Annotated in this window: 56 protein-coding genes, 3 tRNA genes and 2 pseudogenes (2 of these 61 only partly in view); 3 read left to right on the top strand and 58 right to left on the bottom strand. The window is 42.7% G+C overall.

Annotated features, from left to right (window positions below):
* The 16 genes and pseudogenes from cls to A5883_RS03085 form a co-directional block, all read right to left on the bottom strand.
* Positions 1-67, bottom strand: the 5' end (the start) of a protein-coding gene (cls, locus tag A5883_RS03165; protein WP_005228785.1) for a cardiolipin synthase. Its footprint begins 1,379 nt before the window's first position; 67 of the gene's 1,446 nt are visible here — the first part of the coding sequence; it begins with the start codon at positions 65-67; its stop codon lies off the left edge, out of view.
* A 124-nt stretch (positions 68-191) separates the two neighbouring features.
* Positions 192-1,076, bottom strand: coding sequence for a permease-like cell division protein FtsX (gene ftsX, locus A5883_RS03155; protein WP_010749773.1), 885 nt, complete (start codon positions 1,074-1,076; stop codon positions 192-194).
* Positions 1,069-1,755: a cell division ATP-binding protein FtsE gene (gene ftsE / locus A5883_RS03150; RefSeq protein WP_005228783.1), complete on the bottom strand. Its 687-nt coding sequence runs from the start codon at positions 1,753-1,755 to the stop codon at positions 1,069-1,071. Before ftsE ends, ftsX begins: the two co-directional genes overlap by 8 nt.
* A gap of 112 nt (positions 1,756-1,867) precedes the next feature.
* Positions 1,868-2,975, bottom strand: a protein-coding gene (prfB, locus tag A5883_RS03145) for a peptide chain release factor 2 (protein ID WP_100214389.1) whose coding sequence is annotated in 2 segments (ribosomal slippage) — positions 1,868-2,902 and positions 2,904-2,975 — 1,107 coding nt in all. Because the reading frame shifts where the segments join, the coding sequence is not laid out codon by codon here.
* An 88-nt stretch (positions 2,976-3,063) separates the two neighbouring features.
* Positions 3,064-3,138, bottom strand: a pseudogene (locus A5883_RS19785) (SEC-C metal-binding domain-containing protein); the annotation flags it as partial.
* Between the two features lie 45 nt (positions 3,139-3,183).
* Positions 3,184-5,568 (bottom strand): annotated as a pseudogene (secA, locus tag A5883_RS03140) (preprotein translocase subunit SecA); the annotation flags it as partial.
* 248 nt (positions 5,569-5,816) lie between these two features.
* On the bottom strand, positions 5,817-6,632 hold the full coding sequence (locus A5883_RS03135) for a DUF1189 family protein (protein WP_074933465.1): 816 nt from the start codon (positions 6,630-6,632) through the stop codon (positions 5,817-5,819).
* Positions 6,633-6,642: 10 nt separating this feature from the next.
* Positions 6,643-7,476 (bottom strand): sugar ABC transporter permease, encoded by an 834-nt coding sequence (locus A5883_RS03130; protein ID WP_016608756.1) that lies wholly within the window; start codon positions 7,474-7,476, stop codon positions 6,643-6,645.
* Between the two features lie 2 nt (positions 7,477-7,478).
* Positions 7,479-8,768 (bottom strand): carbohydrate ABC transporter permease, encoded by a 1,290-nt coding sequence (locus A5883_RS03125; protein WP_010749778.1) that lies wholly within the window; start codon positions 8,766-8,768, stop codon positions 7,479-7,481.
* Between the two features lie 160 nt (positions 8,769-8,928).
* Complete coding sequence (locus A5883_RS03115) at positions 8,929-10,194, bottom strand: extracellular solute-binding protein (RefSeq protein ID WP_086337986.1); 1,266 nt, start codon at positions 10,192-10,194, stop codon at positions 8,929-8,931.
* 156 nt (positions 10,195-10,350) lie between these two features.
* Complete coding sequence (locus tag A5883_RS03110) at positions 10,351-11,298, bottom strand: LacI family DNA-binding transcriptional regulator (protein WP_074536086.1); 948 nt, start codon at positions 11,296-11,298, stop codon at positions 10,351-10,353.
* A gap of 184 nt (positions 11,299-11,482) precedes the next feature.
* Positions 11,483-12,040: a ribosome hibernation-promoting factor, HPF/YfiA family gene (hpf, locus tag A5883_RS03105; protein ID WP_005231866.1), complete on the bottom strand. Its 558-nt coding sequence runs from the start codon at positions 12,038-12,040 to the stop codon at positions 11,483-11,485.
* A gap of 137 nt (positions 12,041-12,177) precedes the next feature.
* A complete protein-coding gene (locus A5883_RS03100; RefSeq protein WP_016608760.1) occupies positions 12,178-12,654 on the bottom strand; it encodes a ComF family protein in 477 nt (158 codons plus the stop codon).
* Between the two features lie 196 nt (positions 12,655-12,850).
* A complete protein-coding gene (locus A5883_RS03095; RefSeq protein WP_086337985.1) occupies positions 12,851-14,161 on the bottom strand; it encodes a DEAD/DEAH box helicase in 1,311 nt (436 codons plus the stop codon).
* Positions 14,162-14,267: 106 nt separating this feature from the next.
* The gene (locus A5883_RS03090; protein WP_005228768.1) at positions 14,268-14,588 is read right to left on the bottom strand and encodes a PTS sugar transporter subunit IIB; all 321 of its coding nucleotides are present in this window, start codon (positions 14,586-14,588) and stop codon (positions 14,268-14,270) included.
* 72 nt (positions 14,589-14,660) lie between these two features.
* Positions 14,661-14,954 carry a DUF7662 domain-containing protein gene (locus tag A5883_RS03085; RefSeq protein WP_005228767.1) on the bottom strand — a complete coding sequence of 98 codons (294 nt, stop codon included), beginning with the start codon at positions 14,952-14,954 and terminating at the stop codon, positions 14,661-14,663.
* Between the two features lie 110 nt (positions 14,955-15,064).
* On the opposite strand from A5883_RS03085, the gene A5883_RS03080 reads away from it, so the two are divergent.
* Positions 15,065-15,706 (top strand): YigZ family protein, encoded by a 642-nt coding sequence (locus tag A5883_RS03080; protein WP_086337984.1) that lies wholly within the window; start codon positions 15,065-15,067, stop codon positions 15,704-15,706.
* Between the two features lie 193 nt (positions 15,707-15,899).
* Here A5883_RS03080 and A5883_RS03075 read toward each other — a convergent pair whose 3' ends face one another.
* Both A5883_RS03075 and A5883_RS03070 read right to left on the bottom strand, forming a co-directional pair.
* The gene (locus tag A5883_RS03075; protein ID WP_005228765.1) at positions 15,900-16,607 is read right to left on the bottom strand and encodes a GntR family transcriptional regulator; all 708 of its coding nucleotides are present in this window, start codon (positions 16,605-16,607) and stop codon (positions 15,900-15,902) included.
* Between the two features lie 198 nt (positions 16,608-16,805).
* A complete protein-coding gene (locus tag A5883_RS03070) occupies positions 16,806-21,032 on the bottom strand; it encodes a 2-hydroxyacyl-CoA dehydratase (protein WP_086337983.1) in 4,227 nt (1,408 codons plus the stop codon).
* 174 nt (positions 21,033-21,206) lie between these two features.
* Here A5883_RS03070 and A5883_RS03065 point away from each other — a divergent pair, with 174 nt between their 5' ends.
* On the top strand, positions 21,207-21,812 hold the full coding sequence (locus A5883_RS03065) for a TetR/AcrR family transcriptional regulator (protein ID WP_086337982.1): 606 nt from the start codon (positions 21,207-21,209) through the stop codon (positions 21,810-21,812).
* 49 nt (positions 21,813-21,861) lie between these two features.
* Here the strand turns inward: A5883_RS03065 and A5883_RS19085 are convergent, their stop codons facing one another.
* The 38 genes from A5883_RS19085 to rpoN all read right to left on the bottom strand — a co-directional run bounded on the left by A5883_RS19085 (position 21,862) and on the right by rpoN (position 56,640).
* The gene (locus A5883_RS19085) at positions 21,862-22,029 is read right to left on the bottom strand and encodes a hypothetical protein (protein WP_005228760.1); all 168 of its coding nucleotides are present in this window, start codon (positions 22,027-22,029) and stop codon (positions 21,862-21,864) included.
* Between the two features lie 152 nt (positions 22,030-22,181).
* Positions 22,182-22,253 (bottom strand) — tRNA-Gln (locus A5883_RS03060).
* Between the two features lie 4 nt (positions 22,254-22,257).
* Positions 22,258-22,341: transfer RNA gene (locus A5883_RS03055), tRNA-Tyr, on the bottom strand.
* Positions 22,342-22,426: 85 nt separating this feature from the next.
* A complete protein-coding gene (locus A5883_RS03050; protein WP_005228752.1) occupies positions 22,427-22,660 on the bottom strand; it encodes a DUF2969 domain-containing protein in 234 nt (77 codons plus the stop codon).
* Positions 22,661-22,786: 126 nt separating this feature from the next.
* Positions 22,787-23,434: a CBS and ACT domain-containing protein gene (locus tag A5883_RS03045; RefSeq protein ID WP_010749788.1), complete on the bottom strand. Its 648-nt coding sequence runs from the start codon at positions 23,432-23,434 to the stop codon at positions 22,787-22,789.
* A gap of 3 nt (positions 23,435-23,437) precedes the next feature.
* A complete protein-coding gene (locus A5883_RS03040; protein ID WP_015510178.1) occupies positions 23,438-24,139 on the bottom strand; it encodes an ABC transporter ATP-binding protein in 702 nt (233 codons plus the stop codon).
* Complete coding sequence (locus tag A5883_RS03035; protein WP_015510179.1) at positions 24,139-24,915, bottom strand: ABC transporter ATP-binding protein; 777 nt, start codon at positions 24,913-24,915, stop codon at positions 24,139-24,141. Before A5883_RS03035 ends, A5883_RS03040 begins: the two co-directional genes overlap by 1 nt.
* On the bottom strand, positions 24,896-25,873 hold the full coding sequence (locus A5883_RS03030; RefSeq protein ID WP_005228744.1) for a branched-chain amino acid ABC transporter permease: 978 nt from the start codon (positions 25,871-25,873) through the stop codon (positions 24,896-24,898). Before A5883_RS03030 ends, A5883_RS03035 begins: the two co-directional genes overlap by 20 nt.
* Before the next feature lie 9 nt (positions 25,874-25,882).
* On the bottom strand, positions 25,883-26,761 hold the full coding sequence (locus tag A5883_RS03025) for a branched-chain amino acid ABC transporter permease (protein ID WP_005228742.1): 879 nt from the start codon (positions 26,759-26,761) through the stop codon (positions 25,883-25,885).
* Positions 26,762-26,869: 108 nt separating this feature from the next.
* Positions 26,870-28,057 (bottom strand): ABC transporter substrate-binding protein, encoded by a 1,188-nt coding sequence (locus A5883_RS03020; protein ID WP_010749790.1) that lies wholly within the window; start codon positions 28,055-28,057, stop codon positions 26,870-26,872.
* Between the two features lie 284 nt (positions 28,058-28,341).
* Positions 28,342-29,223: an ROK family protein gene (locus tag A5883_RS03010; protein ID WP_005228730.1), complete on the bottom strand. Its 882-nt coding sequence runs from the start codon at positions 29,221-29,223 to the stop codon at positions 28,342-28,344.
* A 124-nt stretch (positions 29,224-29,347) separates the two neighbouring features.
* The gene (locus A5883_RS03005) at positions 29,348-29,806 is read right to left on the bottom strand and encodes a GNAT family N-acetyltransferase (RefSeq protein WP_005228727.1); all 459 of its coding nucleotides are present in this window, start codon (positions 29,804-29,806) and stop codon (positions 29,348-29,350) included.
* A 39-nt stretch (positions 29,807-29,845) separates the two neighbouring features.
* A complete protein-coding gene (gene yidD, locus A5883_RS03000) occupies positions 29,846-30,121 on the bottom strand; it encodes a membrane protein insertion efficiency factor YidD (RefSeq protein WP_016608771.1) in 276 nt (91 codons plus the stop codon).
* A gap of 91 nt (positions 30,122-30,212) precedes the next feature.
* A complete protein-coding gene (locus A5883_RS02995; RefSeq protein ID WP_005228723.1) occupies positions 30,213-30,389 on the bottom strand; it encodes a DNA-directed RNA polymerase subunit beta in 177 nt (58 codons plus the stop codon).
* A 21-nt stretch (positions 30,390-30,410) separates the two neighbouring features.
* Positions 30,411-31,703 (bottom strand): UDP-N-acetylglucosamine 1-carboxyvinyltransferase, encoded by a 1,293-nt coding sequence (gene murA / locus A5883_RS02990; protein ID WP_016608772.1) that lies wholly within the window; start codon positions 31,701-31,703, stop codon positions 30,411-30,413.
* A gap of 90 nt (positions 31,704-31,793) precedes the next feature.
* Positions 31,794-32,027 (bottom strand): DUF1146 family protein, encoded by a 234-nt coding sequence (locus tag A5883_RS02985; RefSeq protein WP_086297756.1) that lies wholly within the window; start codon positions 32,025-32,027, stop codon positions 31,794-31,796.
* A gap of 158 nt (positions 32,028-32,185) precedes the next feature.
* Entirely contained in the window at positions 32,186-32,608 is a 423-nt protein-coding gene (locus A5883_RS02980) for a F0F1 ATP synthase subunit epsilon (protein ID WP_005228716.1), read from the bottom strand.
* 31 nt (positions 32,609-32,639) lie between these two features.
* Positions 32,640-34,046 carry a F0F1 ATP synthase subunit beta gene (atpD, locus tag A5883_RS02975; RefSeq protein WP_005234377.1) on the bottom strand — a complete coding sequence of 469 codons (1,407 nt, stop codon included), beginning with the start codon at positions 34,044-34,046 and terminating at the stop codon, positions 32,640-32,642.
* Between the two features lie 26 nt (positions 34,047-34,072).
* Entirely contained in the window at positions 34,073-34,975 is a 903-nt protein-coding gene (locus A5883_RS02970; protein ID WP_005228710.1) for a F0F1 ATP synthase subunit gamma, read from the bottom strand.
* A 16-nt stretch (positions 34,976-34,991) separates the two neighbouring features.
* The gene (gene atpA / locus A5883_RS02965) at positions 34,992-36,548 is read right to left on the bottom strand and encodes a F0F1 ATP synthase subunit alpha (protein WP_086297759.1); all 1,557 of its coding nucleotides are present in this window, start codon (positions 36,546-36,548) and stop codon (positions 34,992-34,994) included.
* 23 nt (positions 36,549-36,571) lie between these two features.
* A complete protein-coding gene (locus tag A5883_RS02960) occupies positions 36,572-37,114 on the bottom strand; it encodes a F0F1 ATP synthase subunit delta (RefSeq protein ID WP_016619750.1) in 543 nt (180 codons plus the stop codon).
* On the bottom strand, positions 37,101-37,625 hold the full coding sequence (gene atpF / locus A5883_RS02955) for a F0F1 ATP synthase subunit B (protein WP_016612589.1): 525 nt from the start codon (positions 37,623-37,625) through the stop codon (positions 37,101-37,103). The genes A5883_RS02960 and atpF overlap by 14 nt, the downstream gene beginning before the upstream one ends.
* An 88-nt stretch (positions 37,626-37,713) precedes the next feature.
* Positions 37,714-37,926, bottom strand: coding sequence for an ATP synthase F0 subunit C (gene atpE, locus A5883_RS02950; RefSeq protein WP_005228705.1), 213 nt, complete (start codon positions 37,924-37,926; stop codon positions 37,714-37,716).
* Between the two features lie 32 nt (positions 37,927-37,958).
* Positions 37,959-38,678, bottom strand: coding sequence for a F0F1 ATP synthase subunit A (atpB, locus tag A5883_RS02945; RefSeq protein WP_008380872.1), 720 nt, complete (start codon positions 38,676-38,678; stop codon positions 37,959-37,961).
* A gap of 293 nt (positions 38,679-38,971) precedes the next feature.
* Positions 38,972-39,430, bottom strand: a complete 459-nt coding sequence (smpB, locus tag A5883_RS02940) for an SsrA-binding protein SmpB (protein ID WP_008380870.1) — start codon at positions 39,428-39,430, stop codon at positions 38,972-38,974.
* Between the two features lie 15 nt (positions 39,431-39,445).
* On the bottom strand, positions 39,446-41,806 hold the full coding sequence (gene rnr / locus A5883_RS02935) for a ribonuclease R (protein ID WP_086337981.1): 2,361 nt from the start codon (positions 41,804-41,806) through the stop codon (positions 39,446-39,448).
* 3 nt (positions 41,807-41,809) lie between these two features.
* The gene (locus A5883_RS02930; protein ID WP_086337980.1) at positions 41,810-42,562 is read right to left on the bottom strand and encodes an alpha/beta hydrolase; all 753 of its coding nucleotides are present in this window, start codon (positions 42,560-42,562) and stop codon (positions 41,810-41,812) included.
* Positions 42,563-42,685: 123 nt separating this feature from the next.
* Positions 42,686-42,922 carry a preprotein translocase subunit SecG gene (gene secG, locus A5883_RS02925; RefSeq protein WP_005228700.1) on the bottom strand — a complete coding sequence of 79 codons (237 nt, stop codon included), beginning with the start codon at positions 42,920-42,922 and terminating at the stop codon, positions 42,686-42,688.
* Between the two features lie 156 nt (positions 42,923-43,078).
* A complete protein-coding gene (locus A5883_RS02920; RefSeq protein WP_015510184.1) occupies positions 43,079-43,351 on the bottom strand; it encodes a GNAT family N-acetyltransferase in 273 nt (90 codons plus the stop codon).
* A 17-nt stretch (positions 43,352-43,368) separates the two neighbouring features.
* Positions 43,369-44,325, bottom strand: a complete 957-nt coding sequence (locus A5883_RS02915; protein WP_086337979.1) for an alpha/beta hydrolase — start codon at positions 44,323-44,325, stop codon at positions 43,369-43,371.
* Positions 44,326-44,463: 138 nt separating this feature from the next.
* Complete coding sequence (locus A5883_RS02910) at positions 44,464-47,739, bottom strand: Cna B-type domain-containing protein (protein WP_086337978.1); 3,276 nt, start codon at positions 47,737-47,739, stop codon at positions 44,464-44,466.
* A 526-nt stretch (positions 47,740-48,265) separates the two neighbouring features.
* On the bottom strand, positions 48,266-49,210 hold the full coding sequence (locus A5883_RS02905; protein WP_254907812.1) for a hypothetical protein: 945 nt from the start codon (positions 49,208-49,210) through the stop codon (positions 48,266-48,268).
* 264 nt (positions 49,211-49,474) lie between these two features.
* Positions 49,475-50,776: a surface-displayed alpha-enolase gene (gene eno / locus A5883_RS02900; protein WP_005228686.1), complete on the bottom strand. Its 1,302-nt coding sequence runs from the start codon at positions 50,774-50,776 to the stop codon at positions 49,475-49,477.
* A 112-nt stretch (positions 50,777-50,888) separates the two neighbouring features.
* The gene (gene tpiA, locus A5883_RS02895) at positions 50,889-51,644 is read right to left on the bottom strand and encodes a triose-phosphate isomerase (protein WP_010749804.1); all 756 of its coding nucleotides are present in this window, start codon (positions 51,642-51,644) and stop codon (positions 50,889-50,891) included.
* A gap of 63 nt (positions 51,645-51,707) precedes the next feature.
* On the bottom strand, positions 51,708-52,898 hold the full coding sequence (locus tag A5883_RS02890; protein ID WP_005234355.1) for a phosphoglycerate kinase: 1,191 nt from the start codon (positions 52,896-52,898) through the stop codon (positions 51,708-51,710).
* A gap of 99 nt (positions 52,899-52,997) precedes the next feature.
* On the bottom strand, positions 52,998-53,999 hold the full coding sequence (gap, locus tag A5883_RS02885; protein ID WP_005228677.1) for a type I glyceraldehyde-3-phosphate dehydrogenase: 1,002 nt from the start codon (positions 53,997-53,999) through the stop codon (positions 52,998-53,000).
* A gap of 40 nt (positions 54,000-54,039) precedes the next feature.
* A complete protein-coding gene (locus A5883_RS02880; protein ID WP_005228675.1) occupies positions 54,040-55,077 on the bottom strand; it encodes a sugar-binding transcriptional regulator in 1,038 nt (345 codons plus the stop codon).
* A gap of 243 nt (positions 55,078-55,320) precedes the next feature.
* On the bottom strand, positions 55,321-56,640 hold the full coding sequence (gene rpoN, locus A5883_RS02875) for an RNA polymerase factor sigma-54 (RefSeq protein ID WP_176323943.1): 1,320 nt from the start codon (positions 56,638-56,640) through the stop codon (positions 55,321-55,323).
* A gap of 51 nt (positions 56,641-56,691) precedes the next feature.
* On the opposite strand from rpoN, the gene A5883_RS02870 reads away from it, so the two are divergent.
* A tRNA-Arg gene (locus A5883_RS02870) sits at positions 56,692-56,763 on the top strand.
* Between the two features lie 164 nt (positions 56,764-56,927).
* On the opposite strand, the gene rpoE is transcribed toward A5883_RS02870, so the two are convergent.
* Entirely contained in the window at positions 56,928-57,536 is a 609-nt protein-coding gene (gene rpoE / locus A5883_RS02865) for a DNA-directed RNA polymerase subunit delta (protein WP_005234347.1), read from the bottom strand.
* Between the two features lie 84 nt (positions 57,537-57,620).
* Positions 57,621-57,671, bottom strand: the 3' end of a protein-coding gene (locus tag A5883_RS02860; RefSeq protein ID WP_005228669.1) for a DUF1934 domain-containing protein. It continues 387 nt past the right edge of the window; the window shows 51 of its 438 coding nt (coding positions 388-438); its start codon lies off the right edge, out of view; its stop codon occupies positions 57,621-57,623.

The raw sequence follows: 57,671 nt of genomic DNA, 5'->3' as shown, positions 1-57,671 counted from the left end.
TGATAATGATTGATAACAAAATATTGACTATAAATAAAATGGTTACCAAATTATCCATTACAACCATTTCTCCACCTCTTCCCCGATTTCCCGCTACTAAAGCATATCAAAAAATAGTACCTAAAGTAAAGAAACACTGTGATGAAACAAAAAAAGCCGATCTTGACGATCGACTTTAAGAAAACATCGGTTTAGAATTTTAAGAAACGGCGCATTGATAACACGGAACCAAGTGAACCGATCACGATCCCAATCAGTGCCATCACACCGCAAACTTGTAATAGAAACATATTTGGTGCAATTAAACTGTAATTTGAACGCAGTAAGGATGGATTGACCATTGCATAAACTTGGTGGTAGCCGAAGTACATTAATGCAATCGGAACGATCGAACCTAAGAGTCCGATCCAGCCGCCTTCAAGGAAGAATGGCCAACGAATGTAGCCGTTTTTCGCCCCCACCAGACGCATGATCTGAATTTCTCTTTGACGAGACAAAATCGTGATCCGAATCGTATTAGAGATCAGGAACATTGCCACAAAAATCAATAAGACAGCAGCAGCTAAGCCCCAAGTCCGCACAGCAGCAGACAATTCAAAGATTCGGTCAGAAGAATCTCCGCCATAATCGGCTTTGAAAACATTTGGCAATTCGCCAGCTTGCTCAGCGATCTCTGTCGTATACTCTGGATCTGTTGCACTGACGACAAACACGTTATACAGCGGATTGCTGTCGCCTTCGAACAAGTTCCATGAATCCCCCATTGCATCTTGGATCTTCTGCAATTCTTCGTCTCGGCTAGAAAATTTCACTTCTGAAACGTTCGGCAGATCATTTAAGGACTGTTCCAAAGCATCCATGTCTTCTTGTTCCGTACCAATATCAACGAAAACCGAAACGTCCACATTCTCGCGAATGTCTTCGGCTAGTTTTGTTGCATTTAAGATTACACCTAGAAAAATACCGACTAATGTCAGTGTGATCGTTACCGCACTCAATGACGCAATAGTCATCCAGCCGTTACGCTTTAAACTTTTGATACTCTCCAGGAGATGACGGAAAAATGTTCTAATCATCGTAACCATATTCTCCTTCCGCTTGGTCGCGAATAATGCGGCCATTTTCAATCGCGATCACGCGATGACGAATCGTATTTACGATCGTACTATTATGGGTCGCCATAACGACCGTTGTTCCTTGGGCATTGATCCGATCAAGCAGCTTCATGATTTCCCATGAGTTTTCAGGATCTAGATTCCCCGTTGGTTCATCCGCAATCAATACTTTCGGCGTATTTACGATGGCACGAGCGATCGACACCCGCTGTTGTTCCCCACCGGAAAGCTCACTTGGAAATACCCGCACCTTATGTTTCAGGCCGACCAAGTCTAACACTTCCATCACCCGTTTTTTGATATCACGAGGTTTGCGGCCGATAACTTGCATTGCATAAGCAACATTTTCAAAGACCGTTTTCCGTGGTAAAAGTTTATAATCCTGAAAGACCACGCCGATTTCCCGACGCATCAATGGGATCTCGCGGTTTTTCATGCCGACCAAATCATATCCTGCGACATTCAAAACGCCTTTAGTTGCTTTTTCTTCCCGATACATCAATTTGATAAAGGTTGATTTACCGGCACCCGATGGGCCCACGACATAAACAAACTCTCCTTGATCAATTGAAATCGAAAGGTTACGGATAGCAGTCGTACCATTAGAGTACTTTTTCATTATATCTTTCATTTCTATCATACAGCTATCTCTCCATCTCAAATTTTCATTCTGGCTTATTATAGCATGAATATATTTCACCTTGCTTGCAACAGATTACAATTATGTTTCAATCTGTTTAAGTCACACAGGGTTATTTTTGATTCAGTTTCAGCTTCAAATACGCATCGATAAAGCCATCCAAATCGCCATCCATGACTGCCTGTACATTCCCAGTTTCGAAATTCGTTCGGTGATCTTTGACCATCGAATAGGGATGGAAGACATAAGAACGGATTTGCGAGCCCCAACCAATTTCTAACTGCTCGCCTCGCAAAGCTGCTGCCTCTTGCTCTTTCTTTTCCACTTCTAATTGATACAGCTTGGCTTTCAACATCCCCATCGCTTGCTCACGGTTTTTCAATTGTGAGCGCTGGGCTTGGCTAGCAACGACCGTTCCTGTCGGAATATGGGTGATCCGCACAGCAGATTCGGTTTTGTTGATGTGCTGTCCACCCGCACCACTTGCGCGGTACGTATCGATTTTCAAATCATCTGAGTTGATTTCCACATCGATCGCCCCATCTAATTCTGGCATCACATCCACCGAGCAAAATGACGTGTGCCGTCTCTTGGCTGAATCAAAAGGTGAGATCCGAACTAAACGATGAACGCCTTTTTCCGATTTCAAATACCCATAGGCGTTGTGGCCTTTTACAAGTAAAGTGACACTTTTGATCCCCGCTTCATCACCAGCTTGATAGTCGAGGGTCTCTACTTGATACCCGTGTTGTTCGCAAAAACGAGTATACATCCGTAACAGCATGCTGCCCCAGTCTTGTGATTCGGTACCGCCTGCACCAGGATGAAGCTCGATGATGGCGTTATTTCGATCATAGGGTTCATCTAACAGCATCGACAATTCATAAGACGCCATTTTCTCGTTTAGCTTCGTGATCCGTGCTTCAAGTTCTGCTTCCATTTCTGGGTCTGCTTCTTCTTGAATCATTTCCAACATCACTTCCAGCTCTTCCAATTCTTCTGCTAACTGATTGAACTGATCGTAGGTCTCTTTGTTGGCATTGTTTGCGTTAATGACTTGTTGAGCTTTTTCTGAGTCATCCCAAAAGGTGGGATCTGCCATTTGGTGTTCCGCTTCCGCAATGTCCTCTTCTAACTGATCTAAGTCAAAGAGACCCCCTAAAACTGATTATTTTTTCATTCATCTGGGTCAATTGATTCCGAATATCTGCGATTTCCATTAAAATTCCTTCTTTCTTTTTTTCTTACAAACGAAAGTAGACTGGACAAAAACGTCTGCCAGCCTACTCTCAACTTTTTCAAAACGTGTTACATATTTTTCCCGTGGCAATTCTTGAATTTTTTCCCGCTGCCGCATGGACAAGGATCGTTACGACCAACGTTTTTGAAACTTGGTGCTTGGGCAGCAGGTGCTTCTTCTACCCCTTGTGCTTCCCCTTGAGCAACTTGTTCCCGTTGAACGTTTTGACGAATCTCTGCCTTCATAAAGAGACGAGTTACTTCATATTCGATCGCTCCAACCATGTTCTCAAACATATTGAATCCTTCTGTTTGGTACTCAACTAATGGATTGTTTTGTCCATAAGCCCGTAACCCAACCGATTGACGCAGCTGATCCATAGCATCAATGTGGTCGGTCCACTTCGTATCGACAACTCGTAAGATGACGACTTTTTCAAATTCCAGTAATTGTTCTGGACTATTAAGTTGTGCTTTCTTTTGTTCAAAGACTTCTTCTGCCCGTTGGTTTAGGTAGTCTTTGATCTCTTGAGCTGATTTGCCCTTGATGTCCTCGATACTGATAGTATCTTCATGAACAAGTGCATTCGCCGCAAAATCAACGATTCCTTCGTAGTTCCAATTGCTTTCTTCTAATTGCGTATGACTGTCGACGACTCGGCTGATGGAACGTTTCACCATATTCATTAATTGCGGTGAAAGATCCGTTTCTTCCATGATCACTTCTTGACGTTGTCCGTAAATAACTTCCCGCTGTTCTCGCATCACGTCATCGTATTGCAAGACATTTTTCCGAGTGTCGTAGTTATTGCCTTCCACTCGTCGTTGGGCAGATTCTACTTGTTTTGAAAGCATCTTGCTTTGGATCACGGCGTCGCCTTCATCAATCTTCATCCGATCCAAGAACACTTTGATTCGTTCAGAACCAAAACGCTTCATTAAATCATCTTCTAGCGATAAGTAAAATTGCGACATTCCTGGATCTCCTTGACGTCCCGCACGTCCCCGCAACTGATTATCGATCCGTCGTGATTCATGACGCTCAGTACCGATAACTGCCAAGCCGCCTAGTTCTGCAACACCAAGACCTAACTTGATATCCGTTCCCCGACCAGCCATATTGGTCGCGATCGTTACAGCGCCTTTTTGTCCAGCATTCAAAATGATTTCTGCTTCTTTAAAGTGATTCTTAGCATTCAATACTTCATGAGGAACTTTCTCACGATCAAGCATTGATGACAGTAATTCAGAAGTCTCAACAGCGACCGTCCCTACAAGCACGGGTTGTCCTTTGCGGTGGCGCTCTTTGATGTCTTGAACGACTGCTTGGAATTTGCTCGTAAGCGTTGGATAAAGCAAGTCCGCACGATCATCCCGTAAGATTGGTTTGTTTGTAGGAATCTGAATGACTTGCATGTTATAGATTTCTCGAAACTCTTCTTCTTCCGTTTTCGCTGTACCAGTCATCCCAGACAGTTTTTTGTACATCCGAAAGTAGTTCTGGAATGTGATCGTCGCCATCGTTTTGGTTTCATCTTCGATTTCGACACTTTCTTTCGCTTCGATCGCTTGATGGAGCCCATCAGAATATCGGCGACCATCCATGATCCGACCTGTAAATTGGTCAACGATCATTACTTTTCCATCTTGCACGACATAATCGATATCGCGAATCATAATGTAATTCGCTCGTAGTGCTTGATCCAAGTGATGGGTCAATGCCGTGTTTTCAATATCATACAAGTTTTCTAAGCCGAAGGTCTCTTCCGCTTTTTCGATCCCACGTTCTGTCAAACCGATCGTTTTTGATTGGATATCGATTTTGTAGTCTTCTTCTTCCGTCAAGCGTTTGACAAAATTGTCGACCCGATTGTATAGCGCAGTTGATTTTTCTGCTTGTCCTGAAATGATCAACGGTGTTCTCGCTTCATCGATCAAGATCGAATCGACCTCATCGACGATGGCATAGTTTAATGGACGCTGTACCATTTGATGACGGTAAACCACCATGTTGTCCCGCAAATAGTCAAACCCTAATTCATTGTTTGTACTATAAGTGATGTCACAAGCATATGCCGCACGTTTTTCTTCTGCTGATTTTGAGTTAATGTTCAAGCCGACCGTCAACCCTAAAAAGTTGTACAGCTCCCCCATCTCAGTCGAGTCACGAGTTGCCAAGTATTCATTGACAGTTACGACGTGGACACCTTGACCGCTCAAAGCATTCAAATAAACAGGTAATGTCGCCGTCAAGGTTTTCCCTTCACCCGTACGCATCTCTGGGATATTCCCATCATGCAAGACGATCCCACCCATTAATTGGACGTGGTAAGGATAAAGGCCCAAAACGCGTTTTGCAGCTTCACGTACTACTGCAAAGGCTTCAGGCAATAATTTATCCAAAGTCTCTCCCTCTTGGAAACGACGACGAAATTCATCGGTTTTCCCGCGTAATTGTTCATCAGATAAAGCGGCCATTTCATCCGCATGTGATTCAACTTGATTCGCAATATGGTCAAGACGTTTTAATTCTTTTTTGTCGTTTTCGATTAATTTTCTAAAAAAATTGGCCATACCTTAATAATTCTCCTTTTACTTCTGCATTATCCTAGCTGGAAACTCTCCTAACTATTTTAGCACTAGTTCACCATAAATGAAATATTTTTCGATAGAACTATCGCATCAATCTTGCGTGATAAACGGATTCTTAACCTTTTTTCACAGATTTTAAAGAAACGCGGGAAAAAAAACACGCAACAAGCCATTGATCGGCGCTGAAAGTCCAGCACACGCCCAAACGTCTTGTTGCGAAGGTTTGCAAATTATGCCGTTTTAAAACGGGTTTTTAAGAAAGCTAAGAAGAGCATCAGTAGCATGCCTAAAGACTGAATCCCGATCATCAAGACGATATCAGCGCCAATAAATCCTGCCAACATCGCAACGAGAGAGCCTGCCCCCAGTGCATTTAAAATCACGTTCGTACTTTCTTTGAAGCTGCCGATTGTCGATAGTCGTGATTTTTTCGTCAACCAGAGGAAAAACGCTGCGCCTATGACTAGAATACTATTCATTGCCACCAATAAAAATGCCACTGTGATCGTCTGACTGAAGAAAATTGCTGTCTCGTTGTTGCGATAGAAGCCGTCTTCGATTGCTTTTTGAAACGAAGCCGCATCATCTACTTGATCAGGTGCCATTTCCGCCGTGTAACGCATTTCATAGTGATAAGTTTGTCCATCGATTTCTTCTTTGATGGTCCAGTCTGTTTCCCGAAAATTGATGGCGTATTTCGCTTTTTCAAGAGCCGCTTCTGAAAGCGCAACGCCTATGATCCCCGCTTCTGTTTGGGAAAAGACTTGTGACTCATCCGCTAAAAGTTTGCCATCTTCCAGCTGCAGCTCACTGTATTTTGCTGCCGTTTCTGCCGTCACGAGTGTTTTTGCATGGGGAAAAAATGCCGCAAAGGCTTGATCCGTTTGCTTGCTGATCATTAAGGTCAACGGGATCATCAGCAAGGACATCAAGAAAACATAGACGAACACTTGCTGCCAGCGATTTAATTTTTTACGCCATGCATAGACTTTTGTTGGAGAAAAAATGGCCCCAAAGTACGTTAAGGGAAATCGTTGTTCAGACATCCTATCATTCCTATCCTTTTGTTCCGCCAGAGGTCAAACCTGAAACAAAGTATTTTTGTAAGAAGAAAAACAGTGCAGCGATCGGTACGGCGATCAAAATCGCCCCAGCCGCAAAGAGTGCGACCCGTTGGTTACGGGCATCATTGATAAAGGTTTGTAGCCCGACTGCGACGGTCAAACGCTCTTGTGAGCGAAGCAAGAATCGCGCCAGCAAGAATTCGCCGAATGGTCCCATAAAGGCCCACAATGCTTGGACGGCAACCATTGGTTTTACGAGGGGCAAAACGATTTGCCAAAAGATGCGAAAATGCCCTGCACCATCAAGTTTTGCTGATTCATCCAAGTCGATGGGTACCGTATCAAAGTACCCCTTCATCAGCCAAGTATTCATCGGAATCCCACCACCGATATAAATCAGTGTCAAGAACCAGAAGCTATCTAGACCGTTTGCTAATAAGCCCATGACATAAAAAGCGGTCAACGCCGACATTGTCGGTACCATTTGAACGATCAAGAACACCATCAGACTACTTTTACGACCAGCAAAACGGTAACGACTGTAAGTATACCCTGCTAATGTTACGATCATTACTTGAATGATCATCGTCGAAACGGCCACGATCAAGGTGTTTTTATACCATGTCAAATACGGGGTTTCATTGAATAAACGTCGAAAGTTGTTCAATGTCCAATCCGCATCAAAATCTAAGCGAAAAGCGATCATGTTCCCTGCCTTGAAGGCTGAGGTTGCGGTAATCAACAAGGGATAGATGATAATGATCGATAACGCGATCATAAACAAGTAGGTAAATAATTTGCTGAAAGAAAACTTCTTCTTTTTCATCCTCAATCCTCCATATTAAATGCATTCGTCTTTTTAAACACCAGTAATGAAATGGAGATCACCACAAAGGAAATGATCAAGGTCAATGCAGAAGCAATCGAATATTGTGGTGAGCCGCCGGTCGTCAGTTTGTAGATCCATGAAATCAAAATATCTGTCGAACCGGCATTTCCACCTAAACTCCCTGGACCACCTTCGTTAAAGAGATAGATCATGGAGAAGTTATTAAAGTTCCCTGTATATTGCGTAACGAAGGTTGGTGCTGCCACCAAAAAGATTGCCGGCAGCGTAATGTTCCGAAAACGCTGCAACGCATTGGCTCCATCCATTTTTGCTGCTTCATACAAATCTTCGGAAATGGATTGTAAAATCCCCGAAACCATTACATAGATGTAAGGAAACCCTAACCAACCCTGAATCAAAATAATCGCCGTTTTCGTCCAAAACGGATCAGTCTTCCAAGCAATGTTCCCAATATCCACAAAAGGCAGATTGTTCAATAGCGGGATCACCTGCGTATTGATCGCTCCTGCGGTATCATTAAACATATTTGAAAAACTCATGATTGTGATAAACGCTGGCACCGCCCAAGGAAGCAAGAAAATCACCCCAAAGACGCGACGAAACTTCACAAATTTTTGGTTGGCAACAACTGCTGTCAGTATGCCGAGTGTAATTTGCAAGGTGGTTGCTAAAACGGTCCAAATCACCGTCCAACTGAATACTTTTACAAAGGTGTCGCGGTAAGAACTTAAGGTGAAGATATTCGTGAAATTCGAAAAACCGATCCAGTCGATTAAGTTTGCTGGCGGAATGTGTCGAAAATCATAGTTGGTAAATGCCATAAAGAGCGTCACCATTACTGGAAAAATAATTGCTACGATCATTACCAAGTAGGCAGGGATCGTCAGTAAGTACGCGAACCCATCTTCGTATAATTTTTTGAAAAATTCTTTTCTCGTAACAGCTACCGGGAAGCCTTTTTCAATGCTTTGCCGAACCTGATAGGCATCTTTGATATTTAAAACCCAAAAGATAATGAAAATAACGGTAACGATGACCTGCAGTGTTCCTTCAATCAACAAGAACAAAGAGTTGTCTTCCATCGGTACTGATCCGAGTGTGACAAAGTTATAAAGTGCTTGTCCACCAAACAAAAGCATTTCGACCAGAAAAATCAGAAAGGCTGCAAAAAAGAGACCCGCTTTGAATTTCTGACCATTTTTGAATTGTCCCCCACCAGGGATGATTGAAAGAAGCGCTGTCTGCATGGCTTGTGAATTCGTCCTCATATGTATCCTCCTTAAAATCGAAAGTCTGCCAAGCGGCCGACGATCGATAGAAAACAATCTCGTCAAGCAATTTCTTGCGTGCTACGTTGCAAGGAATCCTTTTGACAAACATCCTCTATAGAATCGTCGACATGAATGACAGACCGTAATCGGCTAATTATTAGTATTTCTGCTCAATCGCTTCTTCGATTGTTTTGGCAGCATTATCCGCTGCTTCTTGAGGAGTCATATTGCCTGAACCTGCATCAAACAGCATGTTTTCAGCCCCTACCCAAACCTCAGACATTTCAGGGATATTTGGCATTGGTTGTGAAACACTGTATTGCTCGATCACTGCTTTTGCTACTGGATCATCAGAAGCAGCGACTGTTTCTTGAGCCATAATGTTCGCTGGAATATCATGACGCATGTCATACAATTTCTCTTGATTGGCTTCGTTGGTCAAATACTCGACAAATTGTTGCGAAACGTCTTTGTTTTGTGAGTAGTTAGATACCACCCACGCTTTTCCGCCGCCAAATGTTTCATAGTCGTTGCCGTTGCTTAGCGTTGGGATTTTCGCTACACCATAGTTGATGCCTGCTTCTTCAAAGCCGTTCACGCCCCATGGTCCATAAATGATAGCTGCTGTTTTGCCTTGATTGAAGTAATCCAACATCAAGTTTTCGTTGGCTGATACATCCAGCATTCCTTGCGGCCAGACATTTTGGAACCAATCAGTTGCATACGTGATTGCCTCAACAGAACCTTCGTTGTTCAGCCCTAGATCAGATGGATCTGTTCCTTCATCACCAAAGACATACCCGCCATGCCCCGCTAATAGACCATACGTATAATAAAAGTCCGTCCAACGAGCTAAGAAACCAACATTGTCATCGCCTTCTGCAAAACGATCATCTTTTGCTAGTTCTTCTAAATCAGAAAAAGTTGCTGGTGCTTCATCGATCAAGTCTTTGTTGTAGAACATGACAACCGCTTCGATCATTGCTGGTGCACCATAGATCTTATCATCGATGGTCACTTGTTGCTTGTCGGTATCGCTGTACCGTCCATCATCTGGCAAAGTCATTTCTGCCAAATGCCCTTGGGAGCCTACTTGACCCACACGGTCATAAGGAGACATCGTAACATCTGGGCCTTTCCCAGCAGGACCGTCTAGTTGAAGCGCATCCATTTGATCGAACATGTCCATTTCTACAACGTTGATGGTGACATCATTTTCAGATTCAAAGTCAGATTTCACTTCATTGATATAATCAATATAGTCTGCGCCTACAGAGACCGTGATCGTTTTTTCATCGCTACCTGAACCTGCATCTGCATTACTACCATCGGTACTACCGCCGTTGCCGCCACACGCCGCAAGCGCTAACAACGCACTTCCTGAAACTAATCCTAGAGCTGCCTTTTTCCAATTCACTTTCATCCTGTTTACCTCCTGCAATTTGTAACTCTATTATGCAACCGGTTTCTTAAAATGGCAAACATTTTCTAAATGTTAGCGATAACAAAAATTGAAAAAGCCTTTAAATTAAGATATTGAGGAATTGAAAAGAATTTGCGCAACCATTTGCTTAATTTTTCACCTTGTGGATTCACGAACCACGAGTTGCGGTAAAAAGCGCTGTTGTCGCTGGCTCGTATCGTTCTGTTCAATTTTTTGAATCAGTAATTCACCACAAGCTTCGCCCATCTCAACGATTGCTTGCTTCATAGTCGTCAACTTGGGTGAGCTGACCTGATCCAAGAATACCCCATCGTAGCCGACAATCCCAAAATCCTTTGGTATCTGCGCACCAATCGACTGCAAGCCTTGATTGATGCCTAGTGCCAAACGATCCGTCGCACAAATAAAACAAGTATTTTCCGCAAATTGCTCCTTCTGTGCTGTGATAAACGTGCGGGCTGCGGAAGAACGGTTTTCAAAACGATGGATTTTTGGTGCTTGTCCTGTTTTTGTCACTGTATCTATGTACCCTTTTTCTCGGCTTTTCGTAAATGCTTCTTCCAACTCTAAACCAATATAGACCAAGTGTTGATAGCCAGTATCGAGGGCGTGTTTACAAGCAGAAACGATCCCTTGGTAGTTGTCACTATCAACAAAGCTGAATCCAGCTTCATTTTCACCAAATAGAACGACGGGTTTCTTTAAATTTTTTATCCAGTCCATATCCTTTTGGCGAAATCCCGTAATGATACAACCATCTGCTGGGCCACGATCCACCCCATCCGTCGTAACCAGCTGCAACGAATAATGCGCTTTGCCGATGGAACGAGCGATCCCCACTAATAAATTCATATAGTATGGCTCCGTCGTGTCCATCTCCTCTAAGATATACACTTTGATGATATGGGAACGCTTGGAAACTAATGATTTGGCAGCAATATTCGGTTGATAATCCAGTTCTAGCATTGCTTGATGAACGAGCTGCTTTAGCTCTTCGGTCACTTTATCTGGATGGTTGATCACTCGAGAAACGGTCATTGCGGAAACATTTGCTTTTTTGGCGACATCTGCTAACGTAGTCATGATTCACTCTCCCTGTATTATTTCATCTATAGTATAACACAATAAAACAAAAGAGAAACAAAGCCAACTTTTATATAGAAAGATTTCTTGCTTCATTCCAAAAGATAAAAAAACAGAGCAGCTTCTCAGCTACTCTGTCAAAAAAGACTTTTTTTGGGGTGTCGCCAAAAGGATCCCACACGTGTTAATCCGTTTCGATCAACCCGTATTTACCATCTTTCCGACGATACACAATGCTCGTTCCATTCGTTTCCGCATCTTCAAAGATAAAGAAGTTGTGTCCAAGCATGTTCATTTGTAAAACAGCTTCTTCACTATCCATTGGTTTTAAAGACAAACGTTTTGTACGTACGATGTCTAAATCAGAACCATTGGTTTCTTCATCGTTTGCTTCAGTTGTGAATAAATCACCATCTGTTGGCGGAACCAACGCTGTCTCACGAGATTTGCGATTGATTTTTGTTTTGAATTTGCGGATTTGGCGTTCCAATTTGTCAACAACCAAATCGATACTAGCATATAGATCAGGTGAAGTTTCTTCCGCACGTAGAACTAGGAATGGTAAAGGAATCGTTACTTCTACTTTTGCAGTTTTTTCTGTATAAACTTTCAAATTAACGTGTGCTGTTGCTTCTGGCACATCATTAAAATAACGTTCTAATTTACCTACTTTTTTCTCGACGTAATCACGGATCGCTTCTGTTACCTCGATATTTTCGCCACGCACATTATATCTAAACATAAAAATTACCCCTTTCGTCTACCAGTAAAGAAGGAAAAGGACCACTCTTTTCTTCTTCTTAACTCTATTATATCGAACTCTTGGTCATTTGCCTAGTAAATCGAACAATTTTCTTTAAGCGTTTTCAAAATAACGTTTCAACGAGCAATAGAAAAAGAACGAATCGACTGGGGGCCAAAGGACTGCAGTGCTTCAGCTGCATGATATAACGTTCTACCGGTAGTATACACATCATCGATCAACAATAATTTTTTCCCTTTGATTTCACACGCTACATCTGGCTTCACTGCAAAGGGTTGCGCCTCTACTAATCGTTGCCTGCGAGAACGTTGTGCCTGTGGTGCGGTATCAACAACTTTCTCCAGTAACTCTTGAAATCTGACTCCGGCGGCTTCCAGCACAGCGGTGACTTGATTAAACCCTCGCTGTTGGTAACGCTCTGCCGATAGTGGGATGGGAATCAAACACTCATAGTCAAACCTGTTGAGTTTCTGTTTGATCACAGGCGCAAACGTCCCCCGCAACTGATAGTTTCCCATCAGTTTGTATTCGTGAAGCCAATCCTTCATTCCTTGATCGTAAGCAAATAGCGCTCGGTGCTGCAATTGTATCATGGGACACGTTTCTTCCCAATAGAGACAATCGCTGCAAAACTCAGTTTCTTTTTTTCCACACGAAGGGCAGCAGGTTCGCCAATCGATCACCGAAAACTGTTGAGCACATTGCGGGCACAATTCATTTTCTGGGATACGCCAAGGAGCCAACACCTCAATGATCGTTCGTTCTCTAGGAAAAGTCCTTTTACACCAACTACACACCATCGGTCAGCCAGCTTTTTGCCAATTGGTTCATTTCCTTAATTTCGTTGAGTGCTTTTCGGATCGCTTCCGTCATTTGGTCGTAGAAAAAAATGACCTCCCCTTCCGTATAGGCCCCTTTACGATCGACACGACCAGCAATTTGCACGAGCGCCGATTTTGTAAAGACTGGATGATTAGCACCCAATACGATGACTGAGACGTTTTCAAACGTCACCCCACGCTCTAAAATCATCGTTGTAAACAACACCTTGTAAATCTGTCGACGAGCAGACGCTACTTTTTCGCTCCGTTTTTGATCTTGCGACGAAACGCTTGTCAAAGACCATGACGTGCCTTGTCGGCGGACAGCCGCTTCTACTTCCTTCATCAGCGCAATGCTTGGACAAAACACCAAGACAAAGTTTTTTTGAAGCAGCCGCTGCAACTGCTGCAGCAATGGTCGCAGCCAACGTTTTCTGCGATAAGCCTGCGCCCAGTGACTATAATGAACAGGTTTTGGAACGATCAATGGACGCTGATGAAACCGCAGCGGCATTTTCAAGACAGCGAATTTCCCACGAATTTCTTGCAGCAGTCGTTCTGAAGGCGTCGCACTTAAATAGATCAGACACCCGTTTTTGGCTAAGGCATTGTATAATCCGTAACGCAGCTGCGCATCGCCCTCGTAGGGAAATGCATCTACCTCATCCACCACGATCAGTTGAAAGCTCCAATAAAAATGCAGTAGCTGATGGGTGGTGGCAATAAGGATGTTTGTGTAGCGATAAGACTCTTCTGATTTTCCATAAAGGAGCAAGCTTTCCTCTTGTGGAAATGCTTGCTGAATTCGCGGAAACAATTCACGACAAACATCGATCCGAGGTGAGACGATCGCCACTCGACCACCTTCTTGCCGAACGTAGCGGATCGTTTCAAAGATCATTTCGGTCTTCCCTGAACCCGTGACCGACCAAACAAGCGAGGATCGCTTTTGTCGACAATTAGACACCAATTGCTGGGAAATTTTTTTCTGAAACGGCGTCAATGCTCCTGGCCAGACGATGTGGTGATCAATGGCTGGACTATCCGTAGGTTGAATCACCAGTCGCCCATTTGATGTGATCCGACCATAGCGAATACAGGTTGGACAGTAATAGCTGCCTATCGGTAATTGCACCGACGGCTTGCGGTGGGAAGAACCGCATCGCTGACAAACGATTCTCTGCCCCTGCTCGAGCATTGCCGGTCGAGAATCAAAGGGTTTTCCTACATTCATTGTTTCATCTAAAACAAAAAATTGTCTTCCTTTTTGATTGGTCATAACATACACCTCAGTTTTAAGTACGCAAAAAAATCGGTTCAAGTACTTTTTGAAAAGTACTTGAACCGATTACAGGTTTCTTGTTTGCTTCAACAGCAGGTCTTGCTTATTCGCCGATCAATGTCAAAGCTTGATCTAAGACTTTTTCGCCGTTCATCATGCCGTAATCTGCCATGTTGATTACTTCTAAAGGAATTCCTTTTGGCGCTAGACGTTTCTCAAAATCGCCTTTCATGAAACGAACTTGTGGTCCTAATAATAAAACATTTACGTCTTTGCTTTCTAAATGTTGATCTGCTTCTGAAGCGGAAACTGCAAAAATATCTGCTTCTAATCCTTTTGCTTCAGCTGCTTTTTGCATTTTTGTTACTAATAAGCTTGTACTCATTCCTGCAGAACAAACTAACATAATTGTTTTTTTCGCCATATCGAACACTCCTTGAATTTTAAGAATAAGATAACATTTCCTATCTCTAGTATAGAACAAGTTTGAAATTTGTCAACGCTTTCTATCCAGCAGCCAGTTTGATTTTACTAAACGGTTAAAAACGACATACTCTTTTTTTAAATTGACGAGGACTACCTCATAGCCGGCATTCAGCCACGCATAGGCCCCGTTTTCAGGATGTCGGTAATCATTTGCCCACCAATCCGTACTCGTGCGGGCACTTTTGGGCAAACCGGATGCTGGGAAAAGAAATTCATCAAACTGGGTAAAGGTTAACGTAATTTGTGAACCGCCGTTGTTTTTTAAATAGTGCGTGATCGTATCGTACTTTTTGCGTCTACCCAAAGCAACTGCCTCCTCTTTTTCAGGTCTGTGTTGGTGCCTTTTTCTTTCTTCTATTTGTAACTTTCCTTCCGATTGCCTATACTAGAAACATAAAGGAGGCGATCGTACGCGTGACTTATCGAACGATCCGACAAGATGGAGAAACGGAAATAGAAATCAAAAAATCGCGTTTCATCTGTTCGTTAAAACGAATCCAATCAGAAGATGAAGCCAAAGCGTTTATACAAGCCCTCAAAAAAGAACATTGGAAGGCGAATCATCATTGCAGCGCCTATGTATTGGGTGAAAACCATGAGATCCAACGCAGCAGTGATGATGGTGAACCTAGCGGCACCGCTGGAGTACCGATTTTAGAAGTATTGAAGAAAAATGACTTGATCAATATGGTCGCTGTCGTTACCCGCTACTTCGGTGGAACGAAACTTGGCGCTGGCGGATTGATCCGCGCTTATTCCAGTTCAGCTTCCGCTGGCATCAAGGCGGTGGGAATCGTCGAAGGCGTTTTGCATCAAGAGCTTGCATTGACCATTGATTATCCCCTTTTAGGTAAGCTGCAAAACTATTTAGAACTGCAGAACATCTACGTAAAAGACATTGCTTATACCGAGAAAATCGTTGTTACCTTAATGATTCCCGAAGCAACGCTTGCCGACCAAGAAGCCGCTTTGATTGATTTGCTGCAAGGGCAAGTGCAGCTAAACAAAGGCAAGACCGAATATGTAGAGCGCCTCATCGAGGAGCCAACCGAGTAACTATGCAGGACAAGCACCTGTCAGGTTTGCTCTTTTCCTCAAAGCACGGACTCTAATGCCGCTTGCTGCAGCGAATGCAGGAACGCCCAATCGTTGAAAAACCGAATTGACCGATGCGGAGCAACAGCACGTATGCTCGCAGTGTCCTTTCGGCTTTTTCGCGTCTTTTTTGTTTCCAGCCGTCTCAGGCAGCTTATTTTTCCATATAAAATTCGAAACGATTGCCGACATATTGGGTGCGCACATATTCAAATGGTTGCCCATCTTCAAATGAAGTGATTTGCCGCATACGTAAAATCGCATCGCCGCGTTTGATTTGTAAGTAATCGGCAATCTGTTCCGATGCGACCATGGCTGAAATCGTCTGTGAAGCGCCGCCGATTTTCCGTTGTCCTTTTTCCTCTAAAACTTTATAGAGGGAAGAGATGATCTCCTCCTTGCTAAAGTCATGAATAAACTTTTCAGGGATACTCGCTACTTCAAAACAGATCGGCACATCATCCGCATACCGAATCCGCTCCATCCGTAAAATCGTTTCGTGTCCTTCTAATTGCAGCTTTTCCATCTCACTGGAGCTAGGTGCAGTCAAGAAATAAGCGACCGCTTTGCTGGAAGGCTTACGACCAAGAGAATTCATAATTTCGGTAAAACTCGTCGTGCCCGTCATTTTCTCTTGTACTTTTTGGCGAGCGACATAAGTGCCAGAACCGATTTTGCGCTCAAGAATCCCCTCATCCGCTAAGGTTTGGATCGCTTGCCGCAACGTCATGCGACTCACGCCGAATTGTTTTGACAACTCCCGTTCTGAAGGCAGACGATCCCCGATTTTGTATGTATTGTTTTCGATATTGGCTTTGATTTGATCATGAATCTGGATATAAACAGGTAATTTTTCCACCACTACACATTCCTCCGTTCCCCTCCTATTATAACTGGTATATACCTAAATAGCTAATAAAAAAAGCAAAAACTGCTCTGTTTTTCTCCATTTGTGCGAATTCTTTCCCCATTTTATAGGCAGAAAAAGAAGTTATCACAAATTGTCCAAACAAGAGCAGTCCCTTTGCTTTTAAATTGGTTCGGTCGCTGGCTTGAGAATTTATTCAGCCAACGCTTTATTGGCAGTTGCCATGAGCAAGCGAATGCGATTCAATTGATTGACGATCGAGACACCTGGATCGTAATCAATCGCTGCAATGTTCGCCTGTGGGTATTGGCGACGCAGCTCTTTCATGACGCCTTTTCCTACTACATGGTTAGGCAGACAGCCAAATGGTTGCAGACAAATGATATTGTTGACATTATTTTCCAACAGATCGATCATCTCACCGGTCAAGAACCAGCCTTCTCCCGTATGATTGCCGATGGAAACAATCTCGCTCGCTTGCTCCGCAAGCTGATGGATCGAATGGATACCATCAAAACGCGTTGACGCCCTAAGTGCTTTATCCATCGGTTTTTGGAGCCGTTCAATCGCCATGATCGCAAAATCAGCGATCATTTTACTTTTCTTCGCCATCCCCAAATGCTCGTAGCGCCAAATCTGATTGTAGAGGGAATAATTCATGAAGCCGACAATATCCGGTACGACCGCTTCCGCTCCTTCTGCTTCTAACAGGCGAACGACATCGTTATTAGCTGTCGGTGAATATTTCACTAAAATCTCTCCCACGACTCCGACACGCGGCTTCTTGATATCTCTTATCGGCACTTGATCAAAGTCTTGAATGATTTTCTTCATATTGCGATTAAAGAGGCTGAAGGAGCCATTGCGGACATTTTTGGCAATTTTTTCCAGCCATTCTTGGTGGAGCCGATCGACAGCCCCTGCTTCTTGCTCATATGGACGGGTGCGATAAACGACCCGTTCAAAGAGATCTCCGTATAAAAATGCCACCGCCAAGCGTTTCATCATCGGCAAGGTAAAGTGAAAGCCAGGATTTGATTCAACACCAGTATTGCCCATCGAAATAGATACCACCGGTACTTGCGGAAATCCTGCATCGTTCAATGCTTTACGTAACAAGGGAATATAGTTCGTTGCGCGACACCCACCGCCCGTCTGGGTCATCAATACGCTGGTGTTTTCGACGTCATATTCCCCGCTTTGTAACGCTTCTACCAGCTGTCCAATGGAAATGATGGCCGGGTAGCAGGCATCGTTATTGACAAAGCGCAAACCGACATTGACTGCTTCTCGATCTTCACTGGGCAGACAGACCACTTGATACCCAGAAGCCTGCAAAGCGACATCTACTAATCCGCTTTGGTGGATGGGACTCAACATCGGCAATAAGAGCGTGTGCTGCTTGCGCATTTCTTTGGTAAAAATAATCTTTGCTGGTTCCTCGTATTGCTTTTTAGGAACAAAGTGCTGTTTATCCCGTTCGTTGACTGCTGCTTTCAAGGAACGCAACCGAATCCGAATCGCCCCAAGGTTTGCACCCTCATCGATTTTCAACACCGTATACAGCTTGCCATATTGCGCCATGATCTCTTCGACTTGATCGGTGGTCACTGCATCGATCCCGCAGCCGAAGGAGTTTAATTGAACCAATTCCAACTGCTTGTTTTTCGCCACCACTCGTGCAGCCGCATACAACCGTGAATGATAGACCCATTGATCCACGACCCGCAGATCGCCGACATTTGCTAAATGAGCAATACTGTCCTCGGTCAGTACATGAAAGCCTTCTTGGGTAATGACTTCCGCTATCCCATGGTTGATTTCAGGGTCCAAATGATACGGTCTTCCAGATAAAACGATCCCTTTTTGGTTGGTCGTCATCAGCATTCGCAGCGTTTCTTCTCCCCGTTGCGCAATATCTGCTTTGAACTGATCTAGTTCCTCGAAGCCGCTGCGCAGCGCTTGGGCAATTTCGTCTTCAGAAAAACCAAAATCTTGAAACGTCCCCGTTAAGGTTTTGGCCATTGAGGCTTCATCTGCCAGATTTAAAAATGGACAGCGGTAGTCAACCGCCCCTTCACGAATCGCATCGACGTTGTTACGAATCACTTCTGGATAGCTTTGTACGATTGGACAGTTAAAATGATTTTCAGCGGCAGTGTTCTCTACTCGCTCAAAAATGACTCCTGGATAAAAGATCAACGGTATGTTTTGATCGATCAGTGCTTGGATGTGTCCATGGGCTAGTTTGGCTGGGTAACAAACGGTATCGCTAGGAATCGTTTCGATCCCTTGCTCATATAGTTCTTTATTAGAACGCGGCGACAAGGTTACTCGAAACCCTAACTGGGTGAAAAAGGTATGCCATAGCGGATAATTTTCATAAAGATTCAACACTCTTGGTAAGCCGATTTCCCCATGGAGGGCATCTTTTTTACGCAAAGAACGGTACTTGAACAAGCGGCGGTATTTTTCATCCACGAGATTGACTTTGCGGTCTTCTTTTTTGATTTTGATCCGCGCACCACGTTCGCAGCGATTCCCCGTAATGAATTTTCGACCATCCGAAAAGAGGGTCACGGTTAATAAACAATTGTTTTCGCAAAGACCGCAATTTGTAAATTCTTTTTCTGCTTGAAAATCGGCCATTTCTGCAGGAGACAACAACGTACTGACATCGTCGATCGCCGCTTCTTCTAACGCGATCAACGCCGCCCCATAAGCGCCCATCAAGCCAGCGATCGATGGTCGTACGACTTCACGGCCGCTGATCAATTCAAAGGCGCGCAGAACCGCTTCATTATAGAAAGTCCCTCCTTGGCAGACGATTTTCTCGCCAAGATCTTCGGGGCGCCGAACCTTGATCACTTTATAGATAGCATTCTTTATGACCGAGTAAGACAAGCCAGCCGAAATGTCGCCAACAGAGGCTCCTTCTTTTTGGACCTGTTTGACTTTTGAGTTCATAAAGACGGTACAACGCGAACCCAGGTCAACCGGCGCTTGGGCTTTTGTCGCTGCCAGCGCAAATTCTTTGACATCCTGATTCATAGATTTGGCAAAGGTCTCAATGAACGAGCCGCATCCTGACGAACAGGCTTCATTTAGCTGAATCGAAGAAAGTGCACCGTCTTTGACTGTCATCGCCTTCATGTCTTGCCCACCAATGTCCAGGATAAAATCAACCCCTGGCTGGAAATGTTCAGCAGCTTTGTAATGGGCCATCGTTTCGACTTCACCGATATCGACCTTCAGTGCATGTTTGATCAGATGCTCACCGTACCCTGTGATCGTTGACTTTGCGATGTAAACGTCAGAAGGCATCTGACGATAAAGCTCTTGTAAAACCGCCATCGTTGTCGCTAACGGCTCGCCTTCATTGTTGCCATAAAAAGAAAACAACAAATCCCCTGCATCATTGATCAAGACGACTTTCGTTGTCGTTGATCCAGCATCGATACCCAAATAAGCAGCACCTTTATGCTCCGACAAAGGTTTTTCTGCAGCAACCGCTTGGGCATGGCGGGCACGAAAAGCAGCCAGTTCTGCTTCGTCTTTGAATAAAGGATCTAGCGTATCTGTTGGCGCAAGTGTGCCGTCTTCTTCATTGGCTAAGCGGTCGCATAGTACAGAAAGCTGCTGCGCTTCTTCTGCATACAGTGCAGCCCCCATCGCCACAAACAGTTCTGGGTTCTCGGGAAAAATGATATCTGCTTCTTGCAGGTTCAACGTATCGATAAATCGTTGACGCAATTCCGACATAAACGTCAGTGGACCGCCTAAGAAGGCTACCTTGCCTTTGATTTTACGACCAGCAGCTAAGCCAGCAATCGTTTGATTGACCACCGCTTGAAAAATACTCGCAGCAATGTCCGCTTTTGCCGCTCCTTCATTGATCAGCGGCTGCACATCAGTTTTGGCAAAGACCCCGCAGCGTGAGGCAATCGGATAAAGGGTTTGGTATCCCTTGGCTAGCTCATTGACCCCATTGGCATCCGTTTTCAATAAAACCGCCATCTGATCAATAAACGCACCGGTCCCACCGGCACAACTGCCATTCATCCGCTGCTCCAACGCACCTTCAAAAAAGGTGATCTTCGCATCTTCACCGCCTAATTCGATCGCCACATCCGTTTCTGGGATCACTGTCTCGACTGTTTTGGTACAAGCGATGACCTCTTGGACAAAAGGGATCCGCAAAACTTCTGCCAGCCCCATTCCGCCTGATCCGGTAATCGCCAGCGCAACTGGCTGATCTTGGATTACTGCTTGCGCTTCTTTAATAATTTTTTCCGCTGCCTTTTGGATGTCTGCATAGTGTCGTTCATACCTTGAAAAACACGTTTGATTGCGTTCATCTAACAGAACCATCTTGACCGTTGTTGAACCGACATCGATGCCCGCCTTATATTTTTTCATTTGTTGCCTCCATCTAAACAACACTTTGTTGATTATCTAACAAGCCGTTTGTTATAATACTTATGTTCATTGTAATTCTTTTAATTGATAATTCAACAAACAATTCCAACGAAGGTGTGGGATAAACAACAATTAGACGTTTTTTGTCGTTTATTTTGAAAGGAAATTCACAATATGAAAAAATTGGATTTACGTGTCAAACGAACCAATAAGTACATTATTGAAGCCTTTATTCGCTTAGTTGAAGAAAAAGGCTTCGAGCAAGTGACTGTCCAAAATATCGCAGACGAAGCCATGATCAACCGCGCGACCTTCTATGCCCATTACAAAGACAAGCAAGACTTGTATGAAAAAATATTTGACTTGGCCGTCGAATCTTTTACCTCGATCCTTGACTTTGAAGATTTCGTTCAAGGCAATCGAATCAAGATCCGTAAAATCGAAGCGGCCATGACCGAACTTTTTATACACATTCAAAAGAATCGCTCTTTTTATTTGACGATCATGGATGCCTCTGCCATTGAGATCATTCGTAAAAAACTGGGGCTGATTTTAACGGAACGGTATCAAGAGATCTTTTCAACCTTGAAGATTACAGAAGGCGATCTTGAAGTGCCCTTAGACTTCATCATTGATTATATGACCTCAATATTTGTTGGCACGCTGCATTGGTGGCTAACGGCAGAAACAACGATGCACGCCGACCATTTAGCAAAACTCGTCATCAAACTAGTGGCAAACGGTCACCTAACTGTCTTGGGGATTGAAATTGAGGAATAAAAAAAGAAACTGCCTATATGCAGTTTCTCTCATACCAATTGCCCTTTAATCAATGATTTTTTGCGCGCCATTTGATCGTGTCTTTTGTCTTACGCTGTTTAGTTACTTTGATTCCTTTTGGAGCCACACGAATCGCATAGTCTTCCTTTTTGACAACGTCATAGACATGCTCGGCAACTTCCGTTACTTTTTCTTTTAGATTCAGTTTAAATTTCATGTGTTTTCATCTCCCGAATGCTTTACTACTAGCGTATCGCAAATAAAAAAAATCTTCAACTTATAGCCCTTCCTCAAACCAAAAAAAATAATGGTTAAATAACGAAAAAAACAGCAAGACTACTTGCTGTTTTTTTTTGCGTATTCATCTGACTGGGGTAGCTGGATTCGAACCAACGCATGACGGAGTCAAAGTCCGTTGCCTTACCGCTTGGCTATACCCCAATAATGGTGGAGGAGAGTGGATTCGAACCACTGAACCCTAAGGAACGGATTTACAGTCCGTCGCGTTTAGCCACTTCGCTACTCCTCCAAAAGGTTTTTCTCAAACCTGACAATAGTTATAATACCGAAAAAGATAACAAATTGCAAGAGCAAAAAGTAAATTTTTCTAGAAATTATTCATGTAAATTCCATTGGCGAATAATCATCTCGATCGCAGCTTCTAAACTTCTGCTTGAACCTAGATCTTCATCCCCTAAAAAGCTTTGAAATTCTTTCGGTCCAGTCGTTAAAATCTCACCGATACGTTTTTTACCAATAAATAATTCATTGACGGTATAGTCTTTGCCATGAATGGCTTTCGTTGTTTCTTCAATACGGACTTCGATATCTTTATTTTTCTTAGACATGATTGCACCTCTTTCTTTACAGCACCTTCCTATTTTAACAGAAAACCAGCAAAAGAAAAAGAAAATCTCATCTGGAACGAAAAAAAGTAGTCAATCGTTGTGATCGACTACTTTTGCTGCTTTGTCTCATTTCTGGTTCGTCAAGACAGCACTGGTTACGGTATACCCCGCATCGCTTAAGATTTTCTCAATCGCTGCGACTTGGCGCGACTCTACTTGGATCTCAACAATCGTTTTTAGCGCCATCCGATTGACTACGATGGTCAAAATACTCATCTGATGATCGGCAAGCAGCTTGGTCACGTCTGCTAACACGCCTACATGGTCATCCGTGATCTCGATGGACACTCGGGTTCCACCATCATGGTAGCCAGTGATTTTCAAAAAGGCATCGAAAATATCATTGTTGGTAATGATTCCCACTAGGGTATCATCATCCATGACTGGTAAAACCCCCACGTTTTCACTACGCATGACGGAAATGGCGTCCTCTAATAGTGCATCTGGTTCAATCGTGGTCACTTTTTTCAACATGATATCAGCGACAGTCGTTTTATTTAAGAGATAGTTCATTTCATAAACGCTTAAGCTTGTCGCTTTTGAGGGAGTTGCTTCAGCGATCGTTCCTTCTGTGATCAACCCTACTAATTTACCATCGTCAACGACGGGCAGACGGTGGATATCGTGTTGCTTCATTAAATCTACTGCATCAAAGATCGGTGTCTGCGAATCGACGGTGACGACCGTCTTCGTCATAAAATCACTTACACTCATTGTTTAGCCTCCTAGATACGCTTTTCTTACTTCATCACTTGCTAGTAATTCTTCTCCAGTACCTTCTAAAACGATTTTCCCCGTTTCTAATACATAGCCGCGATCGGCAATCGATAAAGCCATTTTTGCATTTTGTTCAATCAGCAGCACAGTCGTTCCTTGCTGCTTGATTTCTTGAATGATTGAAAAAATTTCTTTGATAAAAATCGGTGCCAAGCCCATCGAGGGCTCATCCAGCAAAAGCAAGCGCGGTTTTGACATCAATGCCCGCCCCATTGCCAACATCTGCTGCTCACCGCCAGATAATGTCGACGCATCTTGCGAGAGGCGTTCTTTCAATACAGGAAACTTGCGGTAAACTTGTTCATAGTCTTCTTTGACACCACTGTCTTTACGCAAGAAGGCGCCCATCTCTAAGTTTTCTTGAACCGTCAATCCTGAAAAGACGTGCCGCCCTTCTGGCACTTGCGACAAGCCGTTTGCGACGATTTTTTGCGGTGCTTCTTTCTCAATTCGTTTTCCTTCAAAAGTGACTGAGCCATTTGAGGGGCGGATCAATCCAGAAATCGTCCGTAAAATCGTGGTTTTCCCTGCACCATTGGCACCAATCAGTGAAACGATCTCCCCTTGATTGACGTGGAAGGAAACATCATGGACCGCTTGGATCATGCCGTAGTGTACACTTAAATTTTGAATTTCCAGCATCAGATTTCCCCTCCTAGATAAGCTTCGATCACCCGCGGATTGTTTTTGATCTCTTCTGGTTCACCGTGGGCGATGACTTGGCCGTATTCCAGCACATAGATCCGTTCGCACACTTCCATGACCAAACTCATATCATGCTCAATCAAGAGGATCGTCAATTGAAAATCTTTTTGGATCTTATAGATCAACTTTGTCAGTTCTGTTGTTTCTTGAGGATTCATCCCCGCAGCCGGCTCGTCAAGAAACAGAATTTTTGGTTCTGTAGCCAATGCGCGTACGATCTCTAACCGACGCTGCTCGCCATAAGGCAAATTTTTCGCTAACGTTTGACTTTTGCCATCCATATCAAAGATCCGTAACAGCTCTAAGGCTTTTTTCTTCATGGACGCTTCGTTTTTGTAGTACTTTGGCAAACGCAGGATGCTAGTCAGCAGTCCTTCTTTATGCTTACTGTTCATAGCGATCAAGACGTTGTCCATCACAGTCAAATTTTTAAACAAGCGAATGTTTTGGAAGGTTCTTGAAAGACCTAAATCCGCAATTTTATAGGGCTTCACGCCATTTAAACGTTTTGGCTTACCTTGGGTCTCAAAAAGCACTTCCCCTTCACTAGGTTCATACACACCTGTCAGGAGATTAAAGAGCGTTGTCTTGCCAGCACCGTTTGGTCCAATCAATCCGACCAGCTCATTGGTATCTAAATGGAGGTCTACATGAGAAACAGCAGCTAAACCGCCAAAGTTTTTCGTTAAGCTTTTAACTTCTAATAGAGGCATCGTTGTCATCCCCCTTTTTTCTAAATTTATCCAGCAGTCCTTTTACGGAGAATTCCCATGTCCCTAAAAGTCCGCTTGGTTTAAAGATCATGATGATGATCAAAGCCAATGCATAAATGATCATGCGCAAATCAGAGAAGCCTTGCAAGTACATATTTAAGATTCCTAGCACTACTGCCGAAACAACTGCTCCTGTGGTACTCCCAAGCCCTCCAAAAACGACGATGATCAATACATCGATCGATTTCATAAAACCGTAATCTCGTGGGAAAACCGACTGCTGATAGCTGGCATAAAGGGTACCAGCAATGCTTGCCATCACTGCCCCCATTACAAACGCAATTACCTTGTATTTCGTTGTGTTGACCCCCATTGATTCTGCAGCGATCTCATCTTCCCGAATCGCTAAAGTCGCCCGACCCGGTCCGCTATGGATAAAGTTTGACACGACAAGAATCGATAAAACGGCAAAGAGAAAGACGATCTGCCAATTACTGAATTGGGGCAATCCGAAAATTCCAGCAGGACCATTGGTCAAGCCTCGTAGGTTCACCAACAAGATCCGAATGATCTCTGCCACACCTAGGGTAGCGATCGCTAGATAGTCGCCTTTTAAACGGAGAGTCGGAATCCCAACCACTAATGCGACTGCACCTGAAACCAGCATCCCCACCAGTAAACCAGTTAAAAAGCCACCAAAGGTTGGATTGCTTGCCGACAGGATCGCGCCAGCATAAGCACCGATTGCCATAAATCCAGCATGTCCTAAGGAGAATTGCCCTGAAAAGCCGATGATCAGATTCAAACTGACTGCCAAGATGATATTGATTCCGATATTGACGATGATGGCATCAGAGAACAAATTGATCATTCCGCCATTGTAGGCTGCAAATAATCCAAAATAAAGAATAGCTGCCAGAGCGAGCCAGATTAAGTTGTAACGTAAATTCTTTTTCATTTCTGCCACCTACACTTTCTCTTTGATATTTTTGCCGAGGATCCCAGCTGGACGAACCAACAATATAATTATTAAAATGACATACACTAAAGCATCCTTATAATCAGAAAAACCAAGCGCTGTCGCTGCTGTTTCCACCAAACCGATCACAAAGCCACCTAAGGCTGCTCCAGGAATGATCCCGATCCCGCCAAGAACCGCTGCAACAAAAGATTTCAGACCAGGAACGACGCCCATTGATGGATCAATGGAATTATAATACAAACCGATCAGCATCCCGCCAGCTGCAGCCAAAGCCGAGCCTAAGGCAAAGGTAAAGGAAATCGTTCGATTGACATTGATCCCCATCAAACGCGCTGCATCTGCATCAACACTTACTGCCCGCATCGCTTTTCCCATACGGGTCTTTTTCACGATCAATTGCAAGAGAATCATTAAGGTAACCGAAACAGCCAAGATCAATAACTGGACATTACTTACTTGAACAAACCCGATGGAATAAGTTTGTCGTTCAATCGCTTGCGGAAAGGGGCGCACATTGGCTGAAAAGAAAAAGATCATGACATTTTGCAAAAAATAAGAAACCCCGATTGCCGTGATCAGTGCCGAAATTCGCGTGGAATTGCGTAAGGGACGATACGCTAAAAATTCGATCGTTACCCCAAGAGCTGCACTGGCGATCATTGAAATGAACAACGCGGGGAAAAACCCTAATTGCCATTGATTGATCAAAAAGTAACCGATAAAACTACCGATCATGTAAACTTCTCCGTGGGCGAAGTTGATCAACTTGATGATGCCATACACCATCGTATAACCCAACGCTAACAAGGCATAGATACTGCCTAGAAACAAGCCGTTGATCAATTGTTGGATCATCATTTCCATATACTCACTTCCAATATCATTTATTATGGTCATTCTTTTAGAGAAAAGAAACTGAGACAAACACATCAGGTCTGTCCCAGTTTTCACTGCCAAACAACTGCGGGTTTTTTAAGGTTCCACAGTGTCTGCTGAGGTTTCTTTCCCGTCAGTCAATCCTAAAACAACTGCTGATTTTTCAGGGTTATGATTTTCATCCATCGTGATTTCACCGGTCACACCGACAAAGTCTTTCAGTTCAGACAAACCAGCTGCGATCGCCAATGAATCTGCTGAGTTTTGATCTTCGATCGCTTGTTTGATCATATAAACGGCATCATAGGCTAATGCATTAAAAGCAGAAGGCTCTTTGCCATATTTTTCATTGAAAGCTGCCACAAACGGCTCAACTTTGTCGTTTGCTGGTGCTTTGGTAGAGAAGTGACCTGTATAGTAAACATTGCTGACATTTTCTGCACCAGCTGTTTGAACCATTTTTTCATCACCGAATCCATCCGCACCAATGATTGCTTGATCAATTCCTAATTCTCGCGCTTGCTTGATGATCAAACCAGCTTCTGTGTAGTAGCCTGGAATGAACAAGACATCGAAGTCGACATCTTTGATTCTTGTAAGAACTGCTTGGAAATCTTTGTCGCCTTCAGTAAAGTTATCCTCTAAGACGATTTCGCCTGGGTAGCTTTCTTTAAATGCTTCCGTCAAACCAATTGCGTAGTCACTTGAGTTATCACCCAAGATTACGGCTTTTGAAGCATCCAAATTTTCTGCTGCATATTTTGCCAAGATTGTTCCTTGGAAGCTATCTTGGAAACAAGAACGGAATGCAAATTCTTGGACTTTTCCACTGGTGTAAGTAATCGCATCATCGGTACCTGAAGGAGTGACCATCGGTACTTGGGCTCTCGTCACATTCGGTAAAGCCGCCTTTGTGGCACCTGAAGTTGCTGGTCCAATAATGGCAACGACTTTATCATTGGTTGCTAAGTTGGCTGCTACTGTCGCAGCTTCATTGTTATCTGATTTGTTATCTTTCGAAATGATTTCAATTTGTTTTCCAAGAACGCCGCCGGCAGCATTGATTTCTTCGACTGCCAAGTCGATCCCCTCTTTTTCAGCCGTCCCATAAGCAGCAACTGCTCCAGACAACTCTAAGTTGGCACCAATCTTAATGGTATCTCCCTCTTGTTTATTGCCACCTTCAGCAGCACCACTGCTATCCGTTGGTCCACCTGTTGGTCCTGCACTACAAGCTGTCAATAAAAACAAACTCGCAAACAAAAATGCAAATTTCTTTTTCATAATTTTCCTCTCCTTTACTTCCCCTGAATATGTTATCCAATATACTGAAAAATCTAGGAAATGTCAACGAATTATCAGAATATTTCACCTATTCAGAATTTATTTTTTTCGCCGATAAAAAATGGTGCTTTTAAAACATTGATCCAGCAACAATGGAATCGCTTTTCTAATTTTCGGATAAAAAGAAAAGCAAGCAAAGGTTTTTCCCCTTTGCTTGCTACCGATACGCTTTGATTTGATACTTTTTTCTTCAAACGGACGTTTGAAAACATTACATCCTCATGTTAGCGGCTATTTCGTGGATACAATGCTTGAAAATTTGCCGCCGCCCCAACTAAATTGGCATCATTGCGATAGTCACATAGCTTGATCAGTGGGACGAAATCATTTAATGCTTGATCCGCCAACATTTTTTTCAAGCGCTGGTCAACTTCTTCTAACAAGCCTTTTTTGGCACTGACACCACCGCCGATAATGATCACTTCAGGATCAAAAGCAAACTGAATACTGAACAGTCCTTGTGCTAAATAGTTGTAAAATTTATTGACTTCCTCGATCGCAATGGCATCGCCATCTTCTGCACGTTGAAAGACCTCTTCACCGGTAATCGTCGTTCGATCCACTCCGATCCGATCACAATACCGCCAGGCCATTTGAACCGCTGTCCCTAGTTGCGAAAATGTTTTGCCTTGATCTAGGATCATCAACCCAAACTCGCCACCGTATAAATGTGCCCCACGGACTAGCTCACCATTTTGAAACAGGGTACCGCCAACGCCTGTTCCGATCACAACGAAGGCTGCTTGCTGATACTCTTTGCCCGCTCCTTGATAAAATTCAGCCATCCCAGCGCAATTGGCATCATTTTCGATGGTTACGGGTACCCCAAACGCTGCTTCGAGTTCTGAGTAAATATCAAACCCATGGATATAAGGGATCGCACTAATGCCGTCGATCCGCCGTTCTTGGGCATTGACCGCACCTGGCGCACTGATTCCAACGCCTTCAATCTCTTCATCTACGCTTGCCCTCACTTGCTGCAGCTGTGCTTTCATTTCCTCCCAAGTATTTGGAGTAGTGAATTTCCCTTTACTCACCAAAGAATCTTGTGCCCAGACGCCATATTTTACTGCTGAACCACCCATATCAAAGACTAAAATCGCCATTTTTTTCCCTCAATCCTTTATTATTCTGATACTGTCTATTTTACCGCAAGTCGGCGCTTGAAGAAAGCGATTTCCGAGGACAAGAAAAAAACAGTCTCATTCACACAGACTGTCTCTTCATCCATTAGAGTTGTTTTTCTAAAATCACTTGATCGAACAGCTGCTGCCCATTCTCAAAAATCGGTTCGACATAGTGGGTGGTGAAATAATTCTTCACCCGCTCTTTTTCAACATAGCCTTGCTTTTGGTACAAAGTCAAGGCTGCAGAGGGCAGACTACCAGTTTTGATCACTACGATCGGCCGTTTTGCCCCGAGGTGCTGACTAAGGATCGCTTCTTCGGCAGCTTGCAGCAATTGACGACCGATGCCCATTCCTTGCTTTTCTGGCGAAACGGCCACATTCATGATCTCCCAGTTCTTGCCTTGATTTTGATAAACTAGCACACCAATCATTTCTCCAGCTTCTTCATAAACAAGTGTTTGGCTATTATATAGATAGCTTTCTACGACTGCTTTATCAGGATCTGCATCCAGCAGCAACGCCCAAGGATACGCTTCATTAGGGGCGATTGGACGAATCATGGCTTTTTGGCTCCTTTTTTATATTTCTGTTGATTCCTTTTAACTTTTCCGATAACGGTACGTTGGTTTGACTTTGTCTTTCGTATTTCGTTTTAAAGTAAACGTCTGGGGTACGTAATCTATTCCGCCTTTTACAAAGGGATGGCAGCGTAAGATACGAGCTACCCCCATCAAGCCTCCTTTGGCTGCTCCATGGACTTGGATGGCTTGGATCATGTATCCTGAGCAAGTCGGATAATAACGACAGCTAGGAGGAAATAATGGGGAAATAAAACGTTGATAGAAACGAACAAAGCCGATCAAAAGTTTACTCATTCCTTGCCAGCCTTTCTTTTTAGCGTACGATTCAGTAAAGATAGATAGAAAAAACTAGGACTCAGCACGTGGCGGAAGTCCTAGTTATGGTTTATTTCATAAACTCAAAGATATGATTCCAAAGACTTGGAGAGAATACTTTAAAAGGACTGCCGTCACCGATCACTCCATAACCAATCATCGTTCCTGCTAGGAACAATAAAATAGCTAATAAAATGACGATTAAAATTTTTATCAAGCTAGTTAAAATATAACGGTTCAACTTCACTTTTTTTCTCTCCTACTCCTATTAGGCGTTAACTGGTACGACTTCTTCTACTGCGTCAGAAACTCGTTCAACAGATGCCCCTAATTGTTGCAATTTTTCGTGGAATTTGTAGTAGCCGCGATCCAAATATTTTAGATTGCGAACACGCGTCCGTCCCGTTGAACGCAAACCTAATAAAATCAACGCTGCTGCGGCACGTAAATCTGTCGCATAGACCAGCGCACCTTGTAATTCATGACCGCCTTCGATCACTGCAACGTTGCCGTCAATTTTTACATGGGCATTCATGCGACGCATTTCTTCTAAATGTTGGAAACGATTCTCAAATACCGTTTCATTCACAACACTCGTTCCTTGCGCTAATAATTGAATAGCAGACATTTGCGCTTGCATGTCCGTAGGAAAACCTGGATGTGGCATCGTTTTTACATCAGTCGCTTTCAAGCGTTCTGGTCCGACCACACGAATCCCTTCAGCGACTTCAGTCACTTCTGCGCCCATTTCGATCAATTTTGAAATCAATGGACGATTGTGCTCTGAGATCGCATCTTTAATAATAACGTCTCCTTGAGTCATCGCTGCTGCAACCATAAAGGTTCCTGCTTCGATACGGTCTTGTACGATCGAATGGTCTACTGCATGCAGGTGTTCGACACCTTCAATACGCATCGTTTCGGTTCCTGCACCAAAGACCTTGGCACCCATTTTATTCAAAATGTTTGCTAAATCAACGATTTCTGGCTCACGAGCGACGTTTTCGATGATGGTGATGCCTTTAGCTTTTACGGCAGCCATCATGATATTTTGCGTGGCGCCGACACTTGGGAAATCCAAGTAAATGCTATTGCCTTTTAACTCATCGGCGATCGCTTCTATGTATCCATCTTTTTGGATGATTTGCGCGCCTAGTGCTTGAAATCCCTTCAAATGTAAATCAATTGGTCGTTTGCCGATTGCACAGCCGCCAGGCATTGCCACTTTGGCATGTCCATTACGGGCTAACAAAGGCCCCATGACTACGATTGAAGCGCGCATTTGGCTCACATACTCATACGGTGCTTCGATTGCTAATTCTTGTGACGCATCGATCGTCATTGTGTTGTTTTCTTCTTCAAAATCGATTGCGACATTTAAATGCCGAATCACTTCTTTCATTGTTAATACATCGGAAAGGATCGGTACATTTGTTAATGTCGTTGTTCCTTCTTCCGCTAATAAGCTTGCCGCTAAGATAGGTAGAACAGCATTTTTTGCCCCTTCGATCTTCACTGTTCCAGTTAATCGATTACCACCTTGAACGATCATCTCTTCCATTTATGTTCCCTCCAAATAATGCAGTGACTCACACAAATCTTGCCAATTATAGCATAATATTCGGTGTTTTTGCATATATTAATGAAATTCTTAAAAACCTGTTAAAAATAAATTACGACATAACGCAATCAACTCAAGGAAAAAAGTACTGGCGGTGTAGCCTAATGCAATCGCAAGAAACACCATGATCATTCGTATCTGAGTCGTTCGTAAGACTTTAAAAAAAGCATCGATCCGCACAGATTGCAATGCCCAAAATGCTAAATAGATGAACGCTAAATGACTCACGATTCGAATGATTGCATCAATTCCATACACTTGCATACTTCCTGCTCCTTTTTCATAATTGAACATTCCTATCATACCACAAAGATGTCAAGATAAAAAATAATCTTTCTTGAAACCTTCATGAAAAGACTTTAAAAAGTTTTTAAAACGTTTTCTCGAATAAAAAAAAACAAAGGCAAGATGCCCTTGTTTTTTTAGGAATGTTTTGACACGTTGATTCGATTAATGGCGCGGTGCAAAGCAACCGTTGCGCGACGAAGCTGGTCGATATCTTCGACTTGTTTGGCCTCTTCGATTTGACGTTCTGCACGTTGTTTTGCTCTTTCTGCCCGTGAAACGTCGATATCACGATCACGTTCCGCACTATCGGCTACGATGGAGACAACATTGTCCCGCACTTCAAGGATACCGCCATTAACGGCGACCCAGTCGACGTGAGTATCTGAATCGATCCGTTTGACCCGGACTTCATCAATCGTCAAAGGAACGATGATTGGGGCATGATGCGGCAAAATACCGATCTCACCATCTGTCGTACGTGCAACCACGATTTTCGCGTGATGATCGTAAACCAAACCAGCAGGTGTCACCACATTGACTGTTAAAAATTGATCCATGAGGTTCCCCTCTTTCTTCAAGGCTGGTTAATTAATAGCCAATTTTTTTCGCTTTTTCAATGACGTCTTCAATTCGTCCTACACTACGGAAGGCTTCTTCTGGAAGATCATCATATTTTCCTTCAAGAATCTCAGCAAATCCTTTGATCGTTTCTTCAACTGGTACATAAGAACCAGGTTGTCCAGTAAACTGTTCCGCTACGTGGAAGTTTTGCGACAAGAAGAATTGGATCCGACGCGCACGAGCCACTAACGTTTTTTCTTCATCAGACAACTCATCCATCCCTAAGATAGCGATGATGTCTTGTAGTTCGCGATAACGTTGCAACGCATGCTGTACTTCAGTCGCTACTTCATAGTGTTTTTCACCAACGATTTCAGGTGCTAACGCACTAGAAGAAGAAGCTAGCGGATCAACAGCTGGATAGATCCCTTGTTCAGTCAATTTACGTTCCAAGTTGGTTGTTGCATCTAAATGGGCAAAAGCAGTCGCTGGTGCCGGGTCCGTGTAGTCATCGGCAGGAACATAGATTGCTTGAATAGAAGTAACCGATCCTTTTTTTGTTGAAGTGATCCGTTCTTGCAATTGTCCCATTTCGGTTGCTAGTGTCGGTTGATATCCAACGGCAGAAGGCATCCGACCTAGTAAGGCAGATACTTCAGAACCAGCTTGAGTAAATCGGAAGATATTATCGATAAACAAGAGCACGTCTTGTCCTTCTACATCGCGGAAGTACTCCGCTAAGGTCAACCCAGTCAAGGCAACCCGCATCCGGGCACCTGGTGGTTCGTTCATTTGTCCAAACACCATGGCTGTTTTTTCGATAACGCCAGATTCTTTCATTTCATTATAAAGGTCGTTTCCTTCACGTGTCCGTTCACCAACACCTGTGAAGACAGAGATCCCCCCATGCTCTTGGGCAATGTTGTGGATCAGTTCTTGGATCAAGACAGTTTTACCAACACCGGCACCACCGAAAAGACCAACTTTCCCCCCTTTTAAATAAGGGGCTAATAAGTCGATAACTTTGATCCCAGTCTCAAGGATCTCGGTACTTGTTGACAATTCATCAAAGTCAGGAGCTTTTTTGTGGATCCCACTGCGGGGTGCTTCTTCAGGAAACGGTGCTTCTAAATCGATGGTGTCCCCTAAGACATTAAACACCCGTCCTAAGGTTTCTGTCCCAACTGGAACAGAAATGGAGGCGCCTGTATCGATTACTTCCATTCCTCGTTGTAAGCCATCTGTTGATTCCATGGCAATCGTACGGATAACGCCGTCGCCAAGTTCTAAGGCAGCTTCTAACACAACTTTTGTTTTCTGCTCATCTTTTTTGTAAACAATCAACGCATTGTTGATATCTGGTAATGATTGGTCTAGAGAGAATTCCACGTCAACAACGGGACCAATGACTTGAACAATCTTGCCTGAACTCATTCGTATTCCTCCATTCGTTCTTGAAACTATTCTAACGCGGATGCCCCCGCCACAATTTCAGTAATTTCTTGGGTGATCGCTCCTTGGCGCGCTCGGTTATAAGAGATCGTCAAGTCCCCAATAATATTTTTGGCATTATCTGTTGCTGTTTTCATCGCTGTCATTCCGGCAGCATGCTCGGCTGTTTTTGCGTCAACAATCGCACCATAAATCAAGCTTTCAGCGTATTGAGGCAGTAATTGATTCAAAATTGCTTCTCTGGAAGGTTCAAACAAGTATTCTTGTTCATAACTTTCGGCTTCTTCAGGATCTAGATCGGAAATCGGCAACATTTTCTCCACACGAAATTGGCTAGTCAATGAGTTGATGTGATGGTTATAACACACATATAATTCATCGAAGACTTCGTTTTGGTACATCGTTGTCGCCAATGTTACGATTTTACGCACCTCGTCAAAGCTTGGTTGATCCGAAAGGTTTCTTAGCTCGTACGCCAAATTGATGCCCCGTGCTTTGAAAAAGTCAGCGCCAGTTGCACCAATGGCAATCATGACATACTCTTCTTCTTTTGCATGGTCTTCATCCAGCATGGTCATCATTTGCTTCAAGATGGAACTATTGTAGCCGCCCACTAGACCGCCATCAGAAGTGATGACGATGTAGCCTGTGCGTTTGACCGGACGACTAACCAACATACTGTTATAGTTCACACCATCTTTTGGACCAGAACCTGCAAGATCGGAAAGCTGCTGCGCAGTTAAATGCGTAACGATTTCACGTACTTTGTTGGCATACACTTGAAACTGTTTCGAATGAGCTTCAGATTTTGTTAATTTTGCAGCTGAAACCATTTGCATGGCCTTTGTGATTTGGCTGGTTTTTTTTGTTGAGGCAATTCGTTGCTTGATTTCATTTAATGAAGCAGCCATTTTCTCTCACCTCTTTTTATGCGTTTTGCATTGTCGATATTTTATCTTGGGGTGTCACCCGAGAACCGTTGGATGCCATGAAAATATCTTTGAATGCTTTAATGGTGTCATCTAACAAGCTTTCTTCTGGCAAGTCTTTCGTTGTCCGAATGGTTTCAAAAATCGTCGCTGCATTTGCTTCGATATATTCAAATAATTCTGCTTCAAAGTCCAATAGTTTATTGACTGGTACACTATCAATGAATCCATGTGTCAAGGCATAAAGAATCACGACTTGTTTTTCTACTGCCAGTGGTTCATGCAGTTTTTGCTTCAAGATTTCAACGGTTCGACGACCGCGGTTTAATTTGGCTTGTGTTGCAGCATCTAGATCAGACCCAAACTGCGTAAAGGCCTCTAGTTCGCGATAGCTAGCCAAGTCCAAACGCAAGGTACCGGCAACTTTTTTCATTGCTTTGATCTGCGCAGAACCACCAACCCGTGAAACGGATAATCCAGCCGCTACGGCAGGACGAACACCAGAATAGAAAAGGTCGTTTTCTAAGAAAATTTGTCCATCTGTGATAGAAATCACGTTGGTTGGGATATAGGCTGAAATATCCCCTGCTTGTGTTTCAACAAACGGCAATGCCGTCATCGATCCACCACCTAGTTCATCACTTAATTTCGCTGCACGTTCCAATAAACGAGAATGCAAGTAGAAGACATCCCCTGGGTATGCTTCACGACCTGGCGGACGACGTAGAAGTAGAGAAAGTTCACGATAAGCGACCGCTTGTTTTGATAAGTCATCAAAGACGATCAAAACATGTTTGCCGTTATACATGAATTCTTCCCCCATCGCAGCCCCCGCATAAGGTGCGATATAAAGCAGTGGTGCTGGTTGTGAAGCACCTGCTGAGACCACGATCGTGTAATCAAGGGCCCCGTAACGACGCAATGTTTCCACTTGTGCACGAACAGTTGAATCTTTTTGGCCAATTGCGACATAAATACAGATCATGTCTTGCCCTTTTTGGTTGATGATCGCATCAATAGCGATCGTTGTTTTCCCGGTTTTCCGGTCACCGATGACTAATTCCCGTTGGCCACGACCGATTGGTACTAAAGCATCAATAGCTTTCAACCCTGTTTGCATTGGTTCCGAAACGGATTTCCGTTGCATAACACCTGGTGCAGCTGCTTCGACTGGGCGTGATTTATTTGTTTCGATCGGACCTAAACCATCGATTGGTTGCCCTAATGGATTTACTACCCGGCCAATTAATGCATCGCCGACAGGAACTTCCATGATTTTACCAGTTCGTTTTACTTTGTCCCCTTCACGAATGGTTTCAAAATCACCTAGGATGATGATTCCGACATCGTTTGACTCTAAGTTTTGTGCCATCCCATAAGAACCGTTTGAAAACTCAAGCAGTTCTCCACTCATGGCATTTTCTAAACCGTGGGCGCGGGCGATCCCGTCCCCAACATATGTGACAGTACCGATTTCTTCTACAGAAAGTTCGTTCTGATAATTTTTAATTTGCTCTTTGATCAAGGCACTAATTTCTTCTGCTTTGATGGCCATCCGATTCACCTCTTATCTCTTGTTTATCTGCCGATTTTTTGTCGCAGATAATCCAGTTGGCTCTTAATACTACCGTCGATCACTTGATGATTTGCTTCAACGATGACACCGCCTAAAATCGTTGGATCGATCGTTTCTTTCAATTGTGCCTGCTTGTACCCAAGCTTATCGGCGATTTGCTTTTCGATTTTGCTTTTTTGTTCTGCTGACAAAGCAACAGCCGTTGTGATCGTTCCGAGAACAAGACCTTGATATTCATCGTAACGACGTTCGTATTCATCAATGATCAGCAATAGATCATCCATGCGATCATATTCATAAACGATCTCTAAGAAATTTCTGACCAAGCCTTCAAAGCCCTTCAGCAATTGATCGACTAATTGTCTTTTTTCATGGAGATCCAAGCGGTTATCCGTCACGATCTGACCGAATGTTGGAATCTCCTGATAAATCTGACGCAAGGTCATTAATTCTTGGTAAACTTCTGTCAAGCGCTGTTCTTCCATCGCCAATTCGAACAAGGCTTTTCCATAGCGTTTTCCCACTGTGAATTTATCGAGTTTCATTAACTGAACCCAATCCTTCGATATATTGATTGATTAGGGATTCATGATTTTCGGGAGTCAATTCGCGTCCTAAGATTTTTTCTGCGATTTGAAGCGAAAGTTCTGCAACATCATCTTTCACTTCTTTTAACGCAGTTTCTTTTTCAAGGGTGATATCTGAGTTTGCTTTTTCTTTCAAACGAGCCACTTCTTCTTTGGTCTCGCTCAAAATATTTTGTCGACTCAATTCCCCGCTATCTTTGGCGCTCTTGATGATCTCCGCAGCTTCAGAATGAGAACGTGCCAATTTTTCTTGGCGTTCTTTTTCTAATTTTGCTGCATTCAAGCGTGATTGTTCCGCTGAATCCAAATCATTGGCGATTTTATCTTCCCGTTTTTGCATCATGCTGCTGATGGCATCCCATGCAAAATGTTTCAATAAGAATAGCAAAAGAAGAATTGACCCGCTGACAACGATAATATTGCCAAGCATTGGATTTTGAACTTCCGCCATAACCAACTGATTTAGCATAACGATTCTTCCTTTCTGAAAGTCATTGTTTCATTAGAAAAAAGCAAAAACGAGTGCAATTGTTCGTTTCTGCCTTTTCGTGCTTGTCTTATCGGAAGACTAATAACAGCGCGATAACTACCCCTAGAATCGGTACAGCTTCGACTAACGCTACCCCGATAAACATTGTTGAACGTAGTTGACCTGACATTTCAGGTTGGCGTGCCATTGATTCGATCGTTTTTGCGATTACTTGTCCGTTACCATACCCTGCACCAATTGCTGCTCCGATAATTGCTAATCCTGCTCCAATAAAGTTCATTCTTTTTTCCTCCTAATTGTATGTCGATTCGATTAATGTTCTGCCACGATTTTGTGGCTCATAAATACCATGGTCAATGTAACAAATACATAAGCTTGGATCGCTCCAATAAAGAGCGAGAAGCCAATCCAGATCATTTCTAGCGGCATCACGATCGGCAATGACCACCAACCAAGACTAATAAACATGTTGGCAATCAATCCTAATAACACTTCTCCCGCGAATATATTCCCATATAAACGTAAGCCTAACGTGATGACATTCGTAAATTCTTCGATGATTTTTAGCGGCAATAAGAACCCCACCGGTTTCAAGTACGAATTGATCAAGTAATTTTTGAAGCCCAACGACTTGATCCCAAAGAAATGTGTCAAGGAAATAACCATAAGTGCAAGTGTCAATGTAACAAACGGGTCTGCTGTCGGACTTTTCCACAAGGTAATGTCATCTGTCGTCACAATTTTTGTGACTAAGCCGATCTCATTTGCCACAAACACAAAAAGAAACATTGTTACACCGAGCAAATGAAAGTTGTTCACTTGAGATCCTGGTAGATTGTCCGCTACGATACCACGAACAAAGTCAATGACCCATTCAATGAAGTTCTGCTTCCCTTTCGGTTTCATTTGCAGATTACGTGTACAAATAAAGACCACCAAAAAAACAATAATACAAGAAATGATTGTCATCATAGCTACAGTTCCATCAAACCATATAGGACCGATATGAAACATAAGCGATTTATCTTCCAATCTTTCTCACCTCTTTTCCTGTCATCTCCAGAAAAAAATCTGGTGTTACAATGCGTTTCCTCTCATAACAATCGGTATCATACCACCACGAATGGAAAATTTCAAAGCATTTTCAAGAAAATTAGACAAAAAACTCACAATGCCAAAAATCCTAAATTAAATGAAAAATTCCCGTGTCGCTATGTGGAAGAAAAAGCCTGTTATATCAACAGCTTTCCCTTAAATGCTACCAAATTTAGCGCGATTTTCAAAGCAATAACCTCTATCGGATTCTAAAAGAAGTTCTTAGAAAATTAGAAATTTCTAAGAACTCGGTCAATTTGTCTTTCTTGATCTTTGCGTTTCAAGGATTCCCGCTTGTCATATTCGCGTTTTCCTTTCGCTAAACCAATCAAAACTTTGGCATAACCATCCTTGATATACACCTTTAACGGAACGATCGTCATGCCTGTATTTTTTGTTTCGCCAATCAGACGAGCAATCTGCTTTTTATGCAGTAACAGTTTTCTTGTCCGTAGTGGATCATGATTAAAAATGTTTCCTTGCTCGTATGGGCTGATATGCACATTGACTAAGAATGCCTCACCATTGCGAATGCGTACAAAGCCGTCTTTCAAATTGATCCGACTGTTACGGATCGCTTTGATCTCTGTTCCCTGTAAGACGATCCCCGCTTCGATCGTATCGAGGATCGTGTAATCATGGCGGGCCTTTTTGTTTTGGGCGATTAATTTCCCTTCTCCTTTAGGCACGGGCCATCCCTCCAATTATTTTTTCTTGATTCCTTTGTAAAAAGGTTTTTTCTTTTTCACTTTGCCAGCTTTCTTTGACTTGCCTTTACCGGTTTGTTCAAAGCGTTTCCCTTGTTTTTTCTCAGGGTTGTGTTGTTTTTTCCCGCGACGGTTCGCTTCATTTTTTTGATGGTTGTTTCGTTTGTTGGCTTTTGGTGCTTGCAGTTTTTCGACTTCTTCTGCTGCTACCAATTCGAAATCGATCTCTCTTGTTTCAGGATCAGCTTTCACGACTTTGATACGAACTTTTTGACCAATTTTAAAGGTCAAGCCTGTCCGTTCACCTACAAGTGCCAGATGGTTTTCCAAATAATGGAAGTAATCTTGCTTCAGATTATTGATATGGATCAGCCCTTCAATCGTGTTAGGCAATTCAATAAACAAGCCAAACTTAACGACGGAACTGATGATACCGTCAAACTCTTCTCCTACTTTATCGGCCATATACTCAGCTTTTTTAAGCGCATCGACTTCTCTTTCTGCATCGACTGCTCGTCGTTCCATTTGGGAGCTGTGCATTGCGATGTCAGGCAAGATTTCAGCCCATTTGTTTTGGTTGGCTTCAGAGACATCTTCACTGTAAGAACGAATCAAGCGATGCACGATCAAGTCGGGGTACCGACGGATCGGTGACGTGAAGTGGGTATAATCTTCCGCTGCCAAACCATAGTGGCCGACGTTTTCTTCTGAATACTTCGCTTGCTGCATACTTCTGAGCAGCATCGTATTGACAACCATTGCCTCTGGCTTATCTGCGACATCTTCAACCACTTTTTGCAGTTGTTTTGGTGAGATCGAGCCGTTGGTTTGTTTGACTACAATCCCTAAAGCAGAAGCAAAATCAAAGAAGCGACGCATTTTCTCTTCTTTTGGTTCCTCATGGATCCGATAAATAAATGGTAAATGCTTCCGATTGAAATGACGCGCCACGGTTTCATTGGCTGCCAACATGAAGGACTCGATCAATCGTTCGCCGACGCCACGTTCTCGCAGAACGATTTCTTGCGGGTGCCCTTCTCCATCGACCAAGACTTTCGCTTCGCGGTCTTCAAAAGAAACCGCCCCACGCTTGATCCGCATCGTTTCTAACACGTGGTGCAAGGCGGCCATATCATGGAACATCGGTACTAGTTTCGCATATTCTTTGCTGGTTTCTGGATCATTGTCTTCAATAATTTGATTGACTGCCTGATAAGTCATGCGGGCACTTGTTTGAATAATACTTTGGAAAATATTGTAATCCGTGACGATCCCCTCTTGGTTGATCCACATTTCACAGCTCATGGCCAACCTTGGGACATTCGGATTCAACGAACAGATCCCGTTTGATAAACGTTGTGGGATCATCGGGATCACTCGATCCGTTAGATAGACACTCGTTCCCCGCTCAAAAGCTTCTTTGTCCAACGCACTGTTTTCTGTCACATAATAAGAAACATCTGCGATATGCACGCCCAAATAGAAGCTGCCGTCAGGCAATGCTTTTACCGTCACCGCATCATCCAAATCTTTGGCATCCGCTCCATCGATCGTTACGATCTGTTGATCTCGCAAATCCCGTCGTTCTGGAAAGTCAGCAGGATCGATCGTATCGGGTACTGCATCTGCCGCTGCCAAGGTTTCTTCCTCAAATTTTGTGGGAATCCCATTCGCCACGACGATCGATAAAATATCCATTCCAGGATCGTTTTTATGCCCCACAACTTTTGTGATCAACCCCTCTAAGCTTTTCGAATAGCCTTTTTCTGGGTAATGGCTGATCTCAACGATCACGATGCTGCCGTCTACTGGACGAATTCCTTGGGCGCCGATAAACACCTTTAAATCGCTTAGTTTTTTATCTTTAGGTTGAACAACGCCATATAGATCCGATTCTTCGATCTCTTTTTCGTCAAATAATGTAAAATCGCCGACCAACTGACTGATGGCGCGTTGCTTGATTTCTACGACCTTTCCCTCTGCGCCGCGATCTGAAAAAGGATCGGCAACATGCACGATGTCTACAGCAACGGTATCGCCGTCCATGGCATAGCCTGTTGCTTCTTTAGGGATATAAATATCGTCTTCTTCTTCATCCAACGTGACAAAGCCGAAGCCCCGCTCGTTGGCACGAAAGGTTCCTTCCACAAACACTCGTTTCATTGGTAATTTCACTTTGCCTTTTTTGTTAAAAATCACACTGCCTTCTCGTTCCATCGCCGCTACTGTCTGGACAAGATTCTTAAAGTCTGTACTTTTTTGAAGTCCTAGACCTTCAGCAATTTCTTCCATTGAAAAACTTTTTTTACGGCTTTCTTCGAGAAACTGAACAATTTTTGTTTTAATCGTTTCTGTCATAACTCACTCTTTCCAAGCAAGTGTTTCTAAGAAAGAAAACACATCCTGCTCTAATTTTTTCCGTTCTGGTCCAACCGTCACCACATGACCACTTTGAGGATACCATTGAAGCGTATAGGGAACATGGGACAATGCCGCTGCGGTTTTGAAAACCGTCTGTGGATCGATCATTTGGTCCCTTCCTGCTTGCGCCAGGAAGATTGGGCGCTCGATTTTTCCTAAATGCTCAGCTGTGGTTTGTCCGACTGTTTCGATTCCTTGCAGTTGTTCTCTGACCTTACGAGGGACTTTTGCCAATATTTCTTTTTGGGTCGCCTCATCTAAATCAGCGTAGGGTATGACCATTTCAGCATACTTTTCAAAATTGACTGGTACTTCGTTCTTGGTTTCAAATAACGGTGAGCAAAAAAGACCGCCGCCCATCAATGTTGGGTCTTGCGTCAAACGATCCATCGCTAAAATCCCACCCATCGAAAGTCCAAGAACGGCAACTTCCTCATAGCCTTTTTCTTTCACATAAGCAACTGCATCCGCGGCATCCTGCTGCCAAACAGTCATTCCTTGATTTAAGATATCATCTGGATTCGGTGTACCATGTCCAGTAAACATCGGTGTATAAACCGTGTAGTCTTTTTGTTCTAACGAACGACAAAGCATGCGTACATCGTTAGGACTGCCTGAATAGGCATGGAACAAAATGACCGCTCGTTTGCCGTGTTCAGCAAAAACCGGTTTTGGTTGATTAAATGTTTTCATGTTTCCTTTCACCTCACGTCCAATTCTACCATAGTTAGCAAGAATACTTCGACAAATGCGATCAAAATCTTCCCGTTAAAAAGAAAAAAACCTCTCTTTACGAGAGGTTCGCTAACAAAGTGATTAGTTTGATGAAAGAAAAGCCAAAATAAAGAGCAAGACCATCCAAACAAAACCTAAAATGGCCGTTGAACGCTGCATCACCGCTTCAAATCCACGGGCTTTTTGCTTACCAAACAATTGATCTGCACCGCCGGTAAAGGCACTAGCTGCACTATTTTGCTTGCTAGGCTGCATCATGATCGTAATGACCATTAAAATCGAAATAACGATCACAGCAGTTAATAAGATGTTATACACGTTAGCTCCTCCTTGCTTGCTAAAGTCGTCCTTTCCATTTTAGCATTTTCCGCTGGAAATTACTACTCTCTTTTTGTCATTGACCGTTGCAGGACGGTTTAAAAAAAAGACTGTCCTTTCTGACAGCCTTTTTCTCATAGATCACTTTCGTTCAAATCAGCGAACGAGTACGTCATCGTATTCTGGTTTTTCTTTGAACTCTTTGACCGCAAAGGAGCAGACAGGCATAATTTTTTTCTCTTCCCGTCTTGCTTTTTCAACAACCGCTTTGAGTAATTTTTGCGCCAATTGCTGGCCGCGATAATCAGGGTTGACGAAGGTGTGGTCTACTTCTAGAACATCATCTGGCGTTTCTTGCCATGTGATTTCTCCCACCTCTTTTTCTCCATCATACAAAGCAAAACGTTTATTTTCTTCTTTGATTTCCATTGCTTTCTTCCTTTCTATCAGACGATGTCTGTATTTTGTTTGATATTCTCAATGAATTGCAAAACGGTTGGCCAATATTCTGGTGCATCTTTCACTGCCTGTAAATGTCCCATATTCGCAAAGAGGACTTTTTGTTTCGGTCCAGCCGTTGCTTCCATTAAGGTATTGATCTCTTTTTCCGAAAGAAACGAATCTTTTTCTCCTTGTAAAAACAGCACAGGTAAATGGTTGCTGCCGACTTGTCGGGTCACCGAGATCTGCAAGAAGGGATAACCGACTAATTGTTTGCTATAGCGATTCGCTAAGCGCAAAAAGCGTTTGATCGGTAACCGAGAAAATTGCGGCAAGCTTGATCGGATCGCACTGTAAACGGACGTATAGCTGCTGTCTGAGATCAACCCAGCCACTTGCACCGGCATGACTTCTCCACTAGCCAGCAGCAAGGTCGCAGCCCCCATTCCTAAACCATAGAGGAAGATTTGTGTTTGTGGGTCTTTTTCCAAAATCTTATCGATCCACAAAAGTAGATCCATCCGATCTAGCCACCCTAAACCGATCTCTTTGCCTTCACTGCGGCCATGTCCACGTAAATCAGGAACTAAAACATTGTAACCAGCAGACCAGAATTTCTCGGCTGCCTCTTGACAGTCTGCTTGCCCATCACTGCGATACCCATGCAAGCAGATCACCCACGTTTTTGCACACTGATCAAAGACTTCCGCTGTTAGGATCAGATCATCGGCGGTCGTTACCGTACATTCCGAACCTTGTGCCCAAAAAGCCGAACTCTTTGTTGCGATCCGCTCTTTGTATGGAATCCCCAGTTTCTTTCTGCCTTCTTTTTCATACCATTCATTGTTTCGCATAATGATCGCCGAAACAAAATAGCGTACGCCCTTTTTCAAAACAGACGTGCGATATACATAGTACACCAAAAAACCAAAAATAAGCAGTAGTAGCAATAGCCAAACCATAGGATCCCCCCTTAATTTTAGTTTACCATTTACAATGGATTTCAGCCAAAGTTTTGTCGCACGTCTTAAATAAGTCCTATACTTTAAAAAAACTTTGCCCTGACTTCTAGCAGAGAAGCAGGACAAAGTTTTAATTGGTTAACTATGTTTTCGTCGACAAAGTATGCCAACGCTTGTAACGAGTAAAATACTTCCAAGGATACTCCACTCATAAGAAGAGCGCTCGTTTGTCTTAGGCAATCGTTTTTCAGTAGTCGCATGGTTTACGTCATTCTTGTTGTCATCTTCCGATTGTTTAGAAGTATCTGGCTTTTTAGGTGACAACGGGACCTGCGGCTTTTTAGGATCACTTGGTGTTTTTGGTGTCTCTGGCCCTGTATAAGTGTTGACTAAGTTATAGCCATTTATTTTGGTGGTGTATCCTGGAACATTTTCTTCTTGGATCGTGTAGGTATAGGCTTTTCCTTCGGCATCGTATTTTGGCAGCTTATCAAAGCGATAGGACCAGTTGCCTTTTTTATCTGCTTTTACGATTTTTTCTGCGTATTTTTCGCCGTTTCGCATCAGATTGACAGTGATGCTTTCAGGACGGGTATTGAACTTGTTGTCGTTGTCATTCCAAGTTTTTCTGCCTGAAACTGTGGTTGTTTCCGTATTGACTAGGTCATAGCCGTTTACTTCACTGATATATCCAGAAACGGTTGCTTCTTGAATCGTGTAGACATAGGCTTTTCCCTTGGAATCATACTTAGGCAGATTCTCGAAGTGATAAGTCCAGTTCCCTTCTTTATCGGCTTTTACGATTTGATTGTCGATCTTTTTACCATTTTGCATCAAACCGACAGTGATACTTTCTGGTCGGATGTTGAGCTGATTGTTGTTATCATTCCATGTTTTCATTCCTGATACTTCTGTCGTTTCGGTATTGTGGTAGGTGTTGACTAGGTCATAATCATTGATTTCACTGGTGTATCCTGGAACATTTTCTTCTTGGATCGTGTAAGTATATGCTTTTCCTTCGGTATCATATTTAGGCAAATCATCAAAGCGATAGGTCCAGTTGCCGTGGTTATCTGATTTTACGACTTGCTTGGCGATTTCTTTATCATTTTGCATCAGTTTGACAGTGATGCTTTCAGGACGGGTATTGAACTTGTTACCATAATCATTCCACGTCTTCGTTCCCGATACTTCTGTCGTTTCAGTATTGCGGTAGGTGTTGACTAGGTCATAGCCATTTACTTTGGTGGTGTATCCTTCAACGGGTGTTTCTTGAATTGCGTAGTCATAGGTCTGACCAGATTCGTCAGTTGTTGGTAGATCGGTAAATTCATAATGCCATTCCCCCTCTTTATTCGGGGTAACCGTTTTTGTTTGGAACACTTCACCGTTTTGCAGTAATTGAACCGTAATGCTTGTCGGACGAGTATTAAATTTGTTGTCATAATCATCCCACGTTTTGGTTCCGCTGATTGTCGTTGTATCAAGAGACAGCAGGTGATTCATTGCAGCAAGTTTGATTATCGGTACAACCGTTTCATTGGCTTGAAGATCCCAGCGGTGGGTTTCCGCATTAACCAAGACCGTATCAGCAATGATACTGCCGTCAACATTTTGGTGGACATCAACTGTATCACCAACAGCCAAAATCGTTCCTTGGAAGGGACTATTAATCGAAATCATTTGATTTTCTGGCTGATTAATAAAATTCCACAGGATAACGGCATCATCAAAATCTTCTGTTTCATGACTATTGCGCGTCGTGCCATCTGTATATTCTAGTTTGATTTGTGACTTGATATTAACGGTACTTGCTCCTTCGGTATCCACATTGATGAGCACAGGAGACGTGCCTTTTGTTAGCCCTTTGATGGTAATAGGTGTATCTTTTTCTAATTCTGTTTTTGAAAGAGTAACGACTACCTTTTGATCTTCTTCATCAATAGTATCTGCCGAAAAGGAAATTGGTTTCTTGTCGATTAGATAACCGTCTGGCGCTTCTGTTTCAACAAAGGAATAATCCCCTTCTGGAAGATCCGTTTCGATTACTTGTCCTTCATCATTTGTGACCTCTTCATCAACCTCTTTATGTGTCTTTTTATTTTGAAGTTCGTAAACACCGTCATCAAGCGGGTTGCCTTGTTCATCCGTTAAGGTCAACACCACCTCTTGCGTATCATTTTCAGCACGGGCGGTATTGATGACCCGCTGATTATTATCAGTAAAATCTTTGGTTACACCGGGTGTTTGCGGATAGACTCCTAGCCTTTCTGACGTCGCCTGTAACGTTGAAAATACCTTTTTAAAATCTATATACGGTTCACTTGCAGATTGATCTTGGAAAACTTCGTAAGTTTTCAAGTGATCCATTCTCTGTCCATTTACAAAAACGGCAGGTTGTTGATTTTGATCTGCTAAATCTACTGTGACTGATGGGCCAAAGACAACTTTGTTTTTTCTGCTATCAGTTCCTGATACAAAGGAAGAATTTGCGATCGTATTGACCTTTTGAATATAATTGATTTCTGTCGCCAACGAACCATCCTGAATACTGGTTCCAAAATTGACATTGCCATTTAGTTCTCCCACTGCTAAGTTTCCGTTTGTGTGGGTATTTAGCGTCGCATGGTTAGCAAAAATATGAAAATACTGAGCTTCTCCTAGAAGTACGTTATCAACTTCTGGCACATCATTCTTAAAGCTGCCGCCACTTGATAGTTGTGAAGCTGCTGGCGCACTTGCTTGTGCATCAAGTGGTGATTCGATTGCTGTTGATGCGGTAGTTGATTCTGCTTGTGGTTGTGACTCGCTGCTTTTTGTGGCAGGCTGTTTTTCGGAAGCCTCTGTTTGTTCCTGACTGTCAGCAAGCAATGCTTCGGCACTCGTTGCTTCTGTGGATTGATTGTCAGGTAGAACAACTACTACATCTGTTGTGTTGATAATGTCTTCTTTCACTTGTCCATTTTCTTCCTCTGTTTGAAGAAATGCGGATTTGATTGTCAAAGTTTTAAGAGCTTTTGTTTGAAACGTTAGCGTCATTTGGCTAAAGGAGCTGCTAGTAGTTTCTTCCATCAGCTGCTGTCTTTGCGGATCATATGTAAATTTCGTGCCGCTGCTTTGGATTGATTCCGGCAAAATTGTTTGTTCCCCTTCACTCAAGCTAAATGCTAGTTGATTAGATGCTGCTTGTTGATTTTTTTCTACTTGGATCCTCCAAGTGATCTCCCCTGTGGTAGGATCTGGTAATGAGATCACATGTGCTGTGCCTTTTTCGTTCTGAAATAGGACTGTCTTGGTGTTTCCCTCGCTGTCTGCATGAGCTGTAACGACTGATAACAATGGCGTCACATACGACATGACAAGCAAGGACAACATGAAAATTGGGTAAGCTATTTTTTTCACATAAGTAAGCATTTTTTCTTCCTCCAAACAACAAATTTTACTCAGGTGATTATCCTAATCGGAAAAAAGACAAAATGCAAAATACCTCAAAGTTTGTTTATGTGAAAAAAATGAAAGCAAGAACCATAAAATGATTCTTACTCTCAGAAGAATTTGTGAAAATGAAATATAATTTCTTTAGTTTTTAAAAAAAACAGAACAATTTATTCATGATAAATACTCAAAATCCAGAAAGAATCTTTTGTTTGTGATAAAAGTTCTTTCATTCAAAACTCTTGAGCAACAGCAGTGATTGGCAACTCGTTAAAATTTCACTAGTCAAAAAATAATAAATGTAAACTGGAAATGAAAATTTTCATAAACAATCAGATTATTTTCATTTTCGATTACAAAAATTTTAGCTGATTCTTTAAAATCTTACTGTTATTTTCCCTCTATTTATAAGTTCTCTTAATTTTTCAACTTACTTTCTATAAAAAAAACTGTTCCTTGTTCATCTACTAGAAACAGGTTTTTTCTATATAGCTTTCATTCACTTTTAATTACTAAAAGTTTGAGCAATCTCCTCTTGATCAAAGTCACAAGCCACATCCAAGGACAAAGAATCTGCAGTAGCCAATGCACCCCATGACACACAAAATTTTAAATCAGTTGGACTTTGATTCCCCTCAATAAAATAAGCTGGGAATCCCGAGTCAGACCTGTCAAGTTGATATACACCCCCAGATTTTTTCAGGAAACACTCATCGTCATAATATTGAGTTACAGCAAAATTAAGGTTAATGGCAGATTTTTTTAACAAATATTGCGCGCCATAGTATCTTTGCCCACTAACGATTTCAAAATCACGGAAAGAGTGTCGAGGAATATCCGTTTTTATCTCAAGTTTTCCCTTCCCTTTGATCATTTTTAAATTAGGCAATAAGATAAAGCGACCGATTATTTCGTTGACCCAATCTGGATGACTTTCACCGTAGTAACTCGAAAAATTGCTATGACCATCGATTACTTTAAAAGAAATCGGCTCCCCGTTAAAGGTTAACCACCAGTTGCCAACAGTTGTGGGTAGCAACTGTTGACTATAAAGATCGCCAAACAATCTGTCTGGTCTTTCATCACATGAATCAGACACAGCTATATCCTTACAATGCTTTTCTATATATACCAATAGATCTGTATCGTCTGTAACGACAGAATATGAGCTACCATCATCAATGATTAATTCTAAGCTGCCTAATGGATGCTGAATGTACGGAAGATCTACATCACGATTCCAGCCTTCCCACTCAGGATAAGAATCAAAGATCAAAAGATCATCCAAAGAAATGCTGGGTAAAAAACCAGTTAGCACCCCTTCATAAAGATAAGTACCTTTGATTGCATCCAATAAATTATGGCCGCTCAGCCAAATAAGCGACTTTCCATTTTTCTTCTTTTCACTTGAACGCAAAATACTTGTGTCACCTGAATAATCGGTAATCAACCAATTATACTGGAGGATCACTTCTTCTGGAAATAAGTCAATAATTCCTGCAGCGGAAACGATATGTTTTCCTTTAAAGCTACATTATTTATGTACAATTTTTTCATCAGCATTCTCTCCTAAAATACTAAGTTTTCCTATAGTCTATCATACAATTAGCATACCGAAAAAACTCGTAAAAAAGTCCCCCCATGTCATTTACACATGAGGGGACTTTACCATCATTTCAGTTCAGCCAAACGACAACGTTTGATTAAGCTAAGATTATTTATTTTTCAAGTTGTAGAATGCTTGCAAACCTTTGTATTCAGCAACTTCACCAAGTTGGTCTTCGATACGTAGCAATTGGTTGTATTTTGCAATACGGTCAGTACGTGAAAGAGAACCAGTTTTGATTTGGCCAGCGTTTGTTGCAACTGCGATATCAGAGATTGTTGAATCTTCTGTTTCACCAGAACGGTGAGAAACGACTGCAGTGTAACCAGCTTCTTTCGCCATTTCGATAGCATTGAATGTTTCAGTCAATGTACCGATTTGGTTAACTTTGATCAGGATTGAGTTACCGATACCGTTTTTGATTCCTTTTTCAAGGATTTCAGTATTTGTAACGAACAAGTCATCCCCTACTAATTGAACTTTGTCGCCTAAGCGTTCAGTTAATAGTTTCCAACCATCCCAGTCGTTTTCATCCATACCGTCTTCGATAGTGATGATTGGGTATTTGTTAACTAATTCTTCTAAGTAGTCAACTTGTTCAGCAGCAGTACGTTTTACGCCGTTTTCGCCTTCAAATTTAGAGTAGTCGTAAACACCGTTTTCGTAGAATTCTGATGATGCACAGTCAAATCCTAGGTATACGTCTTTACCTGGTTCTAAACCAGCAGCTTTGATTGCTTCTAAGATTGTTTCAACACCGTCTTCAGTTCCTTCAAAACGAGGAGCGAAACCACCTTCGTCACCTACTGAAGTTTCTAAACCACGTTTAGACAAGATTGATTTCAAAGCGTGGAATACTTCAGTACCCCAACGTAAGCCTTCTTTGAATGTAGGTGCGCCTACAGGCAAGATCATGAATTCTTGGAAAGCGATTGGTGCGTCAGAGTGAGAACCACCGTTGACGATGTTCATCATAGGAGTTGGCAATACTTTTGTATTGAATCCGCCTAAGTAGTGGTATAAAGGTACTTCTAGGTAATCAGCAGCTGCACGAGCAACAGCGATAGAAACACCAAGAATCGCGTTTGCGCCTAATTTGCCTTTGTTAGGAGTTCCGTCTAAAGCGATCATTGCTTTATCGATAGCCATTTGGTCACGTACATCGTAGCCGATGATAGCTTCTGCAATGATGTTATTTACATTGTCAACTGCTTTCGTTACACCTTTACCGCCATAACGAGCTTTGTCGCCATCACGTAATTCAACTGCTTCGTGTTCACCTGTTGAAGCTCCTGAAGGAACCATTCCGCGGCCGAAAGCACCTGATTCTGTGTAGACTTCTACTTCGATAGTTGGGTTACCACGTGAGTCTAAGACTTCGCGTGCGTAAACATCAGTAATAATTGACATGTTTTGTCTCTCCTTTGAGTTTGTTTTATCTTAAGGGGAAAGCCCCTTGCGAACAACTTAATTGTAGTGAAAAAATCACGATTCTGCAAATGTTATTTTCATGAAAATGAAATTATTTTACAGCATCTAATAATGCTAGGAATGAATCAGCTTGCAAGCTTGCGCCGCCAACTAATGCTCCGTCAACATTTTCTTTTGCCATGTATTCAGCAATGTTTTCAGGTTTTACAGAACCGCCGTATTGGATACGCACGCTATCTGAAACTTCTTTGCCGTATAATTTTTCAACGGTTTTGCGGACAACGCCACAAATTTCGTCTGCGATGTTTGCATCCGCTGATTTACCAGTACCGATCGCCCAGATTGGTTCGTACGCAATCACAAGATTACTTACTTGACCGTCTGTTAAACCGTCTAAGCCAGCAGTGATTTGTCCTTCGATCCACTCCGCTGTTTTGCCAGCTTCATAGGTTTCTAAAGATTCACCACAGCATAGGATTGGGATCATGCCGTTTGAAAAGATTGCTTTGGCTTTTTTGTTGATGTCTTCATCTGTCTCATGGAAGTATTCACGACGTTCTGAATGACCAATGATGACATAGTCAACACCTAAATCTGCTAAAGCTGCTGGTGAAGTTTCACCAGTAAAGGCACCTTCATTTTCCCAGTAGCTGTTTTGAGCAGCAATTTTTAATTCTGTTCCTTCAGCAGCATTCACTAATGTTTCTAAGAATAGAGCTGGCGAACCGATCACAGAGTCAACTGTATCGTTGCTAGGAATTTTTGTTTTGACTGCTTCAGCAAATTCTTTTGCTTCTTTCGCAGTTTTGTTCATTTTCCAGTTTCCGGCAATAATTGGTTTGCGCATGTTCTGGCACTCCTTTTCGTTATCAAGCGTGCAAAGGAGATCCTTTGCACGGCTTGTCATTGATTATTTATCGTTGATCGCAGCTAGGCCAGGAAGTGTTTTTCCTTCTAGCAATTCAAGGCTGGCACCGCCACCTGTTGAGATGTGGGTAAATTTGTCAGCAAAACCTAATTGTTCTGCTGCAGCTGCAGAGTCACCGCCACCGATGATCGTTGTTGCATCTTCAAGGTTGGCAATTGCTTCACAAACACCGATCGTACCGTTTGCGAAGTTAGACATTTCAAACACACCCATAGGTCCGTTCCAAACGACTGTTTTTGCGCCTTTTAATGTTTCAGCAAACAAAGCGATAGTTTCAGGTCCGATATCTAAGCCCATTTGTCCTTCAGGAACATCACCAGTATGTTCTTCTGTTGGGACATCATTTGAAAATTCAGCAGCAGTGATTGAATCAACTGGTAATACTAATTTATCGCCAGCTTTTTCGATCAATTCTTTTGCTAATTCTACTTTGTCTGCTTCCACAAGAGAATTACCGATTTCCATGCCTTTTGCTTTGTAGAACGTATACGTCATTCCGCCGCCGATCAAGATTTTGTCTGCTTTAGGAATCAAGTTTTCGATTACGCCGATTTTGTCAGATACTTTTGCTCCACCAAGAATCGCGATCATTGGACGTTTTGGTTCTTCGACTGCTTCACCGATGAATTTGATTTCTTTTTCCATTAAGAAACCAGCAACTGTTGGGATACCTGTTGAAGCGATCCCTACGTTTGAAGCGTGTGCGCGGTGTGCGGTACCAAAGGCATCATTTACAAAAACATCACCTAAAGAAGCCCAGTATTTACCTAGTTCAGGATCGTTTTTGCTTTCTTTTTTGCCATCGATGTCTTCGAAACGAGTGTTTTCAAAAACAACGACATCGCCATCTTGCATGTTGTTGATCGCTGCTTCTAATTTTTCGCCGCGGGTTTCATCCACGAAAGTTACTTCTTTGCCTAACAATTCGCCTAGACGTTTCGCAACTGGCGCTAAAGATTTTCCAGCTTTATCTGCTTCTTCTTTCACACGACCTAAGTGTGAGAAAAGAATTGCTTTTCCGCCGTTTTCGATCACGTAATTGATTGTTGGTAATGCTGCTTTGATCCGTGTATCGTCTCCGATCACTCCATCTTTCAATGGAACGTTGAAGTCCACACGTACAAGAACTTTTTTATCTTTTAAATCGATATCTTGAACTGTCATTTTCGCCATGAACAGATTCCTCCTAGCATAATTGTTAAAAAAAGCGGAGAAGCGCGATGCTTCCCCGCTTTCTCTTGCGATGGTTTAAATTAAAGTCGTTCGCAACTCTTATAGGTTAGCGAAGTATTCTAAAGTACGTACTAATTGTGCAGTGTATGACATTTCATTGTCGTACCAAGCAACAGTTTTAACTAATTGTTTGTCGCCAACAGTCATAACTTTTGTTTGAGTTGCATCAAATAATGAACCGTAAGTCATACCAACGATATCAGAAGAAACGATTTCGTCTGTGTTGTAACCGTAAGATTCGTTTGAAGCTTCTTTCATTGCTGCATTGATTTCATCAACAGTTACTTCTTTGTCAAGAACAGTAACTAATTCAGTTAATGAACCAGTTGCAACAGGAACACGTTGAGCAGCACCATCTAATTTGCCGTTCAATTCTGGGATTACTAAGCCGATCGCTTTAGCAGCACCAGTTGAGTTAGGCACGATGTTTGCAGCAGCAGCACGGGCACGGCGGAAGTCACCTTTAGGGTGTGGTCCGTCTAGAGTCATTTGGTCACCTGTGTAAGCGTGGATTGTAGTCATTAATCCTTCAACTACACCAAATTTGTCGTTCAATGTTTTCGCCATAGGAGCTAAACAGTTTGTTGTACATGAAGCACCAGAGATAACTGTTTCTTCACCTGTTAAAGTTTCATGGTTTGTGTTGTAAACGATTGTTGGAACATCGTTTCCACCAGGAGCTGAGATAACTACACGTTTTGCACCAGCTGTTAAATGTTTTTCAGCAGCTGCTTTAGAAGTGAAGAATCCAGTACATTCTAACACGATTTCAACACCTAGTTCGCCCCAAGGCAATTCTTCAGGGTTGCGGTTAGCTAAAACTTTGATTTCGTTTCCGTTCACATTGAATGAACCTTCGTGAACTTCAACTGTACCGTTGAAACGTCCTTGTGTTGTATCATATTTTAACAAGTGAGCTAACATTTTAGCATCTGTTAAGTCATTGATAGCCACAACTTCGATTCCTTCTACTTCTTGGATACGACGAAATGCTAAGCGTCCGATACGTCCAAATCCATTAATACCTACTTTAACTGTCATTTAAGATTTCCTCCTTATGAAAATCATAAAAATATTTATTTTAAAGGGTTGCCCCTTTTAAAATCTCATTTGCGCAAGCTTCATCGGTGATGAGCCAGGTTTGTTTTGGTGCATTTTTCATGTATGCATTGACCGCTTTGGCTTTTGATTGTCCGCCAGCGACCGCAAAAATGATTGGGACTTTTTGCAAATCTTTTAATTGAAGTCCGATGCGAGGAACTTTGTAGACGACCTCACCAGCTTCGTTAAAGAAATACCCAAAGGATTCTGCAACTGCATTTTTTTGTTTTAACATCAGAATTTCTTGTTCTGACATTTTTCGTCGAGCCGCCATATGCAACGCCCGTCCAATACTATGAATAACACAATTCGCTTGACTTATCAAGTTTAAGACATCAACGATGGCGGGTTCTTTCAAGAGAAACTCGTAGGTGTTCATGCTTAATTGTTCTGGTACAAACAAGGAGCGATAATCGCCGTTTGTCTGCATCGCCATTACTGAGCTGACTGAGTTTGCTTGCACGTTGACTGATTCTCCGATACCGCCACGGGCTGGAACAAACAAGTTATGACGTTTGGCGGTTTCCAAATTGCCCAATTCCTCGGCAACTTTCGCCATTGTCGTCCCTCCCATCACTGCGATGGTGTTTTTGCCTTCTGGCAATAAGAGATCCAACGATTCATTCAGCAACTGGCCAAATTCAGCAATCACTTTCGGTTGTCGATCACCATCGCCGCTCGCAATCAAACAACGTTCGATGCCAAAGGTCTCTGATAATCGTTTTTCGATTTGGTGCATTCCGAACAGCTGATCCATCAGTGCACCGATCTTCGTATACACTTCTTCTCCATAGGCGGTCAATTGCATGCCGCTTTTTGAAGAGTCGATCAGTTTTAGCTTTTTAAGGATATCTGTTTCCGTCCTCAACACGCGTTCCGTCATTGATAAACTTTCCGAAAGTGTCCGGCGGCCAACGGGCTGCATCCAATAAATATTTCTTAAGATACGGTAACGTTCCTGGAGTACAGCGAGAATATCCGGGGTGATTGCCTCAATCAATTTTAATTCATCGAGCATTTTATACCCTCCCGTTGGACAATTTTCGTCCTACAATGACTTAAAATGACCCATCGATTGCAAAAAAAATTTAAATCTGTTTCCTACACCAATAATAGTAGCACTTATCGCCTTGATACGCAACTATTTCAGTCACAAAATCTTGCTTTTCATAAAATCGTCATAATTTGAAAAAGAGGAAAGGATCGATAAAAAAAGGAAAGGCTTTGCTGCCTTTCCTACTCGTTAATAGTACGTTTTGCTTTACTCGAATCGTTTCCGCTTGGAAGAACCTGGGATATTCATGGCTTCACGATACTTTGCCACCGTTCGTCTGGAAATATCGATGCCCTGGGCTTTGAGGGCATCTGTCAACTTCTGATCTGACAATGGTTTGTTTTTGTTTTCTTCATCGATCAGTGCTTTTAGCTGCTGTTTGATCGATGCCGTCGTCAGGTCATCACCGCTTTCTTGTGTCGAAACTTTCTGTCCAAAAAATAGTTTTAATTCAAACACCCCAAAGGAGGTTTCCAAGTATTTCCCGTTGACCGCTCGGCTGACCGTCGATTCATGAATCCCTAATTCTTCGGCAACTTCTCTTAAAACCAATGGCTTTAATGGGCGATCTGGTTGAGTGAAAAACTCCTTTTGCCGTGCAACGATCTGCACCCCGACACGATAGATGGTATCCCCTCGTTGCAGCAAGGTCTTTTTCAGCCACTCGAACTCTTGGGCTTTATTGTCTAAATAACTTAATACCTCTGGATCACCGCTTTGCTTCAATTGATCAAAATATTGCTGCTGAAAGCGAACCTCTGGCAAGGCGCGTTTGTTTGATTTCACGATCGGCTGTCCTTTTTCAACCGTCACTCTCAGGTCAGGAACGATGTAAAGCCCATCGGTTGACCCAAACGCAGCCCCTGGTGTGGGGGTCAATGTTTGAACATAATCAAAGACCTTTTGGATCTCAGTTAATGGAATCTGCAGCGCTTTGCTGATTTTGTCCCACTTGCGCTCTGCCATTTCCGTAAAAAATTCTTCTAAAATGAGATAGGCCATTGGCGGCGCATAGTCATCTCTTTCCGTTTGCAGCATCAAACACTCTCTTAGATCACGAGCACCGACGCCTGCTGGATCTAGCTGCTGGATCAAGGTCAAGGCATCGAGCATTTGGATTGGGGTCCCACCAACAAGTTTTCCAGCTTCTTCCAGATCAATCGTCAAAAAGCCGTTTAAATCAATGTACTCGACTAAAAATAAAACGATCGTCCGCAAGAAGGTATCTCGGTAGTTTAAATGTACTTGATCAATGAGGTATTCGAATAAAGACGTATGCTGGTCAGGGATCTGGCTTAAATAATCCATCAATTGTTCTGATGAGCCATTGCTTTTGCTTGGTGTGATGGGCGAATCATATTCCCCCAGATCAATCAATGGATTTTCTAATGCTTGGTTATCTATGAAGGACAATAATTCGTCTGCAGAAAATTGCAACACTTGGATCGATTGCTGTAATTTCTGCGTCATAGCAAGCTTTTGCGTCTGTTTTTGTTGTTGTGAAAATTGCTGTTGAAATTTCATCATTCTACCTCTTGTTTTTTTCACTGAAATTGGTTAAACTAATATTTGTGCTTCGCGCCTTTAGTGTAGTGGATATCACGTAAGATTCCGGTTCTTGAGACGGGGGTTCGATTCCCTCAAGGCGCGTTTTTTCTTTTCGTTACAAGTATACTCGATTCAAATCAATAATTCAAAAGCACTTAGGGACCGCTGATGCGGTTCCTTTTTTATTTGTATCTATGTAAGAAGGCGAACTCGTCCTTCAACGATTAAAAGCTGCTTGCAGCCATAAGGCGAAAAAAAGAAGAGGATTACTCCTCTTCTTCCTCTTCATCCGCAAAATCATCTTCATCATCGTCATCGATAATGGTTAGATCTTCCTCAATGCTGTCAGGTAATTCTTCTTCATCATCGGTGCTGTTGTCGGCGCCGATTTCTTGCAAGTCTGAATTGTATGCCGAGATTTCTTCATCCTCGTCATCATCATCATCAAAGAGATCATCTTCTTCGTCATCTGACAAATCAGTATCCTCAGGATCATCATCGTTATAATCGATTGCGTCTTCATCATCGTTGATAAAGGCATTGACTTTTTTACGTTTGCGACGACGTGGTGTATCTTCATCCTCGTCTTCGATGCCATGGTTGACTTCTTCATCGATCGAATCAATGGCGTACCATGAACGTAAGCCCCAACGATTGTCGCCTAAAGAAATAAAACTACCGTCGATATTCAAGTCTGTATAAAACTGCGCCAATGAATCACGAATCTCGCTGTCTGAAGTTTCAAGATAGTTTTGAATTTGGTTGACCAAATCAGAAAAATCCATCACGTCACCGCGCTGCTCTAAAATCGCATGGGCAACTTCAATCATCGACAATTCGTTTTTATTTACACCTTCAAATACATTAATTTCCAAACGGGACACGTCCTTTCACAGTCTACTCCTAATCATACAAAATTACGCCTCAAATTGCAATTTTTTCTTTCAATTTCCCTTTGATCAAGCGGTAAATTCTAAAGATAGTTTGTATTCGCCGACTTTGTCAGCAGC

This window comes from Enterococcus sp. 5B3_DIV0040, assembly GCF_002140755.1.
GTDB lineage: Bacteria > Bacillota > Bacilli > Lactobacillales > Enterococcaceae > Enterococcus_D > Enterococcus_D casseliflavus.
This window is presented reverse-complemented; position numbering and strand designations above follow the sequence as displayed.

Bases quoted from the DNA above. Each gene is read 5' to 3' on its own strand.
- ftsX (WP_010749773.1), bottom strand. From the start codon at position 1,076: ATGATTAGAACATTTTTCCGTCATCTCCTGGAGAGTATCAAAAGTTTA.
- ftsE (WP_005228783.1), bottom strand. From the start codon at position 1,755: ATGATAGAAATGAAAGATATAATGAAAAAGTACTCTAATGGTACGACT.
- A5883_RS03135 (WP_074933465.1), bottom strand. From the start codon at position 6,632: ATGTCTGAACAACGATTTCCCTTAACGTACTTTGGGGCCATTTTTTCT.
- A5883_RS03130 (WP_016608756.1), bottom strand. From the start codon at position 7,476: ATGAAAAAGAAGAAGTTTTCTTTCAGCAAATTATTTACCTACTTGTTT.
- A5883_RS03125 (WP_010749778.1), bottom strand. From the start codon at position 8,768: ATGAGGACGAATTCACAAGCCATGCAGACAGCGCTTCTTTCAATCATC.
- A5883_RS03115 (WP_086337986.1), bottom strand. From the start codon at position 10,194: ATGAAAGTGAATTGGAAAAAGGCAGCTCTAGGATTAGTTTCAGGAAGT.
- A5883_RS03110 (WP_074536086.1), bottom strand. From the start codon at position 11,298: ATGACTACGTTAGCAGATGTCGCCAAAAAAGCAAATGTTTCCGCAATG.
- hpf (WP_005231866.1), bottom strand. From the start codon at position 12,040: ATGTTTAGATATAATGTGCGTGGCGAAAATATCGAGGTAACAGAAGCG.
- A5883_RS03100 (WP_016608760.1), bottom strand. From the start codon at position 12,654: ATGATACAATTGCAGCACCGAGCGCTATTTGCTTACGATCAAGGAATG.
- A5883_RS03095 (WP_086337985.1), bottom strand. From the start codon at position 14,161: ATGACCAATCAAAAAGGAAGACAATTTTTTGTTTTAGATGAAACAATG.
- A5883_RS03090 (WP_005228768.1), bottom strand. From the start codon at position 14,588: ATGGCGAAAAAAACAATTATGTTAGTTTGTTCTGCAGGAATGAGTACA.
- A5883_RS03070 (WP_086337983.1), bottom strand. From the start codon at position 21,032: ATGAAAAAATATAAGGCGGGCATCGATGTCGGTTCAACAACGGTCAAG.
- A5883_RS03065 (WP_086337982.1), top strand. From the start codon at position 21,207: ATGAAAAAATTGGATTTACGTGTCAAACGAACCAATAAGTACATTATT.
- A5883_RS19085 (WP_005228760.1), bottom strand. From the start codon at position 22,029: ATGAAATTTAAACTGAATCTAAAAGAAAAAGTAACGGAAGTTGCCGAG.
- A5883_RS03050 (WP_005228752.1), bottom strand. From the start codon at position 22,660: ATGTCTAAGAAAAATAAAGATATCGAAGTCCGTATTGAAGAAACAACG.
- A5883_RS03045 (WP_010749788.1), bottom strand. From the start codon at position 23,434: ATGAGTGTAAGTGATTTTATGACGAAGACGGTCGTCACCGTCGATTCG.
- A5883_RS03040 (WP_015510178.1), bottom strand. From the start codon at position 24,139: ATGCTGGAAATTCAAAATTTAAGTGTACACTACGGCATGATCCAAGCG.
- A5883_RS03035 (WP_015510179.1), bottom strand. From the start codon at position 24,915: ATGCCTCTATTAGAAGTTAAAAGCTTAACGAAAAACTTTGGCGGTTTA.
- A5883_RS03030 (WP_005228744.1), bottom strand. From the start codon at position 25,873: ATGAAAAAGAATTTACGTTACAACTTAATCTGGCTCGCTCTGGCAGCT.
- A5883_RS03025 (WP_005228742.1), bottom strand. From the start codon at position 26,761: ATGGAAATGATGATCCAACAATTGATCAACGGCTTGTTTCTAGGCAGT.
- A5883_RS03020 (WP_010749790.1), bottom strand. From the start codon at position 28,057: ATGAAAAAGAAATTTGCATTTTTGTTTGCGAGTTTGTTTTTATTGACA.
- A5883_RS03010 (WP_005228730.1), bottom strand. From the start codon at position 29,223: ATGGCGATTTTAGTCTTTGATATGGGTGGTTCAGCAGTAAAATATGGC.
- A5883_RS03005 (WP_005228727.1), bottom strand. From the start codon at position 29,806: ATGATTCGTCCAATCGCCCCTAATGAAGCGTATCCTTGGGCGTTGCTG.
- yidD (WP_016608771.1), bottom strand. From the start codon at position 30,121: ATGAGTAAACTTTTGATCGGCTTTGTTCGTTTCTATCAACGTTTTATT.
- murA (WP_016608772.1), bottom strand. From the start codon at position 31,703: ATGGAAGAGATGATCGTTCAAGGTGGTAATCGATTAACTGGAACAGTG.
- A5883_RS02985 (WP_086297756.1), bottom strand. From the start codon at position 32,027: ATGCAAGTGTATGGAATTGATGCAATCATTCGAATCGTGAGTCATTTA.
- A5883_RS02980 (WP_005228716.1), bottom strand. From the start codon at position 32,608: ATGGATCAATTTTTAACAGTCAATGTGGTGACACCTGCTGGTTTGGTT.
- atpD (WP_005234377.1), bottom strand. From the start codon at position 34,046: ATGAGTTCAGGCAAGATTGTTCAAGTCATTGGTCCCGTTGTTGACGTG.
- A5883_RS02970 (WP_005228710.1), bottom strand. From the start codon at position 34,975: ATGGCTGCTTCATTAAATGAAATCAAGCAACGAATTGCCTCAACAAAA.
- atpA (WP_086297759.1), bottom strand. From the start codon at position 36,548: ATGGCCATCAAAGCAGAAGAAATTAGTGCCTTGATCAAAGAGCAAATT.
- A5883_RS02960 (WP_016619750.1), bottom strand. From the start codon at position 37,114: ATGAAACTCGATAAATTCACAGTGGGAAAACGCTATGGAAAAGCCTTG.
- atpF (WP_016612589.1), bottom strand. From the start codon at position 37,625: ATGCTAAATCAGTTGGTTATGGCGGAAGTTCAAAATCCAATGCTTGGC.
- atpE (WP_005228705.1), bottom strand. From the start codon at position 37,926: ATGAACTTTATTGGAGCAGGATTAGCAATTATCGGAGCAGCAATTGGT.
- rnr (WP_086337981.1), bottom strand. From the start codon at position 41,806: ATGACAGAAACGATTAAAACAAAAATTGTTCAGTTTCTCGAAGAAAGC.
- A5883_RS02930 (WP_086337980.1), bottom strand. From the start codon at position 42,562: ATGAAAACATTTAATCAACCAAAACCGGTTTTTGCTGAACACGGCAAA.
- A5883_RS02920 (WP_015510184.1), bottom strand. From the start codon at position 43,351: ATGGAAATCAAAGAAGAAAATAAACGTTTTGCTTTGTATGATGGAGAA.
- A5883_RS02915 (WP_086337979.1), bottom strand. From the start codon at position 44,325: ATGGTTTGGCTATTGCTACTACTGCTTATTTTTGGTTTTTTGGTGTAC.
- A5883_RS02910 (WP_086337978.1), bottom strand. From the start codon at position 47,739: ATGCTTACTTATGTGAAAAAAATAGCTTACCCAATTTTCATGTTGTCC.
- eno (WP_005228686.1), bottom strand. From the start codon at position 50,776: ATGTCAATTATTACTGATGTTTACGCACGCGAAGTCTTAGACTCACGT.
- tpiA (WP_010749804.1), bottom strand. From the start codon at position 51,644: ATGCGCAAACCAATTATTGCCGGAAACTGGAAAATGAACAAAACTGCG.
- A5883_RS02890 (WP_005234355.1), bottom strand. From the start codon at position 52,898: ATGGCGAAAATGACAGTTCAAGATATCGATTTAAAAGATAAAAAAGTT.
- gap (WP_005228677.1), bottom strand. From the start codon at position 53,999: ATGACAGTTAAAGTAGGTATTAATGGATTTGGACGTATCGGACGCTTA.
- A5883_RS02880 (WP_005228675.1), bottom strand. From the start codon at position 55,077: ATGCTCGATGAATTAAAATTGATTGAGGCAATCACCCCGGATATTCTC.
- rpoN (WP_176323943.1), bottom strand. From the start codon at position 56,640: ATGATGAAATTTCAACAGCAATTTTCACAACAACAAAAACAGACGCAA.